Consider the following 40,727-nt stretch of genomic DNA (forward strand, 5'->3'; position numbering starts at 1 on the left):
TCCGAAAGTCCTTGACTTGTTTCAGTTTTTCTATTAAGCTCAACATATATTTAAAAAGTTGGCGGTCACTTCTCATTTTACCTGATAGTGATCGCTTTTACTTTTGATATTCTCATGGGAGAATGAAACAGCCCTACCCGACATCGGGGGGGCAGGGGGGGTAAGATACCTGCCACGAATAAAGAAAAATGGTATTATATACGGGTAAAATGCTATAATTATTGTAGAAAAAACTCATCTTGCTTAAAAAAATATTCGGTAAATTATAAAAATGAAACGCTATCAACTTCTTCAAGAAAAACGAGAGAATATTATAAAAATTGCTCGAAAACATGGAGCATTTAATATTCTCATATTTGGATCAGTTGCCAGAGGAGAAGACAGCAATGACAGTGATATTGACTTTTTAGTAGAAATGGAACAAGGGCGCAACTTATTAGATAGAATTGGTTTAATTCAAGACTTAGAAGATTATTTAGGCTGTAAGGTTGATGTGGCTACTATTAACAGTTTACGAGATTGTTTTCGGGAAAGAATCATGAAAGAGGTGATTCCTTTATGAATGATGACTTAATTTATTTAGGTGATATTTTAGATATAATTGAACGAATCGAATCTTATACACAGGAGGGAAAAGACAGATTCTATCAATCTTTATTAATTCAAGATGCTGTGATTCGCTGTTTTGAAGTCATTGGAGAAGCTGTTAAACAACTCTCTCCTGAGATTAGAAAAAAATATCCTGAAATTACTTGGCGTAAAATTGCAGGGTTTCGAGATATTTTAATCCATAGCTACACGGGAATCAATGTAGATGAAGTTTGGGGAGTTATTAAAGATAATTTACCTAAATTAAAACAACAAATTCAGCAAATTATTGCTAATGAAAATAATTAAAATCAGTTGACAACATGGAGGTAATATCTAAGCGATTAGGCATTTTTTGGGTCAAGCATCAAACCCATTCAGCCACTATCCTTAAAAAGATAGCGTGGTGAGGATGTCCAAGAATGATCAAAAATAGCAGCGGTTGCCCCCTAGTTCTATCTCAAGGTCGCGAGAGGACTCCCGTTAAACCGCTACGCAGTTAACGGGAGATGAATCGCCACCGGAATGAAACTAACGCGGTAGCGTTTCCACTTTCGGGGAGTTTTGGTTCTCAACGTATTTTTTTAGTTGTTCGACAGTAACACCTCCACAACTAGCCACGAAATAAGCTCCCGTCCAAAAATAAGGTTTATTGTCGAAATACTTGGCCGCCAAATCCGGAAATTCCTTTCTAATTAAGCGACTACTAACTGTTTTAAGGTTAGCGATTAATTTGGATAAAGCGATGTCAGGTTTGTCATCAATAATCCGGTGAACGTAATCCGATTCACCGTTGAAATCAAGCAACACGCTTTCCCATTTTGTGACGTTGACACAAAAATTTCTTTAAGTCGGGCTAAGATTTCATTGTTAATAGCAATGGTCGGTATTTGATGACAAATACGATCTGAGCGGTAAGTCTATAAACAGAGCAAAATTCATGATTGTAATCAGTTGACATATTAGGCAGTAAGTGTTACAATTCAATTGTACATCACGAAACGAACGACAGTGATAACGCTTACCTACCAGTACAAACTAAAGGTAAACAGACAACAGGAACGGGAGATCATCCACATTCTTGATGTTGCCAAAAGCGTTTACAATTACGCGCTCTCGGAACGGAAGGATTGGTTGAACTCTCGAAAGTGTCTTGCGGATCGTTGTTCGCTAGTTTCCGAGTACATAATTCCTGCGGATGAACCCTATCCAAATTACTTCGTTCAAGCTAAAAATCTAACGGAAGCTAAAAAAGTTTACCCGATATTAAAGACGGTTAACGCTCAAGTCTTACAGCAAGTCTTAAAAACTTTAGATAAGGCGTTTAACCAGATGAAGTCGAAAAGTTTTGGCTTTCCTAGATTCAAAAAAAAGATGCGAAGTTTTGTTTTCCCCACGCTCTCAAAAAACTTTCTAGGGGATGGATGTTTGAATTTTCCACAATTAGGAAAAATTAGAATCAGGCCATCTAGAGAATACCCGTCTGGGTTTGAGCCTAAACAAGCTCGAATTATCCAAAAAGCGTCGGGATTTTACGTTTCGGTTTCCTTCCAATCCCAAGAATCCGTCCCCGATATAACGGCCGGGAAAACCTGTTTAGGAATCGACGCGGGGATTGAGAGTTTTGTTGCTACTTCACGAGGAGATTTAATCAAAGCCCCTCGATTTTTGTTGAAAGTACAGAGTAAGCTTAAATTGCTACAAAGACGCTTTAAACGGAAAACTAAAGGCTCTAGCAATTGGTTAAAACTTCAGGAGAAGATGGCGAGATTACATGAAAAAGTGTCTAATACTCGTAGAGATTGGCATTTTAAGTTAGCTCATTACCTTTGCGATTTTGCTGATAATATTTTCGTTGAAGATATTAACTTCGTTTCCTGGTCTAGAGGGATCGTTAGAAAACAATCTCTAGATTCGGGTATCGGTAGTTTTATTAATGAGATACTACCGTTTGTTGTTTGGAAACGGGGGAAATATTATCTTAAAGTCGATAAAAACGGAACTTCACAGGAGTGTCCTAATTGTGGCGCGTTCACTGGTAAAAAGTCGTTATCGGAAAGAGTTCACCGGTGTGATTCTTGCGGTAACATCGAACCAAGAGATACGGCATCAGCAAAGGTAATCGAGAACCGAGGAAAAAATGCGGTCGGACTGACCGTGTTAGAAAACGCTTGCGGAGGCGATTTGACGGGGATCGACCGGTTAAACCAGGTCGATCTAGTTAAAAGCCTAAGAACCAAGAATCCCCCGCTACACCGCGCTCCGCGGTTAGCGGGGGAGAGTCAAAATCAGATCACGCTAATTTGATTGGCTATAGTCCCTATTCATGTCTATCTCCCCACCCCGTTCGGGTTACACTTTGCCGGTTTTTGCCTGTGCCAGTGCGATCGCTTCTCTCCAGCATCTCCACGGCGAAAATGAGCTAAATTCCGTTACTTTTAATCTTTTAGAACCGCCAGAAGCCGTTACTATTGCCATCGAACAAGTTGCCCGACTGAACCCCGATGCTGCCCTAGCCATCACCCGCAGCGATCCGGGGGACAATTTAGATTTAACTAGAAATACCCCTATATGGGCGTTAGTAGAAAGAAAAACGGGTAATCAAGAGATAGAGATTCAAGGCGGCGAAGGAATCGGCCTACAGGTTGATAATGGCGGAAAATCAGCTATCTATAGTTATGCCCAGCGTCTGCTGCAAGAAAACCTCAGACCCCTGTTACTGCCCCAAGAAAGCATCAAAGTAACGATTATCCTGCCAGAAGGCAAAAAACTGGCCACAAGGACTTCTAACGCCGCTTTTGGGGTAGTAGAGGGATTATCTTTGTTGGGTACCACTGGCATTTCCCAACCTCTCAGCGCCCCCGGACAGTTAGAAATCTTTCGCGAGCAATTGAAAAATTTATCCCGTCGTTTCGATCGCTTGGTGTTTTGTATCGGGGAAAATGGCTTAGATTTAGCCCCTCAAATGGGCATTAATCCTGATATTTTGGTAAAAACAGCCAATTGGATCGGGCCGATGTTATTAGAGGCCCAATTACAGGGAATCTCTGAAATTCTTTTGTTTGGTTATCACGGTAAATTAATTAAACTTGCCGGGGGAATCTTTCAGACTCACCATCATCTCGCCGATGGTCGTCGGGAAATTCTCACCGCCTACGCCGCTAAAATGGGTTTAGCTACCCTCCATCTCCAGCAAATTTTTGACAGTAGCACCAGCGAAAACGGTCTGGAATATCTGCGTCAATTAGACCGGCAAACGGGCGATAATTGGGTGGAACGCATCTATGGAGAAATGGCTAATACTATTGATCGCCGTTGCCAAGAATACGTTTATAACCACAGTAACGGTCATCTTGGGGTCGGTTGTATTTTATTCGATCGCTCTCGTTCTTTGATCAGCAAAAGCGAAAATGGCCTTAAATTTTTGCAAAATCTACCAGTCACTCCCCAGTGACCGTGCTATGATCGTGGGAATATTTAGGGCTTGCTGAAAAAGTACGGGCGAAGCATTCGGATAGAAAATCTACGGTTTCACCGATAGGTTATTGCCCGAATGCTTCGCCCCTACAGGACGCGGGCCGATGAAGACGCAAGGTTTTGAACGACGATTCTCTCAAAATCTTGCACCTGTTTCGCTCGTAAAGCCCCAAAACCCTTACTTTGCCTACATTTCACATTTATTCAGCAAGCCCTATTTAGTCTTAAAAAATGAAACTAATAAGGCCATACTATTGTAGCTTATTTTCAGAACAATAGCCGATTTAGTTTACAAATCTTTAACCTTTTCCTGCCAGTTTCTTTTCTTGATCGTAGTGACAACTCAAACCCCCCTTCCTACCCCCCAAGAGACTTTGCCCTCAGAGTCCTTCACTAATAGCCTTAATCGTCAAATAATCATCATTCTTGACTTTGGCTCCCAGTATTCTGAATTAATCGCCCGCAGAATCCGGGAAACGAACGTTTACTCGGAAGTTCTCTCCTATCGTACCAGTGCCGAACAATTGGCCCAAATCAACCCGAAAGGAATAATTCTGTCGGGCGGACCCAATTCCGTCTATGATCCGGGAGCGCCTCACTGTGATCCCGAAATTTGGAATTTAGGTGTACCCATCCTCGGAGTTTGCTACGGGATGCAATTGATGGTACAGCAGTTAGGAGGCAGGGTAGAACGGGCAAAACGGGCCGAATACGGCAAAGCATCCCTATTTATCAACGATCCTACCGATTTATTAACCAATGTCGAGGACGGTTCCACCGCTTGGATGAGTCACGGGGATTCCTGCGTGGAATTGCCCGCGGGTTTTGAAATTCTCGCTCATACCGATAATACCGATTGTGCGGCCATTGCCGATCACAAGAAAAAACTCTTTGGAGTGCAGTTTCACCCGGAAGTTGTCCATTCTGTGGGAGGAATCGCCTTAATCCGCAATTTCGTCTATCATATCTGCAAATGCGAACCCACTTGGACCACGGAAGCTTTTGTCGAGGAATCGATTCGAGAAATTAGGGCAAAAGTGGGCGATAAGCGAGTTTTATTGGCTTTATCCGGCGGTGTGGACTCCTCTACCTTAGCATTCCTCTTGCATCGAGCGATCGGTGATCAACTAACCTGTATGTTTATCGATCAGGGATTCATGCGTAAGGGTGAACCAGAACGATTAATGCAGATATTTAACGAGCAATTCCATATCGGAGTCGAGTATGTCAACGCTAGAAAGCGATTTTTAGCGCAAGTGGCCGGTGTCACCGATCCCGAAGAAAAGCGCCGTCGTATCGGCCATGAATTTATTCAGGTGTTTGAAGAAGAATCGAATCGTTTGGGACCCTTTGATTATCTGGCCCAAGGAACTTTATATCCCGATGTGATTGAATCGGCCGATAGTAATGTGGATCCCAAAACCGGGGAAAGAGTAGCGGTTAAAATTAAAAGTCATCATAACGTTGGTGGACTGCCGAAAAATCTCCGGTTTAAATTAGTCGAACCCCTGCGAAAATTATTTAAGGATGAGGTGAGAAAATTAGGTCGATCAATCGGTCTTCCGGAAGAAATTGTTCGTCGTCAACCTTTCCCCGGCCCCGGTTTAGCGATTCGCATTTTAGGGGAAGTCACCGCAGATAAATTAAATATTTTGCGCGATGCAGATTGGGTGGTGCGCGACGAGATTAATAAGCAGGGAATGTATCACGATTTCTGGCAAGCTTTCGCGGTTTTATTGCCTGTCCGCAGTGTGGGAGTGATGGGAGATCAACGCACCTACGCTTATCCTATTGTCCTACGTTTAGTCAGCAGTGAAGACGGAATGACTGCCGATTGGTCGCGGGTTCCCTATGATTTATTGGAGACAATTTCTAATCGCATTGTCAATGAAGTTAAGGGAGTTAACCGCGTGGTTTATGATATTACTTCTAAGCCCCCCGGAACTATAGAATGGGAGTAGTATTGAATTATTGATTGATTGTTAGTCCCGTCCAAATATTGGGGCGGGATTTTTGCAGAATAGACAATTGAGGAGATTAATTACTACCATGGCACAGTTAGAGATTTTAGAAGAAATAGAAGCGGTGGATGTTGCGGAAGAAGAAGAAGATATTGCAGGAGAATCAGCAAACCAAAAAGAGCTACAACTCGAAGAAATCTCCGACACTGTTGTTGCTGGAAGTGATTGGACTACCGCAACGATCCGCGATCAATTAACTCGAGAAAATATTCAACTCAATCCGCGCTTTCAAAGACGAGATGCTTGGAATATTACTCGTAAAAGTCGATTTATTGAATCCCTAATTCTAGGGTTTCCAGTCCCACTGATTGTCTTAGCTGCTAATAATAAGGAAAAAGGTAAATTTATCGTTCTTGATGGCAAACAACGCCTACTAACAATTTTACAGTTTTATGGTGACAGTGACACACCTAATAATAGTTTTACTTTAAAAGATTTAGAATTTCTAGATAATCTCAATGGCTGCCAATATCAGGATCTAGAAAATGACTTCAATTTAAATGATATCTCAGACCAACTGGATAATCAAACTATCCGCACGATTGTTATCCGTAATTGGAAAACGGAGAGTTTCCTCCATAAAATTTTTCTGCGTCTCAATGTGGAAAATACCCCTTTGTCTTCTCAAGAATTAAGACAAGCATTACACCCAGGGGGTTTTATTAATTTTTTAGATGATCGAGCGATCGAAAGTCAAGCATTAAAGAAAATATTTAAATCTTCCTATCCCGATTTCCGGATGCGCGACACTGATATACTCTTGCGTTATGTAGCTTTTCATTATTATTTATCTGATTATCGCGGTGATGTTCAGATGCTTCTAGATAAAACCTGTCAAAATTTCAATCAAGAATGGGAAAAACGCTCAGATGAAATTATCAATGTTGTTGATCAATTTGAAAAAGCTGTCCAGACAACGATTAATATTTTTGGATAGAAAAACTTTTCCCGTCTCTGGCTGCCTGAATCGGCAACTTATCGAAGTCAGTTCAATCGAGCAATTTTAGATGTGATGGTTTTTTACTTTTGCGATGATCTAATTAGAGCAGCTGCCGAGAAAAAAAAAGAACAGGTAGAAGACGCATTTAAAAGTTTATTTCGTACTGCCGTTGATCGATTTAAAAATGCTGTATTAATTAATACACATACTAAACAATCAACCTATGATCGTTTTCATTTATGGGGTCAAGCTTTATCAAAAGTATTAGATATTAACTTCAATATTCCTCAGATGGAAGACAATCGTATTATTTTTAAGGGGTTAAGATAGTTGTTTTTTTTATTATGCCGAAATCTCCAATAACGTAGGTTGGGTTGAAGCATGAAACCCAACACCCGCATAGTTTACGCTACCGCTAATCCATCCTACCAATAATTGTGCCTCCCTACTTACAGTATAATAAAAGGCAGACAATAGAGAGCTAATCATCAAGGTGAAACATAGACCAATTGCGATCGATTTATTTGCTGGCTGCGGTGGGATGTCCCTTGGTCTAGAAGCGGCGGGATTTGATATTGCTGTAGCGGTGGAGTTTGATGCAGTCCATTCCTTGGTTCATCATTTTAACTTTCCCTATTGTCAAACTATTTGCCGGGATATAGCCAAAGTAACAAGTAGGGAAATATGGGAATTATTAAAACTAAAAGGCTATGCCACCGATGTTAGTTTAATTGCCGGGGGGCCGCCGTGCCAAGGTTTTTCATTAATTGGTAAACGACAAATAGATGATCCTAGAAATTCTCTTGTATTTGAATATCTGCGGATTGTAGCAGAAATTAAACCCAAGTATTTTATCTTTGAAAATGTCCCCGGCATGGCTACCGGTAAACATAAACAATTTTTAGAGGAGTTAATCTCTGAATTTGAAGCTATTGGCTATACAATTAATCAGCCAATTAAAATCCTTGATGCCAGTGAATATGGCGCACCACAAAAGCGCAGAAGATTAATCTTAATTGGTAGTCGAAAAGACGTGCCGATGGCTAAATATCCTTTGACAAAGACCGTCGATTTAAACTCAGCCAAAAAATCAGCTTTTACCAGCGTCCATGATGCGATTTCAGATTTAGAATTAATACCAGCCTTTATCGATACTGATTTAGGCATACCCGCATCAAAATTAGATTATAGTGGCAAGAGGAAAAAATATTCAGTGCAGTCAAGGGATATTTTTAAACTTTGCCATCAAAGAACAGTAGATACAAAAATCTATGGACATATAGGCTCAGTTCATACCCAAAGATCAATTGATAGATTTATCGTAACCGAACCGGGTACAGTGGAACCAAAAAGTCGCTTTTTCAAGCTTTCTCCCACTGGTTTATGTAACACTCTCCGGGCCGGAACTAATAGTGACAAAGGGGCCTATACTGCTCCTAGACCCATTCACTATTCTATTCCTCGTTGTATTACTGTACGAGAAGCCGCCAGATTACATACATTCCCCGATTGGTTTCAGTTTCACCGCACAATATGGCATGGTTTTCGTGAGATTGGTAATGCGGTTATTCCGCTATTATCGAAAGAACTTGGTGATGCCGTGATGGGAGCAATGAATATTAATCCAGCCAATTTCAACCGAGTTATTTTAGAAAAAATGCCAGCCGAATTATTGCTATATAATATGTCTCAGGCATCAAACTATTGGGGAATCTCTGACGATGTTATCCCGAAAAGAAAACGAGGTGTCTCTCAGAGATAGTACAATTAACTGCCAATCGAACTTGAAAAACTCGCTCCCATCTTCTCACACTAAATCTGGTTATTAAAAACTGATTATTTATTCCCTCCACCCCCCCGATGTCGGGGGGGCAGGGGGGGTTGCCTTTTGCCTCTCCTCATAACTAGCCTGTACTCAACGGATTTAGCCTCACTCCCCTATACTTTTTAAAGAGGATTTACTATCATTTTTATTATTCGGGTACTGTCCACCAAGCGAGAGCAAAAGCTTGTTCTTTATCGTTAACTTGTTGACGATAAAGAACCCGAATTTTATACTTTCCAGAGATGGGTACAGGACAAAAAATATGCTCTAAACTATCACTATCACTCAGGGAAGAACAAGTGTATTTATCATTATTATCCTCTTGGACAGGTAAAAGATAAACATCTAAATTATTCAGGCCGCGATCTAGGAAACTTTCATCGATATCATAGAGATTATTATGATTAGTATCGATTAATTCTACTAAACGATCCCAAGCTAAAGTTATCGAAACAAAACTATTAGCTTTTAAGGGCTTCTCCAGGGCATAATCTTGATAACCATTAGCGGTAACTGTACCGTAATCCCAGCCAATAGAAGGAATAGATTCTGTGGCTGACCATTGACCATTACTAAACTGTTGGTAGGCGCGAAAAGTGTTAAGATGTCCCGTCCCCATCTGCATATCTAAAGGAATTTTCGGGTCTTTATAAGCATCAGACTCTAACCAAGTTTTTTGGTCTTTAGTTAAGACCGTCCGTCTCATACCTAACCGTAAGCCATCACCCGTATCTTTAATTTTATCGGCAGCATTAAGCATCACTGCCTTCATCACTTGATGATGACGAGAATCGACACTCCAATGGGGATTTTTTTGATTAATTTGTTGATCGCCGTATTCTTGTAAAAGTGCCACCGATGCCGTAATATGAGGGGCGGCGAAACTGGTGCCACTAACAGTATTTAATTTACCTTTGAGGTCATAAAGCTCTATTTTATTGCCGGGGGCAACTAAATTAATTGACCGTCGCGAACCATCATTAATTTCCCGTTTAATTAAACTGCGACCAATACCCACCGGTAAAGCACTAATATTAGCAAAATCAACTTTAGTAAATTTTCCTTCTCTTTGGGCTGTATAAGCGGTAGTAATGCCATTAAAATGATCGGTGGGAATGGGAATTCCTCCCTTACCTTGATTACCAGCAATTACATAAAGAACATCATCAACTCGCGATGACCAATCAACACATTGAGTTAATAAAGCTTGACCATCTAATTTTGGTTCCTGTCGTTGATCTCTTTGCAAAGATTCCCCAAAACTAAAGTTAATTGCGCGCACATCACCGCTATTTTGTCGGGCAATATTTTGGCTAGTAAGACATTCTTCCGGTTGTCCACCGCGTCGCAAAGAACCCACCGCCCCCGAATATAATCTCGCTTTTGGGGCTACTCCGGGGATTTTTTTATCATCACTGACCATCACCGTTGCCACCATAGCGGCGTGATTATCTAGATAGGTGTTGGGTTTGGCAATTTGATCGCGAAAAAAAACACCGGCTAATTTATAGGGAGGTCGCCAAGCTGCCACTTTATCATAACCGAACTGAGCCGGTCGGCCGATTTCCACTTGACCGATGGCAATTTTTCGCCCTAATAAATTATAGGGTTCCGCCCGCAAGCGATCGGCATAAATTCCCTGTTCACCGATGGAATTAGAAAGAACTAGGGAAGGAAGCAGAATTATCGTTACTACTAACCCGACGACAAACCAAAACCCTCTTTTCATCATCAGCAATCCTGCGGCAGTAAGGTGATACCGATCCATTCTAAGACAGAAATCTCAGAAAATACCTAAATCTCTTTTTTGGCTAGGCGGGATGGTAATAAAAAGCCACTGCCAAGATTAAATAGGTGGCTAGTAATAGGGTTCCATCTAACCAATTGGAACGACCGGTAAAGCTGATTAAATTAGTGACAACCACCGCTACAATCAAAGCCACCACGTTAAAGGGATTAAAATTTAAATCCATCGGTTGATGCCAAAATTGACCGATAAAAACTAATAAAGGTGCCACGAATAAAGCCACTAATAAACTATCACCCATAGCCACGGAAACCGTTAAATCCATCTGATTTTTTAGGGCTAATTGAGTGACGGTAACTATTCCAGAAACATCGCTAATTAAAGGAATGAAAATTACCCCGATAAAGAGAGGAGTGAGATTAAATCCTTCCATCACCGATTCCACTACATTAACAAATAAATCCGACTCATAAGCTACGGCTACGGTGGAAGTAAGCAGCACAAGTAACCAAATCCAGACTTGAGCTTTTTCTTCCTCACTAACCTGATTGTCGGGGGTATTTTCGTTACTTAATCCCACTTCGTAGAGATAGCTATGGGTTTTGAGGGAAAATAATAAAGTTAACCCGTAAACTATTAATAAAACCGTGGCGGTGACTAGGGAAAGACTGAGAATATCGGCAACTTCCACCACGTTAGAAGTATATATTACCAAAGTTGGTAAAGCGATCGCTATTACTGCTAAAGTCATAGAAGAACCATTTACCCGCGCTAAAATCGGTTTAAATTCCTGCTCTTTGTAGCGAATTCCTCCCGTAAGCATTCCCATGCCCATAAATAATAATAAATCACTGAGAATACTACCGGTAATACTGGCTTGTACGATGTCCACCAAGCCTTTTTTTAGGGCAATTAAGGCAATAACTAAAGTGGTAGTATTGCCAAAGATAGCATTAACTAATCCTCCCAAAGTTGGCCCAGTGACTACGGCAACTCTTTCCACAGAGGTACTTAACCAAATTGACAGGGGAATAATCGATAAAGCGGCAGTGATAAAAATAGCTTGATCTCCCCAATTAAGACGACTAGCGACCACCGATAGGGGAATAAATAATAGGAAAGCAAAGGAGACAATTTTTCTTAAATTCATGGATTATTAATGGCGATTTCTCCCACCATTCCCGCTTCGGCATGACCCGGAATAGTACAGATTAATTTATACTTACCGGTTTTGAGAGGAACTATTACCCATTCTGCCTGTGCATTGGGTTTTAATTCTAGTTCGTGAATCGCTCCTTTAATCTCCACTTTTCCCGCTTCAACTTTCTGGGTCCAACTAGCATCAGCGAAGTCTTTAGCGGTAAAATAATGTTTAGTGGGACTGGGATTATCGAGGATTAATTTGTATTTTTGCCCAGCAATAAAGTCTAATTGACTAGGAAAGAATTTTAATTCTCCTTGCCCGGAGCCTAGACTAATTTTAACTTCTAGGGGGACCGAACCAGCGAAGGCGGGAAAAGTCACTAACCAACAACTAATTAAAACTATTACTAATGCCACAAATTTTTGATAGATATCCTGGCCAGCGAAGTAGGGATTAGAATTCATTTTGCTCCTGCAGCTGATAATAGAGAAAATCTGGCGGCTTTGACGATAATTTTACAACAAGTGGTGATTATTTCTGGCTCTTTTCCCTTCCATTCCCTAAAAGTCCCTTGGTCATGGTTAAAACCGCGGGACTTCTAGAACGTAGGTTGGGTTGAAGCATGAAACCCAACGCCCGCTCATGTTACGCTACTGCTAACCCATCCTACAAATAATTGTGCCTCTCTACTTACCGGCTCTCTTCCCTTCCATTCCCTAAAAGTCCCTTGGTCATGGTTAAAACCGCGGGACTTCTAGCCACTGTCAGTTAAATCGACAAAATTAATCTAAGCTATCGGGAGAATGGGGATAAAGTTGTTCGGCTTCCGGACAATCTTCCGAGACATTAATATCAGGATTCGTCCGCGACACCGATGCAAGTTTTCTGCTCACCGCACCGATACTTTCTAAACGCACCATTTCTTCCCAAGAACTAATCTCGTCTTCCTCTTCTGTTTCGTAGCGAATGGTGACGAGATCGCTTTCTAGATCGATAATACGAGCATTATCAATCCATCTTTGCTGATCGCGCAAGAAAATGCAGACTTCCTGACCATCCATACAGAATTGATAAATCTTGCGGTGTAACATAAATTGCTCCTAAACAGCTTCTTTTGTTGGATTCAACTAACGGGAAGTGACAAAATGCCAATCTCAGCAATAGCTCAAGAATTCCCGTGGGTAACACAAAAGGGAGAAAAATTCCGCTAGTAGTGGCAAGAATGGGTAAGAAAAGTCAGGTTTCCAGTTTGGGGCTACGTTCTTCAAAGACATCGATTCGATTAATAGACGGCCTCGGCGATCGGTAAAAAATCGCCCTTATAGAGTCATTGTTACATAAATTTTCACTTCATAACAGTATCTGTGGATGGAATGGGGAAATGGGGAGATGGGGGAATTTCAACTAAAACCCTAAAACCCCAACACCTAACCCCGATGCTGATTTAAAATAGCCATCATCTTTTGGGCCACCGCTGCTGTTTGTTCGAGCATGGCAAAATGACCACAATCGGATAACTCAATCACGTTGCCGCCAGTTTCAAACAAGGGATGAAAACTGGCCAGATGGTTAACGTACTTAACTTCCATAATCGTGTCCTCTTTCCCCGCTAGAAAATAGACTGGTTGCGGGAGACGGGAGACAATCTGGGGTAAAAGATGAACTTCACTGATAGTGGTGGTTTCCAAAAGTGACCCTAGGGCCGCTTGGTAATCGGCCCGGACAAAATCAATCACTCGCTGTTTGCCCCATTTTTTACTTAGGGTTTGCTTGACCATCATCCGCGAGAATAAAACATCAATCAAGGGAACACTGGGCAACCAAGGCGGTCTTCTCTCTAAAATCTGTCTTCCGGCTTCCCGAAATCGCTCAAATTCCTCCTTTAGATAGATGCCACCGCCAGCATTCATACAGATTACTCCTTTAATGAGTTGAGGACAGATATCTGCGGCCCATAAAGCAACACTACCACCGAGGGAATGACCGACTAACCAAGCAGCATCGAGGTTTAAGCGGTTAAGAAGGGTGATAACGTCTTGGGAGTAGGATTCAAGATTATAACTGCTAGGAGGACTGTTAGAGGTGATTTTTTGGGAATCGCCAAAGCCCCGGAGATCGTAAACTAGACAGGGATAATCTGGGGAGAGAATATCTACCAAAGGCTGCCAGTAGTGACGACTCAGCAGCCAACCGTGTATAAAGACTAAAACCGGTTTATCCGCTCGGGGCGAAAATAACTCGTAACTGTGGGATACTCCCGATATGTCGATGGTAGGCATATAATCAATCTCAACCTAAGTTAAACCGTTGATAGGGGTTACTAGGGAAACTTCTAGAGAAAAATAGGTGTATTTAGCCTTGTTTACAGAGCAGAATCAGGGAAGCTTAGGATATTCCCTGATAGCTGATCAATCAATGCTATAGACAATTTCAAAAGCTTCTACTTTAATTATAAAACACCAGGGATACCTCCCTAAAATAGGATAAAAACCTAAGACCAAGATTTATCTATGAAATGCGATCGCTTTTTAACTCTTTCCCTAGTGTTAAGTCTGGGATTAGTTTTTCCCCCCTCTTTACCCGCTCAAAATCCCCCCGCTACCACCTTTCAACCCGGTCCTTGGCAGCCTGTCGCTAGGGTGAATATGAGTCGTCCCGTGGAGATTAAAATCATCAATCAAACCGATATTGATCTCAATTATGACCTATCGGCCAATATTAATTCTTCTCCCCAATTATTATCTCCTGGTACGGAGACAACCCTAAGAGGTTTCGTAATTCCGGCATATATTCTGATTAATCGGGCTAATGCCGCCGCAGATCGCTATTCTTCTAGTTTAATCTATGCCGTAGAGGTCAATGATGATAATTTAGTCACGATTACTGTCACCAAAGTTCCGGGGAGTACCCCCGGTTATACCACCTTTAACCTCAATCAACAGGGCGCTATTTATATTTACTAGCTCTAGCTTAAATTGTTGTGGAGCCGCCTGGATAATTATCCCTGTACTTTCTTAATTAATTCCTCCCGCAGCGGTTGTAGGACAGTATCGAACTCGGGGAAATAATCGGGAGTAGCAAACAGATTATTAAACCATGTAGTGACGGCAATATTATCGACCACGGGAGTAAAATCAAGCGGTTGAACCCCATCGATATGACGACTATTTACCCCAAAACCTACCCTTTGACGACGATATTGCCAAGGGGTTGCCTTTTCTCTTAACCAGAGGTCAAAGTTAGCAGATTTGGCCATGGAATCGGCTAAATTTTTCTCTATCTCGGTCGGTAAAAAACTTTTTTGAGATTGTAACCATGCTTGTTGTAAAAGCTTCCCTCTTTCAGGGGGATTTAACCAAGCTTGTTTCAGTAAATCTACCCCGGGTAAGGGATTTTTTAGGGAGGGATTTAATAAAGCTTTTCCCACTTCTTTCCCGGATTGTTGCCAATCTTGGGCTGCTTTCAGTTTATCCCCGCGCCACCAGGACAAACTCCCACGATAAAAATGCAGATTATTTTTCAAATTCTCAGAAGGGTTACTTTGCAAAAGCTGACTATAAATTGAATCAACCCTGTCTAACATTTTTGTGTATATTGGTTGTAGGCTGGGTAAACGCCAGAGGGGACTGGTAATAAATAAAGGGTCACGCACAGCTTCTAAAGCAAAAGCTTCTATGGCTAAATCGGGTTGATTTTGGGCTAGTAAACTGACAGCCAAACCCTGAAAAACTCCTCTTTTAGCGGGGATTAATTTTATTGATTCGATAAAGGATTTAGTTGCTGCGCTGGGATTTTGCCTCAGTTGTAACCATCCCAGATTACTGTGGCCGAATTCTTGATAGGGAGAAACCTGATTTCCTACTTGAAAATATTTAATTCCCTCGTTTAAAGCTTGAGGATTATTGGTATTAATAGCTAAATCGCCTAAATTCCAACCTAATTGATAGGGATAATAGGGTTCCCAGGTTGCTAATTGATGGGCTTTAATCAGAGTATCGCGAAAAGGTGCGATCTTTTTTTCTGCCAAAAAATCGAAGCCATAACTAGAAAGTTGCCAAGCGCGATGAATAGGCAGTAACCAAATTATCATGACTAACACAATTCCCAATCCTGTAAAAAAGATACCTTTTGGGGGAATAGCTAAAAACTTAGTTTCTTTTCTAGGTAAGGAAGAAGTCAGACAAGCGAGGTAAATAGTTAAGGTTCCAGCAATGGCAATATTATCTAATTGATAATCGGTTAAACTCATTAATCCGTAGCCGAATAATCCTGTATAAACCAAGGGCAGTAAAATTTGATCGCTGAAATTGTCAGGGGCAGGAGAACGAAAAAAATGAAAAATCAGCAGTGTAACCAGTCCAATCCCTGCTAAAATGCCCCAAATGCCTAATTCAGCAAATAATTGAGCGGGGGTGCTATGCAGTTGATAAATTAATTCTGATGCCCTTCCCGCTATCAGAGGACGGTAGTGCTGATAAGTGATAGGAACATTGCCTAAACCAATCCCCGTCAAAAAATTTTCACTGCCCATCTGCCAACCGATAAGGGTATTAATCCAACGATAGGAAAATTCGTTATCTCCTCCTCCCTGTACTAGGGAAGTTATCACAGTTTTTAGACGATTATTAGCGAAGATAACAATAAATAAAAACAGCAAAGTGGCTAATCCTCCTAATCCTAACCAGAGTCGGGGAATTTCACTTCTAAAAATTAAAATTCCTAATCCTACCACACAAACCCCGATTAATCCTAGCCAACCTCCCCGAGAACTGGTAGTGTAGAGATCGAGAATGCCTAAACCAATGCCGGTAAACCATAGCCAACGCTGCCAATTTTTAGCCAATATAGCTAATCCCAATAGTAAAGGTAAGGCAAGAACGAGAAAACCCGCCACATAATTCTGATGACCCAAGGGTGCCCAATTGCGTAACTCTAAGACTGAAAAATCAAAAGAAATCTCGACTCCATTTTGCTGTAATTCCCTAATCCTTGCTAATTCCGGTGATAAAGTTTGGCTTGTCCACAAAAAAAGACTGATAATAATAAAAGCCAGACTGAGATAACCTTGAAAACTGAGGATAGCATAGCGTCGCCAGGGAGAATTATCAGTGATAATCCATTGATGCAGGGCGTATAAAGCGCAGATAATACCAATAGCTGCCCAACTATACCAGCGCGCTTGATTGGGAAATGGGGAGAAAAGACTAGAAATAATTAATCCCAAGACGATAATCCCAGTTATCAGATCAAAACCATTACCCAAACCGGTCAAGCTTTTATGGTGCCAAATCTGGGATAATAACCAGAAAATCGGACAGAGTAAACCGATTTGCCAGATAGCGACCCAGGGCCACTGTACCATGAGACTATGACTATCGGCCATCAGGGTGAAAATTGCGTAGAGAAAAGCGGTAAGCAGTAACCACAGACGGGAAGTGGCAATATCGTTAGTAGTCTCAGTCATAGCGGGTGGGATCAAGGATTAAAATTAATAAGTTATCTCAATTATTCTCTATTGAAAACCACCTCAGCCAGTTTCCCGGTTTAAATTGGTGATAGTTAAGTCAATAGAGTTAGGATTCTTGTTCTTACTAAGTGGATGGGTGGAATTAAATATAAGATGAACGTAGGTTGGGTTGAAGCATGAAACCCAACACCCGCTCATGTTACGCTACCCCTAACCTATCCTACAAATAATTGTGCCTCCCTACTCATTCCCCAATGATGGTTAGAAATTAAATAGATGTTTAATCAATTTCCGCGACGACAATTTCTCTATCTAACGGGGGGATTCACTGTCACCTTAGCAATTAATACCGGTTTAAAAGCCGAAATATTGCCAAAAAAAATAGAAATAGAGGCTTTTAGCCCCGATGGTCAGCCTTTAAATAAAAAAGCCCTCAATCAACTCTATTTTCTCACCCTTGCTGCCCAACCTTTACCAAATCCTCCCCGCAATCTGGAGGAGGGAAAATTATTTTCTTCCCTTCCCCTCTCCCCTGTAGCGATAACTCTTAAGTTACCGGTGAAGGGTTTCGGGGAAATGTTCCTAGAGGCAGATAATCGGGGTTTCGGTTACTCTGCTGCCGATTTTCCCTTAAATTTTAATTTAGCTGCCGCTGACTCCCATTTTTATCGGGTTAAACAGTCTCTCGAAGTCTGGCAGCAACAGGGTGGGCAATTTTCCCCCGCTATTTGGCAACGTCTGGAAACAGCGAAAAGCTATCTCGATTTAGCCAATGCCAGCGATAATAATAGAGAAAGGGTGCAATACTGTGATCAAAGCTTAACTGAGAGTCTCTGGGCGGGTGAAATGGCAGTTATCAGTAAAGCAACCCAAATTATCGCTCAAAATCCTCCACAACCAGACTTTCTCTTTGGTTGTAATTTTTTTGGCTATCCCCAACAGGGAGAAAAATACCAAGAATTATTCCAAGCAGTCTTTAATTTTGCAACAATACCCTTTTATTGGCGATATTTTCAGCAAAATGAGACGGATAAACGAGTTGATTGGCTACTTAATCACAATATTATCCCCAAAGGTCATCCTCTCGTCTGGTTTCATCCCGTGGGCATTCCCGACTTTATCCGCAATCAACCCTTTGCAGAGATTAAAAAATTAGTGGCAACGCGAGTTAGGGAAGTTACGGCATATTATCGGCAAAAAATCAGCTATTTTGACGTGATTAACGAGGCTAACGGCATTAAATGGGCAAATGATTTAAATTTCTCCCTCAACCAGTTGCTTGAATTAACCGAGATTGCCTGTCAAGAATCCCGTCGCGGCAATCCGCAAGTGTATAGAATTGTTAATAGTTGTTGCACTTGGGGCGAAAATGTGGCATACCATCAACCGCCCCAACATAGTCCTTTAGAATATCTGCAAACTTGTCTAGAGGCAGATATTGAATTTGAGGCGATCGGACTACAATTATATTATCCCGATCGAGATTTGTTCGAGATCGATCGACAATTGGAACGTTTTAGTCAATTAGGAAAACCAATTCATATCACGGAATTAGGCATTTCTTCCGCCACCACCGTCGATGAATTATCCTATTTAAAGGAACCCCTAGGACGATGGCGCGGCGACTGGAGTGAGGCAATCCAAGCCGATTGGGTGGAACAATTCTACACCCTTTGTTATAGTAAATCCTATATCAAAGCAATTAGTTGGTGGGATTTAACCGATAACGGTAATTTCTGGCCCCACGGAGGTTTAGTTAATAGGGATCTAACTCCGAAATTAGCCTACAAAAGGTTAAAAAATCTCCTACAAACCTGGCGAGGACAAGCATGAATACAATTAGTAATTTTTTAGCTAGTGCTATTGTTGGTGGTTGGATTATGACCATGGCGGTTTTTGCTATCCAAAATATCCAACCAGTTTCTTTAAAGTTTCTACAATTTGAGTCAATTAAAGTACCCATCGGCATTTTATTGGCTTTTTCTTTGGGAATGGGATTTTTTATCGCCGCAGTTATTCCCGCTTTTTTTAGAAAGTCGAAAAAATCTCCTCGCAGTCGCTTTTCTTCCCCAGAATCGGGGTTAGACGAGTTGGATTTTTAAATAGGGCTGGCTAAGTAGGGAGGCACAATTATTTGTAGGATGGGTTAGCGGTAGCGTAACCCATGCTGGAACGAACTACAAAGACACAAAGGACCCGAAGATCGATCGGTTCTATATCAGTTAAACTGATCACACCAAGAATAAGAGAGCCATTTATCGGCAGCATCCCGGGTGTATATTGTAGGGGCTAATTGCATTTTGTACTTTAAACAACATTATAATTTTTGATAGCTGTTAGGACTCTCTGATGAATAGAAGCAAATAAACTTCCTTGCCATAAATAATTAAATTTATTTTCTGTGATTAGATTGAGACAATTTAAAATTCGCTTTTCCCAGTCTTTTTGATTGTAAGTATCTTTTCCCCAAGCTTGATATAATTCTCCCTCACTAATGCCACCTAATTTATGAGATAATCGATTTCTATGATTACGCAATTCTTCAGAACCCCAAGCTTTTAAATCCCTAAAGTTTGCCTGGGGAGAAGTGAGAGCAATATACTTCTCTATTAATCTCTGTTGAGTGCGACTATCTAGCTTAATTTCAGGGACAGGATTGCCATTATTAACAAAAAGTTCTTTAAGAGCAGGATATTTATTCAACACAGATGATTGTAAAGATGAATAAGTATATTCAGAATTAACCATATAGTCTTTAAATTCATGTTTTAAACACTCATAAATTAAGCCTTCTACCGCTCGGAAACTATGAAGCATAGCCTCGGTTGTATTTTTTTGTTTTAGTCTAACTACTGCGGTATAAGCTTGTTCATAGGCCATCCACCAATATTGTTGATGCTGCTCTTTTTGTTGATTATTGAAACTAAAAGAAGCGGATTGAAAAAAATCTTCAAATTGTCCTTGATTCCAGCTTACTCCAGATTTAATTAGAGCATAAGTTTCTTTCCATTTTTGTTTATTTTGTTCATAGTAAGGTTTAACTAAGTTCTGAAGACCAGCATAATCATAGCGTTCTAATAATTGTAGGGCTTGTTGTCGAGTGCGATCCCAAAGATAGTTAGTCCCTAAAAAAGGCCCTGTGTAATCTGAAGAAATGCCCTTTTGATTGTCATGAGGAGTGGGAATAAATTCATAGAATTTAATATCGTTTCCATAAAAACTCAATCCCGAAATTCTCGACGCTTCTGAAGCTTGCCCCACCCCACCTTTTAAGCACAATAAAATGGGTTGATCGGGTTGAGGTTCTATATTTTCTTTCCATACTTGTTGCCACCAACGGAACATTTTCTCGAAGTTAGAAGGGTTTTCATCATTTCTACCTATATAGAGAATATTTACTACCAAATCAGAATTTAATTTATTTAGCCAATACTTAATTAATTCTCCTGAGTAAAGAGTATCTTTTTCTCTTTCTTTTACTGTTTCATTTTGATCAGTTACTACTAAATAAACTTTTTCGAGATCATTGATTTTATCTTCCAAAAGTTTACCCAGAATGACTAGTTTTACTTGATCGCCATAATATTCAATGTTTTCCCAAAGGTATTGGGATATTTCTCGAAAAGATGATTTTTCGGTCAGAGCTAAATCAGACACTACTTCTATCTGTTCTCCGAGAATATCACCTTTCATACGATCATCGCCAATATTATACCAGTCACCAGTGGTGACTTGAAACATTAAATCTCTGGTTCCGATCGTTGCAACTAAAATTGATTTCATGAGATTATAAAGGGAATATTTGAGCAAAATTTTGAGGACTTGTATTACTTCTTAATTGTTTGATAAACTCTTGACGAGGATTCAGATTAGCACCGAATACAGTAACTATCTGGTAATCTCCTAAATCAGCAATCCACACGGGAGATGGTTTAGCTCCACCACTGACTTTACCACAGAGATTACCATCATATTCTCTTTGACCATTTTTACCGGTAATTTTCAAAGTATCACTGTGAAGAATTGCTAAAGCATGGGGTTTACCTCTTTGTTCATTTCCTGCACAGACAAAAATTTGACAATTACTATCGGCCGCATCAATCCAATTACTTTGAGAAACTTGACCAGCTATCCTTAAATTATTAGAGTTTATATTAGTGCCAGTAACTTGATTTAAAGATTTATAAAAATCTCGCAATCTTTGCTGAAATTGTTGTTTAAACCCCTGCACATTATTGGGCATTGCCCAAAAATCTTCTTCACTGTCAATATAAAATGTAGAACCACGAAACCATGGGGCGCTTTCACGACTTTTGCGAGAATAATTAGGTCTTCTCGCACCTTGACCAATACCACCCATATTAGCTAAAAACCAAGTCAAATATTTAGCTAATTTTTTGACAGCTTCTTGTTTATCTTTTGGAGTTTCGGAAGACAAAGATAAGACTAAAGTTCCCCGTTGTTCACCACAGGGATCATTTTTACCCTGAGGATTGGTTCGAGGTTCTTTTTGGGTAACTTTACCCTCAAGAATATTCACTTGTAGATAACCGTATTTTTTAGGATTAATACCGCCAAATAATTCAGATTCAATCTCTTGAACACCGTATTTTTTAGGATTAATACCTCCAATTAATTTAGCTTCAATCTCTTGAACTTTGTTAATAGGTAAAACTCCAGATGCAAAAACACGAAACCAGTATCGCATCATCGATTTAAAGGCTGTCGGACGAACTTCTGCAACGGGTGCGCTCCGCATTTGCCATTCATTGCGTCGCTCATTCCATTGGGTGAATCGTTGATAACCATGAATTAATTGACCTTCTAGCTCAAAATCCAATCGATAAAATTCCGATTCTAATCTTGGGTTTTTTCCAGATAAGATCAATTGTCCATAACCTGTATTGACTTGTGAACCTATGCCAAGCTGTAAACCTTTTTTCAGCCATTGTTTTACCTTTTCAAGTATCTTTTCATCTTGACAGTTACTAGCTAGACGTAAACGTAAACCAATTAAAAAAGTTGGTTCTTTGAGAGAGAAAAAAGGATTAGGGTTAGGAGAATATTCCATAGAATCATCTTTCCATGACCAAATATTATTAGCCATGTCCATTTCTAACCCCCCGTTCTTAGAAGGTAAAGGATAGGCATCAAAAAAGACAACTTTACCCGTTTTATTTTTTTTCTCTTTGGCGTTTATATCACCGAAATAGGGAGCGATTTCTTTTTCCGCGTCTTTCCATTCCAGATTATTTTCCGCCATGATTTCTCGGATGGCTTGGTTTCTGGCAACACCGCGCAATGTACTAGATGGAATATAGGGCATTCCGAGGGCATCAAAGGCAGGTAAAAGAATACTTTCCGGTCCACGATGACCACCGACACGAATACGCCAAGTGGATTTGACTTGAAAAGCGATTCCGTCTTTCGCTAACAGTTGGGTACGCCGATGGAGTTGCTCAAGACGCTGAGTATAGTTAGCATTTTCTTGGGCTGTTTGCAGAATTTGGGTTTTAGTCGCATCTTTGTGTGGATAGTCGGCAGCACGCATCCAACGGAGATATTCGACAAAACTGGCTGATTGGTCGGGTTGAGGTTCGTTTTCGGGGTCTAACCAAGGTGAGGGTTGAGGAGGATTGTTATTGCCGCCACCGCCGTTATTATTGCCGCCGCCACCACTAAGAGGCTTTTTAGGGGGTTGGTTGTTATTTGTGGGTTTTATAGCTTGATTTTTTAGGGTGGGTTTTTGAGGGCGATTAGGACGTTGTAAGGGGCTATGGGACATAATAATTATAATTTCCTTTCTAGTTCAATGAATTATAAAAACTGTGGTGACAATTTACCTGAGTTAGTCCCCACTTTTCACATCGGAATAGATGGCATTAGCCCAGAAGCTAAATTCTTGGGCGATTTCCAAGCCTAAACCCGTTAGTCCTAGATAATCATCAGTGGAAAGTTTTTTTAATGTGTCTAATCCTTGTGGGTTGGCCATATTCCGGTTGTTCGAGATTTCTTCAAGACACTCAAAGTATATTTTAACAACTTCTCGCTTACCTTCTTTGTCTTTACTAATAGCAGTTTCTTCGGCTTTTAGGCGCATCATTCCCCAAGTAGAAAGATAGGTATAAAGTTCAATAGCTTGATTTTTTTGTTCTTTGCGGCGACCATTATCAGCAGTGTCTGAGGACAATTTTTGCAAGGCAGTGAATACGGGATTGCTAATCGTTCTAGGGTCGAATGTCATGGTTATTTTGGCTCCAAAAGTTAAAAAATATTACCTGACCAAAGGGTATCAAGAGAGATAACAATATCGGGAAATGCAGCAGCAGATAAGGTTCCTGTACTAAATTTTTCTTGATATTGATAATCAGAATTTATCGGTTGACGAAAAACATAAATCTCTCGATGTTTGATGGCAACTACCCAATATTCTGCAATACCAGCTTGGGCATAGATATGTTTTTTTTCGGTTAAGTCTTTACTGAGAGTTGAGTCAGAAATTTCGATTAACCAAAAAATTTCATCAGCATAGGGATGATGATCTCGATAGCGAGAACGAGGGGCAAAAACTACAGCGATATCGGGTTCAGGTTCTGAGTTTTCTAGGGTAATGGGTCCAACTTCTCTTACCCATGCTTTATCCTTAAGACGTTGACGGAGAAAGTTAGCTAATCCTTCTCCACTGTCTTTATGTAAAGGGCCTTCTGGACTCATTTCGAGAATATCTCCATTCAGTAATTCTACACGCCGATCGATTAAAATTCCCGCCGCAATCATGCGATGATAATCGACCACTGACCATTTAGCTAAGGCAAGATTAGCTGTCATAAATTACCTCTACCATTGTTGCACAAAACCACGTCCTAAACTTTCCTGTCCGCCGATTTGTAGAATGTCATTATCTGCTAATAACTGTTTAAAATCAGCTTGGGATTGTTGTCTGGTTCCATTAGCTTGAGAGGTAATACCCCAAGGAAAATACATTAAGGTGTCGGGGGGAATAGCTTCTTCGTAACGAAATCCTCCATCGACGGATTTATGCTCATCTAATTTAATTTTAACTTGTCTCCATAAACTCATTTGAATTAGAGTCGTGCAATGCTGATCGGGCAATACTAAGACTTTATTAATGCCACTGCTGACAGAGTTTTTGGGAATAAAACTTTGCCAATTTGACCAGTCTTTTAGATCATCGACCTTGAGAATGGCATCCTTGAGATAAACGTTGGTGTTGGCCTTTTTAAAACTACAGCTATATTCGGGGGGAATTGTCAGAGTAGGATTAGTTAATCTTGTCCAACGACGAAGAAGTAAAGGAGAAGTGATCCAGACGACACCGTGACTAAGGGAAGGGACGGGCAACCAGAGAATCGAACCATCTCCTATCCAGATGTCTCCCTGTTCCAAGTTTTCTGCACCTTTATCGATTTCATTACCGAATAACTTAAATTTTAGGTTTTCTTCGGTAGCTAAAGAACGGATTTTCCCGCGAATTGTACTGGAGGGAATATAGGGTAAAGTGGTATGGGATTCACGAGCAATACCCACTAGATTCCCCTCTTGAGTGGTTCCTCCTGTGTGTAGGGGAGAAAGTAGATAAAAGTGGATTAAGTTCATGATTAATTATTCTCCTTTATAGTTGATCCAAAGTAATTCTGAGTAGCCTAATTTGCCCCTATTCGCTTGTCCAAAAACAGCGATCAAATTTGATCCAAAGTAATTCCGAGTAGCCTAATTTGCGCCACCGTTGGTGATATTCGGGACTATCGGGCTGCTCTTGAAATAGGCGATCGGGTTGATTTAAATAGTATTGACTACCGGCGGGGGCCGCGAAGACTTGGGGCGCGGGAATGCTAGTATTTTCTTTTGATTGAATGCGGCAACTGATCGGGATAGCTCGATCGGTTGCGACACTGACTAGATTGCCCGGTTTCTGATTACTATTAACAGTATGGGCGAGTTTCCATTCCCAGGGCCAAGAGCGACAAATGGCTTGATTATTATCGTGACGGCGTTCAAAAATACCGGGGGTAACGAGATAGGCGATCGCTTTATTTATTTGTTTAAAGTTCTCCTCGGATTTTTGTTTTAATTCTTGCCATTGTTGACCTAAATTATCGCATTTTTCCAGTATAACTCGGTGTCCTTCTCCTCCTAACCGCAAAGTTGTGGGAGTGGGAATATTAACATCAATTCCGATCGCTATACTCCAACCGGGTAGCATTCGGATCGCTTTTTCCACAAAGTATCCATCGGCATCTTCTACCTGTTTACTTCCCGGTTTCATGGCATTATGGGAACGAATTTCTTCTTGCCAGGGTTTATCTTCTCCTTTGTGTTTTACTAACCAGCAAGGGTCGATCACTCCTGTTTTTAAATAATCGAGAATAACTTCACAAGGTAGATACTGACGATATTTACCTTCGTTCTCTTCTTCCTCTTGATTTTCTCGATTTTGGCAATTTTTGTGAGGTTTAGCCTTAGCTAAGGGGGCAGGTTTCGATCGATCCCAAAATATATGGTTTTCTGAAATCGTTAAATTATCACTCCAAGAAATAGGAATTAATGGGTCAGAATTGGCGAATCCTAAAGGACGGGGTAGATATAAAGTATCTCCAGCAAAAGATAGGAATGGACCGGTGATTTTAAAATAACTATTTTTAGAGCGATCTAGTAAAGCACTTAAAGCACCGGCGATCGTGTGACCGTTGGGGGGAAATGTACTTCCGGCCCAGGCTCTTTCTCCTGGACTAAAGGGTTTGGCATCGCGTAGGAGAAGAACATCTAGGGGAGTGATTGTGTACCAATACATTAAATGGAACCTCCGATCTTAATCTCTCTTTTTCGAGTCATAAAAGCCGCTAGTTTAAGCCAATTGTTGATAGTTTTATTGAGAACTTCTGGTGTGTTTTCTGTAGTTTGCCAAAGGCTATCTAGAAAGTTGCCAAGTTCTTTTTGAATCTGCTCTGTTTGTTCTTTTGATAAGTTCTCGCGACGGTTACAGAAGGCTTTTGTCCAGGGAAAAATCGCTTCTTGTACTGGTGCGGGATGTTGTTCCCAAATTGTCGCAGCTTGTTCAAAGATACTGGCATCTAAATCGAATTCTAAGAGTTTTTGCCATTGATAAAAAACATCAAACTTAGCTGTAGATTTTAGGATGTTTCCGTTGCCGTAGAGAACGCGCACTTGTACAGCATCTTTTTTGACTTTTTTGCCGTCAAAGCCTTTATAGGCGTGTTCCTTGGCTTTTTTCTCGGCTTCCCAGAGATTTTCTAGGGCGATAGCAAGGGGTACGGAATGATGAGCGATGACAATACCGAAACTGATAGTCGCCCGCTTTCCCATGGTAAATAGGGGACGTTTGGCGAGATTTTCGGGAGGTTTTTTGCCTTCCCATTGCCAATAGTCACCGGCGTTATTAAATTCCCCATGGGGGTCTTTTTCTCCCTTAAAACATTGCTGGATATCCCATAACCATTTATCCCATTCCCAGAGATTAGTATAGGCGAGAACATCATCACCGCCACCATAGATTAAGCGTCCTGCATAGCGTTGTTCGGTGAGGTAGGGAACGAGTTGATTAGAGAAGTCTAAAAGGGCGCGACTGAGGGCGCTATGGGTAGATGGTCCCATGCGTTTATCGAGGGTGACAAAATCGCCAAAAGCTTTCTGCACTTCTTTTTCTAGGGTATCGGTTTCTGTCGGGGGGTGATCGGCGTATTGATGAAGTGACTTAGGGATATATTCTCGATAGGGTTTCATTTTTTGGCCTTTTAACCATTCCCCCATTCCGTCACCATCTCCTGCGGCGATAACATACCAATCAGCCGGGTTATTGTTGGGATAGTTTTGGTCAATTAATTGGCTTAATTGATGGCGATAATTAGCCATTTCTTCATCGGTAATCTCTAGTTCTTCTACTAACCATCCCGCATTGAGAAATCGAGGGTGATAACGTTTATATTCTGGTTCGATGTGATCGTCAATGTAGGGGATTCCCCAGGGTTGGGTAAGTGCTGGGGGAATCTTTTTCCCGTCTTCTCTTAACCTACGCGAGATGGTGCGACAAGCGTGATGAAAATGGTCGAGATCACCGCCTGTTTTGAGATAACCGGCGACTCCCACGGTTAAATCGGGATAAGCGGCATCTAGACGCTTTTGGTCGCTATTTTTTAAGAGTTTTGGCAGGATTAGGTGTAATCCGCGTTTAACGGTTTCCGTGGCGTTGAGTTGTTCGATCCCATCGAATAATCCGGCATTTCGTTGCCAATATTCTTTGCTTGCTTTTTCGCTAATCCAATCGTTGTTACTATCGGGATGGACGACGGGGCCAAGTCCAGAAATGGTGGAACGGGGGCCGAAAGCGGTGGGAATCTGCCAATCGCGGGCGTTTTTGACAGCAGCAAGGGCGGAACGGTTTTGATCGAAAGCACTACTCCACCAAGAACCAACATTAGAACTAAAGGGATGTTTTTTCCATTTCTCAAGGCGTAGTTTTCCAGCTTTTTGCAGAAATTCCTGCTCTTTTTCTAAGAATAGAGCTTTTTTATCGTAGAGATTATAAAGTTCGTTTTGTTTATCTCGCCAGCTTTGCGCTTTTTCTGGGTCTTCGGCTTGATTTTCGTCGATATTTTCGTTTTCTTGGTAAATTTCGCTACTGGTGAGGAGTTGGTCTTCTCTACCGATGGGGACTCCCACATAATAGGTTTGCCATTGGGCATTTAACCAACTGTCCCAGGTACGACTATTTTCTTTTAATTTGGGCATCCAGTGACGTTCTCCCAATTCCTCGAAAACTTGCCGACTAATTTCTTTCCATTCTTTTAATAAACTAGATTTAGCGGTTTGCATGGCCGCTGCCACCTTATCTTTGGGCAAGACGAGGATAATAATGTTGGGAAATCCGGCGGTTAGTAATTGTCGATCGCTCGGTGGGTCGATCCAGGGTTTAAAATCGGGATATTTCTCTAGTAACCATCGATCGATTAAGGGTTGTGCGTAGAGAGAGGGATAGATCAAACTATCGGGGCCGTATTGTTGGGCCAGTTGCCAGCAGACTTGAGCAGATAGATAGTGCAGAATCCAAGAACCTGCCCAAAAATCGCGCATTTTGCGGCTGGCTTTGATTAGTTCTTGCACAGGGGAAAAGGTGAAACTAACGAGATAAGCGTGGGATAATTGTTTTCCTGTCGGCCATTTATTGACCACATCCTCGGAGGTGAGATCATATCCCGCTAGGGTCCCGGCGATGGCCGCCGTTAAACTGGCATGACTCCAGATCGATCCGTCCGGTATTCTGGTTTCGGCGGGCATTAAAAGCAGATTTTCGTCATCGAGTAATTTCGTCGCCGCTTGGGGAAGACAGCGCCATAACCACCAAAATAGCTCTTTAGCTTCGTTTTCTGAGATTCCTGTGCGTAATCTGGCGGGAATTTGGTTAAATAGTTGGTTTTCCTGTTCTTTTAAGTAATCTGTGCGGTTAGAAGCGATTTTCTTATGGGTTGTGTCGGCTAATTTGAGATCTAAGGGTTCTCCGGAGAGGAGGTGACGCAATTCTAGACCTGTTTCTCGATCGTAGTTAACGAATTGGGTTAAACTACCGATCGCCGATCGATCGCTGGCTGAGGTGATATAGTCAGCTAGTTTGATTTGTTTGAGAATTTTTTTAGTCGATTCTTCGGGGTTATGTTTTCCCCACAACTTCATTACTTCTAAATCTCTCCAGAAACTGTTATCACCGCGTCCTGAGTTGCTATGTAGGGCCTTGAAGACGGGATCGTGTAGTAGTCCCCAGATTTTCGCTTGCCAGTATCCTAGGGCCATAAACGCCTCAATTCCTTGCTGACCGATGTTCTCAGTATATCAATATGCCTTAGGAACCTCTAGAGATAACACGATATTTTGAAGATTTTTCTAAAAAGCTTCAAAAGCTTATCCCGTCTAAGTTTCTGGTGGTATGAATTTTTTACTATGATTATCGTCTGTTGGGGGAGAATATCGATCGACCAACATTTGCGCCGATCGCTGGTGTTTTTCCGCCATTTCTGGGGGAGAGAGAATCTGGGCCTGTTCGAGATAGCGCTGTACCCACCAGAGGAATTCTTCCAGGGAACGGGACGGGAGAGCGATGTGGTAATCGATCGAGTTAAGGATTTTCGTCTGCGGGTCGATCTGGGGATTTGTCAACTGCTGCCGGGGGTGACGTGCTTCTCCCTCCCGGATAAAGTAACTCACAGGATGAAAAAAGCGAACTTTAACGGTAATTAGGGTTAATTGTGCCGCTAATTCCAATTTTTGGGCCGCTAAATCCCCCAAATTCAAGCCCCAGCCATTTTTAATCAGTTTGTGGGCATTATTGAGGCTGTGGCGCTGTTCTTCGAGGGAGCGAGAGGGTTCTGGGAGGATTCGACAATGACCGGCGAAACGATTGAGGCGGCCGATGGCCAGACAGCCATCGGGATAGGTTTCATAGAGGAGATACCAGCCAATGTCACGGTAAATTAGCTGGAGGGGATAGATCGGGAAGGGCCCGGTAAATTTCTTTTGATAGGGATCGATCGGTCGGGCGATCTCGATTACCTCTCCCCGGACAATGGCCTGTTCTAGGGTGTCGATTTTCTCGTATAAAGTTTGGCGATATTTTCCCCGTTCCATCATCTCTTCCGGATCGGTATAGTTGATCGAGCGATCGAGTTGTTCCCGGACGGGATAGAGAAAGTCAGCCCGGGAGCCGAGTGTAAACCCTTGAAGACGGCGATCGAGTTGGTGATAGATCTGACGGATTCTCGGATCACCCTGATAGAGGGCCCGGGAGCGGAGTGCATCAAAGGCGATTTTAAGTTCGTCGGGACTCATAACGCCGGTGCCCAGATAATACCCCCAGCGATAGATGTGGCGATCGAGAATTTTGTAATCCCGTAGGGTCGTTATGTCTTTTCTCAGGGTGGCAATGGAGGGATATTCCGCAGGCCAACCGAGGGCGAGGGTGGCGGCGAGTTCTCTCACCCGTTCCTGTACTTCCGTTAATGCGTTGTGATCTTTCCCCGAATGGTAATTTTCCGAGGGATCAAGGGTTTGATAACCGACTCCGGGGTGTCGGACGAGGGTGGCGATCAGGAGCATAAGTCGCTGGAACTCGCGACTATCTCGTTCACGCAGTGTTCTTTCCCTAGGGGATTTGGGGTGCTGAGTCATACAGATGCAATCGGTTCAGTCAAGGGGAAAGCCGATATAAATTTACCTCACCCCGAGGGCTAGAAAATCCGATCAGGACTGGAAAAATCAGCCCCTCGATCGAGGGGTTAAATTATTGGCTTTTTAGGGTATCATCGACTAGCGACCGACAGGGGTGGGAGCAGATAACCTCGGTTTCCGGTAAAATCCCTCGATCTACCACAGGATAAGGGTTTTGTGGTTTATGGGGTTGACTGTGCGACCGTATCTAGCTATAATTAACTTATCCGTCGCAACTGGCTTCCGAACCCCAATCCTGTTCGGACGTTTGCCTACCGGCTCTCTCTACTCGCTAGAGAAATTAATTGAATGGAAACTAACTAACCTTGCCCATGACTCGCACTGGCAAAAGTAAACTCTCTACTCGCTAGAGAAATTAATTGAATGGAAACACAGTTAGGGTGTAGCCGTCGGGTAGTCGCTTAATTGCCTCTCTACTCGCTAGAGAAATTAATTGAATGGAAACTAGGTTTTCGGCTATTACCGAGGTATCGAGTTCTTGAAACTCTCTACTCGCTAGAGAAATTAATTGAATGGAAACTACAAGCCAAAATACCGCAATGCCGCCAGTCCTTGCTCTCTACTCGCGCTTAGAAATTAATTGAATGGAAACCCGTTAAAATGAGCGTTATTTTTACAATAAGCGTTGTAACTCTCTACTCGCTAGAGAAATTAATTGAATGGAAACATTCTCCGATTAATAGTTGACGATTTTTAGCCTTAGACTCTCTACTCGCTAGAGAAATTAATTGAATGGAAACGATTCGTACCATTCGCGCATTAACTTGGAAGTTTCTTCCTCTCTACTCGCTAGAGAAATTAATTGAATGGAAACATCTCTATACCGTTAGCATCGGCGAAGTCATTGATACTCTCTACTCGCTAGAGAAATTAATTGAATGGAAACCAATTAGGATTATCCGTGCATTCTTTATAGATTTGCAGCCTCTCTACTCGCTAGAGAAATTAATTGAATGGAAACTTGACAGTGCTTCTGAAGTGCAGACCTTTTATATTGCTCTCTACTCGCTAGAGAAATTAATTGAATGGAAACCCATTATCCGTAGAATGCTGTTGCTTTATGTCTTTTCTCTCTACTCGCTAGAGAAATTAATTGAATGGAAACGGGGGAGTAAAATCATAATCTTCGGCCGCTTCTAAGGCTCTCTACTCGCTAGAGAAATTAATTGAATGGAAACGAATATTCGCACCGGATAGCTATCCGATCAAATTCTATTTGCTCTCTACTCGCGCTTAGAAATTAATTGAATGGAAACTGCAAATTCCAATAATTCATCGGTTGCCTGTTTGATATCTCTCTACTCGCTAGAGAAATTAATTGAATGGAAACAATAACTTTTGTTTAGATTCCTGCGTCAATTTGTTCTCTCTACTCGCACTTAGAAATTAATTGAATGGAAACTTCCTAGTTTGGTAGGGTTGATTCATGAATCAACCCTACTTTCTCTCTACTCGCACTTAGAAATTAATTGAATCTCCCCCAATCCCTTTCCTGTTGACCCTTGCAAAAGTGCCTCATTTCAATAGGCAATTTAAATGCCCGGGCAGCTTATTCTATATGGTAATGTTTAATTGTATTCCCACAAAAGTTGCTTATGTCCTTACCTGAACTCCCTCTTCATCTTCAATTAACCCAAATGGTTTCGGGTTACTGGCTATCTCAGGCCATCTATGCTGCGGCTAAATTGAGTCTAGCCGAGCATTTAAGCAAAGGAGCGAAATCCTGTCAAGATTTGGCCTCCCTAACTGAGACTAATCCTGCTGCTTTATACCGACTGATGAGAGCATTAGCTAGTGTGGGAATTTTTCAAGAAACTGAATCTCAACAGTTTATACTAACTCCCTTAGCCGAACATTTATCTAGTGACCATCCCCGGTCAGTAAAAGCGACAGCAATTATGTTAGGAGAAGCCCCCCATTATCAAGCCTGGGGAAATGTGTTACATAGTATTAAAACGGGACAACCATCTTTTGATGATGTCTTTGGGATGGGAGTCTTTGAATATTTTCAAACTCATCCGCTAGATGCAGAGATTTTTGAACAGTCGATGAATAGTTTTTCTTTTTCGGAGGAGAAGGCTATTTTAGCTGTGTATAATTTCTCGGAATTTCAAACCCTAGTAGATGTAGGTGGGGGATACGGTGAGATGTTGGGGACAATCCTAGAGCAATATCCCCACCTCAAAGGAATTCTTTTTGATGAAGAATATGTAATTTCCCATTGTCAACCCACTTTAGAAAAACACGGCATTGTCGATCGTTGTCAAACCGTTGGCGGTAATTTTTTTGAATCCGTACCCCTGGGAGGAGATGGCTATTTATTAAAACATATTATTCATGATTGGGATGATCGACGAGCGATTGCTATTTTGAAAAACTGTTGTCAAGCTTTAGATAGCAATGGGAAAGTTTTAGTCTTGGAAATGGTTGTTCCTGCGGGTAATAATCCTTCTGCTGCTAAAATGTTAGACTTGAATATGTTAGTTATGTTTCCAGGAGGTAAAGAAAGAACCGCAGAAGAATTTGAGGAATTGTTGAGCCAAGCGGGTTTAAAATTAAATCAAATTATTCCGACTCAAGAAGATATTTGTATTATTGAATGCGTTAAAAAATAAGTCAACGAGATCAGGCGCAGGTTGTAGGTTCCTTGCGCCTCTACAGGGTTCTTTCTACTCTTCTCGACTTTCTGTGATCATCAGTCCCCCCCTTCCCTGATGGGTTATACAAGAGCTATAACCTCTGGAAATGCGTTGCAAGGGAGATCCTTGCAACGAGGTGGAAACGAGAAGAACCCTTTACTGATTAATTTTTCACAAAAGTAAATTTACCATTCTTACCATCGGCATCCATTTTAATTTGTGCCACGGAGAATTTATCCTGAATGATTTCCCCTTCGGGAGTAAAAGCAATATCTCCCAGGACAGTGACATACTTACCCGCTAAAATCTCCTGATTTAATTGTTGGCGAATTTGTTCGAGGGAAAGTGTACTGAGTTTATTTTTATCATCTACCCGTTTTAATGCCTCGACAAAAACTTGAATTCCCGTAAAAGCTTGAGCGGTAAATTGGGGGGGTGCTTTTTTATTTTCTGCTGTATAAGCGGCGACAAAATCCCGATTAATAGGATTATCTAATTCCGGGTTATAAGCTTGAGCAATGATAATGCCATCACATTGAGCTTGACAAACCGGGAAAATATTAGAAGTATTTAAACCGTTGCCACCAATAATTAATCCCTGATAGCCCAATTGTCGCAACTGTTTGACTAAATTGCCCCCGTCAGCAACTAACCCAGAAATAACCACTAAATCCGGTTTAATATTAATAGCGGCGGTGGCTTGGTTTTGAAAATCTGTATCGGTGGTTTGGAATTTCTGCACGGTGACAATATCAAGATTTAAACTCTTCAGGGTTTCTTGAAAAGTTTCCGTTTCCGATTTACTAAAAGCATCATTTTGGGCAAAAAAGACAGCCACTTTTTTAATCTTGGGATCGATTTTTAAAGCGGTTTTAACCGCATTGGGAGCGACCACAGCCACAGGAGCGGACACCCTACCCACATATTCACCGATCTGGGGGATACCTTTAGCCGTGTTAGAGGGGCCGAGAATGGGAACTTTGGCTCGATCGGCGATCGGACTAGCGGCAAAAGCTTGCTGGGACAGGGACGGACCAAGAATACCCACCACCTTATCTTGAGTGATTAGGGTATTAATGGCGTTGATCGCCCCCTGTTCATCCCCGGCCACATCCTGGATAATAACTTTAATCGGTGTTCCATTGACTCCGCCCTTTTTGTTAAAATATGTTTCAGCCATCTTGACACCGATCACCTGTTCCTGTCCCAATAGGGCGAGATTACTGGTTTGAGCTAAAGCTGCACCAATGGGAATAGCAGCAGTGGCTGCGTTTTCTGCGGGACTGGGGTTAGTTTGACTGGTGGGAGTGACGGAATTGCAGGCCACCACTAGACCGAAAGTGACTAGGGATAGTATTAAGGGGATTAATAAACGTTTTCTGAGCATCTTAACTCTCCAGGGACTGATATTGTTGATGACACTATTATTTCGCTAATCGGGTTGATTTCAGCGATAATTCTCGACGCGATCAAACAGGATTTTGCTCCCTTAGCACCCTTTCTTTCCGCTAATTTTGTCGATTAACCCCCCCGTGTCACCTCCGTTTTCAGAAAAACGATTTGCCTTTTCTGGTTCTGTCGCCTAACCTAGTAGTTAGGGAATCTATTATCGCCTTTCCCGTTCACAAACCCCAGCAAGCGAAAACATCCATTTAAGATTATGACTAACCCGGTTATTCACGCCTTTTTCCTCGGACGAGCGATCGCTGAATTGGTCAGTGAACAGCTAGAAGATGCGTTTACCAACGCTTTAAGCGAATTAGGCAAATTTGATGCCGAACAACGGGAAAACCTGCGGCAATTCGTCGAAGAAGTGCAAATGAGAGCCGATCGAGCCATGGAAAAGGGAGTATATACTGAGACAGACTCCAGTGGTTCCTCCAGTGCCGATGTGCAGGAAAACATCGACGAAATGCGCGCCGAAATCGCCCAATTGCGCTCGGAACTAAAAAACTACCGTAATTAACCAAAAACCCTCTTTTAGTCGCTTTAAAGCCCCAAAAATTGCGTGTCAGCCCTTCTACCCGTCCCCGTTACCCCAGAGTTAAACCCAGCAATGCCGGCCCTCCAAGTCGCCAAAAATAGCTATCGTTGGAATCAAGAAAACTATTCCATCAATCGTCGTCGTCTAGATATTTGGCGATTCGTTCTGACTGTACTTTATCAATTCTGGCTCAACGGTAAAAAATGGAGCTATAACGGCGGCTATAGCGAGGAAAAACTCGCCAGCAGACGCAGAAAACAGGCTGCTTGGATTCGGGAAACCATGCTAGAATTGGGACCCACTTTTATTAAAGTCGGTCAACTGTTCTCCACCCGGGCCGATCTTTTTCCCCTCGAATATGTGGAAGAACTCTCGAAACTACAGGATCAGGTTCCCGCATTTACCTACGAACAGGCCAGCAAAATTATCGAGGTATCCCTCGGTAAACCCCTCAATCAACTCTTTAAAAGCTTTGATCCTATTCCCCTGGCAGCCGCTAGTTTAGGGCAAGTTCACCGGGCCCAACTGAAGACCGGGGAAGATGTGGTGGTCAAAGTCCAACGTCCCGGATTGAAAAAATTATTTAGTATCGATCTGGCTATCCTGAAAAAAATCGCCCAATACTTCCAAAATCATCCCAAATGGGGTAAAGGTCGCGATTGGACGGGTATTTATGAAGAATGCTGTAAAATTCTCTGGGAAGAAACGGATTATCTCAACGAAGGTCGTAACGCTGACACTTTTCGCCGTAATTTTCGCGGGGAAGATTGGGTGAAAGTACCAAAAGTCTATTGGCGCTACACCGCTCCCCGGGTTTTAACCCTAGAATACCTCCCCGGCATCAAAATCAGTCATTATGAAGCCCTAGAAGCGGCCGGACTCGATCGCAAATTGTTGGCTAAACTAGGGGCAAAAGCCTATCTCATTCAACTACTCAATAACGGCTTTTTTCACGCAGATCCTCACCCTGGCAATATCGCCGTTGATAGTGATGGCTCCTTGATTTTCTACGATTTCGGCATGATGGGACAAATTAAAACCAACGTGCGCGAAAAATTAATGCAGACTCTCTTGGGAATTGCCCAAAAAGATGCCGATCGCGTGGTCACTTCTCTGGTAGATTTAGGAGCATTAACTGCTAATGGTGATATGGGAGCAGTGCGGCGATCGATCCAGTATATGCTCGATAACTTCATGGATAAACCCTTTGAGGAGCAATCCGTGGCCGCTATCAGCGATGATCTTTATGAAATCGCCTACGATCAGCCTTTTCGCTTTCCCGCTACCTTTACCTTCGTCATGCGAGCATTTTCTACCCTGGAAGGGGTAGGCAAAGGACTCGATCCTGAATTTAACTTTATGGAAGTGGCCCAACCTTTTGCCCTGCAATTAGTAAATGATATGACAGGAAATAATGGCAGTAATATCCTCGATGAGTTAGGACGACAAGCAGCCCAAGTGAGCAGCACCGCCCTGAGTTTACCCCGACGCATCGATGATACGATCGAAAAATTAGAACGGGGTGATATCCGTGTCCGGGTACGTTCCAGCGAATCCGATCGACTTTTGCGGCGATTGGGTATGATTCAAATGGGAACCAACTATACTTTACTGATCAGTGCTTTACTTATCTCAGCGACGCTTCTATTTGTCAATGGTTTTGGTTGGTTAACTTTAGTACCGATGGCGATTTCCCTGCTGCCGGGGATAGCTCTTCTGAGACTTTGGCAGAAAATTCAACGTCAGGATCGGATGATGTAATTGATCGCAGGATAATAAATATTATGTTAGCAGCAGAAATTTCGATGAACAATCTTTCTTGTGGAGGAATGACCGATCCCGGTGTAGTGCGATCGGTTAATCAGGATAGTTATTATATCGACCCCGAGCAGCGCTTTTTTATCGTTGCTGATGGTATGGGGGGTCATGCGGGGGGCGAGGAAGCTAGTCAAATCGCCACTAAAACTATCCAAGCTCATCTAGAAGAACACTGGAATTCTGACCTTGCTGCCGGGGAATTGCTGCAGGAGGCAATTACTGCCGCTAACGAGAAGATTATTGAAGATCAACTGAAAAATCCCGAAAGACAGGACATGGGGACAACTCTAGTCATGGCCATCGTCCGAGATGATGGCTCTTGGTACACCCATATTGGTGATTCCCGTCTCTATCGCTTTCGTGAGCAAAAATTAGAACAGGTGACGGAAGATCATACTTGGATAGCTAGGGCGATAAAAATGGGGGATCTGTCCAAAGAAGAGGCGAAAAACCACCCTTGGCGGCACGTTTTATTTCAATGTCTTGGTCGTCGCGATTTGCCCCCAGTGACGGTATCTCCCCTCGATCTGCAATCCGGCGATAGTTTGATTCTCTGTAGTGATGGTTTGACGGAAGAAGTGTCCGACGAGGAAATTAGCGATTATTTGCAAACCGGTGCCGATTGTCAGGAAATTGTCGAGAATTTAGTGGCAGCGGCCAAAGAAGCCGGCGGTTCTGATAATATCACCGTGGTCATGGTCAGCTGTTGACTATCTAGGGTTTGCGGCAAAAAGTTTCTCGTGGGGGCAGGGTGTGGGGTGTAGGGTGTAGGGTGTAGGGAAGAATAAATAAAAATAATCTCCTGCCGAGAAAACGGGTTTCTCCGAGAAACCCGTTTTCTGTGCGTTACTCAACGGATTTAGTATTACTCGATCGCTCCTGCTTGTTGTAATAAAGAAACGATCGCCTGATGGTGATTAAATTTAGCTAACATTAAAGCGGTCATTCCCCCTTGATTTTTCTGATCTAAGTTCACTTTTCCCCCGTCTAACAAAACTTTAACCGTGTCGAGACAACCGTGATAACTGGCCGACATTAAAGGGGAAGCGCCGCTAAAATCGAGTTTATTGACATCAGCACCGATAGCGATTAACCGGCGCACCAGTTGACTATTATTGCCCTCACAAGCTTTCATGAGGACGGTTTGGCCATCGGGATAAACGGCGTTGGCATTAGCCCCGTAGTCGAGGAGATAACGGCAGATGCCCGTAAATTGGCCCTGTAGAGCTAGAGTTAACGGTGTTTCTCCCTGCTGAGTTAGGTTAGGATCCGCCCCCTGTTTTAACAATTCTAAAACGATCGCTTCGTATCCTTGCATCGTGGCGATGAGCAAGGGTGTATCACCAAAATGGTTACGGTGATTGACAAAAGCGCCGGCTTGTAGTAAGGCCTGGACGATCTCTAGATGTCCTTCGATCGTTGCTAAATGCAGGGCCGTTTCTCCGGCCTGATTTTGATTGTCAATACTAGCCCCCTGAGCGAGTAAAAGTCGGACAATATGGAAATATCCCTCAGCAGCGGCGATCATCAGGGCAGTTTCTCCCTCCTCCGTGCTAATATTCGGATTGGCTCCCGCTTGCAGTAAAGTTTGTACGCTGCCGAGATTTCCCCTCTCTACAGCCAAAATTAGGGGAGTTTCCCCAGATAAAGTGGCAGCATCGAGGGGCATACCACGGTTAATAAACAATTCGAGGATTTCTGGGCGATTAGCGGTGAGAGCCTGTAACCAAGCTTCTTGACAGATTTCTTCATCTACACCACGATCGAGCAGTAAACGGACAATTGCGGCGTAATTTTGGCTAATAGCTACAGATAAAGCCGTATCTCCATCTCGATCGCGCATATTGACCCGAGCGCCGGCGGTTAATAACTGTTCTGCGATCGCTGTATGACCCTGATAAGCGGCAATAATTAGTGCAGGCGTACCATCTTGATTGACCTGATTGATATTAGCACCGGCAGCGATTAATTGAGCGAGGATTTCACCGCGATTGAGGGCAGCCGCTAACATCAGCGGGCTTAAACCTTGGGGTTGTTTACTTTTGTGGATATCAGCCCCAAATTCTCGCAAAATTGCCACAATTTCCCGATGCCCCCCCTGCACGGCATAGATTAAAGCCGTAGTATTTTGGGCATCAGTGGCGTTGACATTTGCCCCCTGACTTAGTAAAGCTTGAACTCGCGCCAGATTGCCCTGACGCGCCGCTTGCATTAACAAGATATCCCAATTAGAAGCCATTAACAGTGACCGCTCGGCAGAAGGTATTTTTTTCTATTATCGATCTTTTTAGACAGGTAAACGGACTTAAAAACTGGCGTTGTCAAATTGAAAGATAGTCCGAATCAGCCCGGAACTGAAATTACTTTGATAGCAAGGATTGCATGGCATCTTTCCTATTCTGATCTGACAACGCCTAAAAACTACTACCCCGTTCGCTAAAATTAATCCCATTGCCCACTTGCCACGGGCCACTTCCCCACCGGAAAATTAATTCTACTGATTTGCCAAGATCTGGTCATCGATCGCCAAGTCTATTTTTTGCTGATTGCGACCAGAAGCGAGATAATCATTCTGGAAGGAGTCTTTTAAACCACTGACTAGATCATATTCTGGCTGCCAGTTTAACTCACGGATGGCTTTATTAATATCAGCGTAGAAATGTTGAACCCGCAGGGGGAAAGGTTTCTTTTTGCCGAAGTCAAATTTTTGGGGGTTATAGTTAACAATCTCGATTTCCTCGGCATTTTTTCCCATGGCTGCCGCGCAAGCTTTCGCTAAACCGTTAAAAGTTACATAGCGATCGCCTGAAATATTATACACTTGACCAATAGCCTGAGAATTACCCAATACTGCGGCCATGGACTTAGCTAGATCGACAACGTGACCAAATTGGGTAAAATGTTCCCCATGACCAGGTATAGGAATAGGACGATTACGAACTAAACGGTCAAAAAACCAAGCTTCTAGGTCATTATAGTTGCCCGGTCCGTAGATATAAACCGGACGGATGGAAGTCCAGGGTAAACCCATCTCGCTTAAATAGTTTTCTGTCTCGTGTTTTCCCTTGTGGCGACTTTTGGCATCTAGTTTATCCCCTTCTTTATGGGGCATTTGGTCGGATTTTAGATAAACCCCCGCCGAGCTAACATAGACGAAATGCCCGATTCTGTCCTTAAAAATTTGGACGAGGGGCTGAGTATCCCTTAATTCTCTGCCATTATTATCGAAAATTGCCTCAAAACTCTCATTTTTAAGCTTTTCTTGCAGTTGCTCTGGGTCAGTGCGATCGCCATGAATCTGTCGTACTCCCGCAACTGGGGCGGGTTTATTGCCACGATTGAATAATACCACCTCATGACCCTGTTCTACTAACACTTTAGTCAAAGAAACACCGATAAATCGGGTTCCACCCATAATTAAAATTTTCATCAGTCGCCATTGTCAATATCAAGGTTATATTATCCGTTCTGTTAAACTTACTCAAATCTACTCATGAGCAAATTTGACGTTAACTTCCTGCTTCACTGTAGTAGTGTCGGCACTATCTACTCCACAAGCTGACACGGTGGAACTCACCGCCAAAGAAGCTAGATTTAGACTAGCGTTCAAGTCTCGACCGCAAACTACATGGCATTGCTCACACTCAAAAACTCTTTCAGTTAAAGATAGAGACTCTTTTTTGTACCCACAATTGGAACAGGTTTTACTGCTAGGAAACCACCTATCGGCTATGATTAATTCCGAACCATACAACTGAGTTTTATAATCAAGTTGTCTTCGGAACTCGTAAAAACCCATATCCTGAACGGCTTTAGCTAATTT

The 40,727-nt window shown here is 42.2% G+C and carries 32 protein-coding genes, 2 pseudogenes and 1 CRISPR repeat array; of the genes and pseudogenes, 15 read left to right on the forward strand and 19 right to left on the reverse strand.

The genetic code is table 11. The features are described 5' to 3' along the window. The first annotated feature begins 271 nt into the window (after nt 1–271). Together H6F92_RS13090 and H6F92_RS13095 are read left to right on the forward strand one after the other, a co-directional pair. Entirely contained in the window at nt 272–562 is a 291-nt protein-coding gene (locus tag H6F92_RS13090; protein ID WP_052276687.1) for a nucleotidyltransferase family protein, read from the forward strand. After that, nucleotides 559–897: a HepT-like ribonuclease domain-containing protein gene (locus tag H6F92_RS13095; RefSeq protein ID WP_190358175.1), complete on the forward strand. Its 339-nt coding sequence runs from the start codon at nt 559–561 to the stop codon at nt 895–897. The genes H6F92_RS13090 and H6F92_RS13095 overlap by 4 nt, the downstream gene beginning before the upstream one ends. 222 nt (nt 898–1,119) lie before the next feature. Here the strand turns inward: H6F92_RS13095 and tnpA are convergent. Further along, a pseudogene (tnpA, locus tag H6F92_RS26050) lies at nt 1,120–1,401 on the reverse strand (IS200/IS605 family transposase); the annotation flags it as partial. A gap of 198 nt (nt 1,402–1,599) precedes the next feature. Between tnpA and H6F92_RS13105 the strand changes: the two are divergent. The 5 genes and pseudogenes from H6F92_RS13105 to H6F92_RS13125 all read left to right on the forward strand — a co-directional run bounded on the left by H6F92_RS13105 (nt 1,600) and on the right by H6F92_RS13125 (nt 8,788). Next, nucleotides 1,600–2,895, forward strand: coding sequence for an RNA-guided endonuclease InsQ/TnpB family protein (locus H6F92_RS13105; RefSeq protein WP_190358177.1), 1,296 nt, complete (start codon nt 1,600–1,602; stop codon nt 2,893–2,895). 19 nt (nt 2,896–2,914) lie between these two features. After that, nucleotides 2,915–4,042 (forward strand): cobalt-precorrin-5B (C(1))-methyltransferase CbiD, encoded by a 1,128-nt coding sequence (cbiD, locus tag H6F92_RS13110; RefSeq protein ID WP_190358179.1) that lies wholly within the window; start codon nt 2,915–2,917, stop codon nt 4,040–4,042. Nucleotides 4,043–4,400: 358 nt separating this feature from the next. Continuing rightward, nucleotides 4,401–6,026 carry a glutamine-hydrolyzing GMP synthase gene (gene guaA / locus H6F92_RS13115; RefSeq protein ID WP_190358181.1) on the forward strand — a complete coding sequence of 542 codons (1,626 nt, stop codon included), beginning with the start codon at nt 4,401–4,403 and terminating at the stop codon, nt 6,024–6,026. A gap of 88 nt (nt 6,027–6,114) precedes the next feature. After that, nucleotides 6,115–7,356, forward strand: a pseudogene (locus H6F92_RS13120) (GmrSD restriction endonuclease domain-containing protein). A 163-nt stretch (nt 7,357–7,519) separates the two neighbouring features. Then, nucleotides 7,520–8,788 (forward strand): DNA cytosine methyltransferase, encoded by a 1,269-nt coding sequence (locus H6F92_RS13125; protein WP_190358183.1) that lies wholly within the window; start codon nt 7,520–7,522, stop codon nt 8,786–8,788. 211 nt (nt 8,789–8,999) lie between these two features. On the opposite strand, the gene H6F92_RS13130 is transcribed toward H6F92_RS13125, so the two are convergent. The 3 genes from H6F92_RS13130 to H6F92_RS13140 are packed head-to-tail and all read right to left on the reverse strand — an operon-like array spanning nt 9,000 to nt 12,206. After that, nucleotides 9,000–10,619 carry a S8 family serine peptidase gene (locus tag H6F92_RS13130; protein WP_190358184.1) on the reverse strand — a complete coding sequence of 540 codons (1,620 nt, stop codon included), beginning with the start codon at nt 10,617–10,619 and terminating at the stop codon, nt 9,000–9,002. A gap of 43 nt (nt 10,620–10,662) precedes the next feature. Further along, the gene (gene cax, locus H6F92_RS13135) at nt 10,663–11,748 is read right to left on the reverse strand and encodes a calcium/proton exchanger (RefSeq protein ID WP_190358186.1); all 1,086 of its coding nucleotides are present in this window, start codon (nt 11,746–11,748) and stop codon (nt 10,663–10,665) included. Further along, complete coding sequence (locus tag H6F92_RS13140) at nt 11,745–12,206, reverse strand: cupredoxin domain-containing protein (RefSeq protein ID WP_190358188.1); 462 nt, start codon at nt 12,204–12,206, stop codon at nt 11,745–11,747. The genes cax and H6F92_RS13140 overlap by 4 nt, the downstream gene beginning before the upstream one ends. Between H6F92_RS13140 and H6F92_RS13145 the strand changes: the two genes are divergently transcribed. Further along, on the forward strand, nt 12,165–12,344 hold the full coding sequence (locus H6F92_RS13145) for a hypothetical protein (protein WP_190358230.1): 180 nt from the start codon (nt 12,165–12,167) through the stop codon (nt 12,342–12,344). The genes H6F92_RS13140 and H6F92_RS13145 overlap by 42 nt on opposite strands. 180 nt (nt 12,345–12,524) lie before the next feature. On the opposite strand, the gene H6F92_RS13150 is transcribed toward H6F92_RS13145, so the two are convergent. Together H6F92_RS13150 and H6F92_RS13155 are read right to left on the reverse strand one after the other, a co-directional pair. Beyond that, nucleotides 12,525–12,833 (reverse strand): DUF6679 family protein, encoded by a 309-nt coding sequence (locus H6F92_RS13150; RefSeq protein ID WP_002735547.1) that lies wholly within the window; start codon nt 12,831–12,833, stop codon nt 12,525–12,527. A 336-nt stretch (nt 12,834–13,169) separates the two neighbouring features. Then, nucleotides 13,170–14,021 (reverse strand): alpha/beta fold hydrolase, encoded by an 852-nt coding sequence (locus H6F92_RS13155; protein ID WP_190358190.1) that lies wholly within the window; start codon nt 14,019–14,021, stop codon nt 13,170–13,172. A gap of 231 nt (nt 14,022–14,252) precedes the next feature. On the opposite strand from H6F92_RS13155, the gene H6F92_RS13160 reads away from it, so the two are divergent. Then, nucleotides 14,253–14,705 (forward strand): hypothetical protein, encoded by a 453-nt coding sequence (locus H6F92_RS13160; protein WP_190358192.1) that lies wholly within the window; start codon nt 14,253–14,255, stop codon nt 14,703–14,705. A gap of 35 nt (nt 14,706–14,740) precedes the next feature. Here H6F92_RS13160 and H6F92_RS13165 read toward each other — a convergent pair whose 3' ends face one another. Then, a complete protein-coding gene (locus H6F92_RS13165) occupies nt 14,741–17,206 on the reverse strand; it encodes an O-antigen ligase family protein (protein ID WP_190358193.1) in 2,466 nt (821 codons plus the stop codon). A 279-nt stretch (nt 17,207–17,485) separates the two neighbouring features. Between H6F92_RS13165 and H6F92_RS13170 the strand changes: the two genes are divergently transcribed. Both H6F92_RS13170 and H6F92_RS13175 read left to right on the forward strand, forming a co-directional pair. Next, on the forward strand, nt 17,486–19,042 hold the full coding sequence (locus H6F92_RS13170; RefSeq protein ID WP_190358195.1) for an endo-1,4-beta-xylanase: 1,557 nt from the start codon (nt 17,486–17,488) through the stop codon (nt 19,040–19,042). Next, nucleotides 19,039–19,311 (forward strand): lipopolysaccharide assembly protein LapA domain-containing protein, encoded by a 273-nt coding sequence (locus tag H6F92_RS13175; RefSeq protein WP_190358196.1) that lies wholly within the window; start codon nt 19,039–19,041, stop codon nt 19,309–19,311. The genes H6F92_RS13170 and H6F92_RS13175 overlap by 4 nt, the downstream gene beginning before the upstream one ends. 205 nt (nt 19,312–19,516) lie before the next feature. Here H6F92_RS13175 and H6F92_RS13180 read toward each other — a convergent pair whose 3' ends face one another. From H6F92_RS13180 to H6F92_RS13215, 8 genes are all read right to left on the reverse strand, one after another. After that, nucleotides 19,517–20,992 (reverse strand): hypothetical protein, encoded by a 1,476-nt coding sequence (locus tag H6F92_RS13180; protein WP_190358198.1) that lies wholly within the window; start codon nt 20,990–20,992, stop codon nt 19,517–19,519. Nucleotides 20,993–20,996: 4 nt separating this feature from the next. Beyond that, nucleotides 20,997–22,994, reverse strand: coding sequence for a type III-B CRISPR module RAMP protein Cmr6 (gene cmr6, locus H6F92_RS13185; RefSeq protein WP_190358201.1), 1,998 nt, complete (start codon nt 22,992–22,994; stop codon nt 20,997–20,999). 63 nt (nt 22,995–23,057) lie between these two features. Next, nucleotides 23,058–23,453: a hypothetical protein gene (locus H6F92_RS13190; RefSeq protein ID WP_190358203.1), complete on the reverse strand. Its 396-nt coding sequence runs from the start codon at nt 23,451–23,453 to the stop codon at nt 23,058–23,060. A gap of 20 nt (nt 23,454–23,473) precedes the next feature. Then, nucleotides 23,474–24,037: a Uma2 family endonuclease gene (locus H6F92_RS13195; RefSeq protein WP_190358204.1), complete on the reverse strand. Its 564-nt coding sequence runs from the start codon at nt 24,035–24,037 to the stop codon at nt 23,474–23,476. 9 nt (nt 24,038–24,046) lie between these two features. Next, nucleotides 24,047–24,826, reverse strand: a complete 780-nt coding sequence (cmr4, locus tag H6F92_RS13200; RefSeq protein WP_190358206.1) for a type III-B CRISPR module RAMP protein Cmr4 — start codon at nt 24,824–24,826, stop codon at nt 24,047–24,049. Between the two features lie 58 nt (nt 24,827–24,884). Then, the gene (locus H6F92_RS13205; protein WP_190358208.1) at nt 24,885–26,021 is read right to left on the reverse strand and encodes a type III-B CRISPR module-associated Cmr3 family protein; all 1,137 of its coding nucleotides are present in this window, start codon (nt 26,019–26,021) and stop codon (nt 24,885–24,887) included. Beyond that, nucleotides 26,021–29,032, reverse strand: a complete 3,012-nt coding sequence (gene cas10 / locus H6F92_RS13210; RefSeq protein ID WP_190358210.1) for a type III-B CRISPR-associated protein Cas10/Cmr2 — start codon at nt 29,030–29,032, stop codon at nt 26,021–26,023. The genes H6F92_RS13205 and cas10 overlap by 1 nt, the downstream gene beginning before the upstream one ends. A gap of 117 nt (nt 29,033–29,149) precedes the next feature. After that, on the reverse strand, nt 29,150–30,403 hold the full coding sequence (locus H6F92_RS13215; RefSeq protein ID WP_190358212.1) for a helix-turn-helix transcriptional regulator: 1,254 nt from the start codon (nt 30,401–30,403) through the stop codon (nt 29,150–29,152). 691 nt (nt 30,404–31,094) lie between these two features. Continuing rightward, nucleotides 31,095–31,641: a CRISPR direct-repeat array (repeat unit 36 nt; unit sequence CTCTCTACTCGCTAGAGAAATTAATTGAATGGAAAC). A gap of 417 nt (nt 31,642–32,058) precedes the next feature. Here H6F92_RS13215 and H6F92_RS13220 point away from each other — a divergent pair. Next, nucleotides 32,059–33,078, forward strand: a complete 1,020-nt coding sequence (locus H6F92_RS13220) for a methyltransferase (RefSeq protein WP_190358214.1) — start codon at nt 32,059–32,061, stop codon at nt 33,076–33,078. 187 nt (nt 33,079–33,265) lie between these two features. On the opposite strand, the gene H6F92_RS13225 is transcribed toward H6F92_RS13220, so the two are convergent. Continuing rightward, complete coding sequence (locus tag H6F92_RS13225; protein WP_190358217.1) at nt 33,266–34,489, reverse strand: ABC transporter substrate-binding protein; 1,224 nt, start codon at nt 34,487–34,489, stop codon at nt 33,266–33,268. A 273-nt stretch (nt 34,490–34,762) separates the two neighbouring features. Here H6F92_RS13225 and H6F92_RS13230 point away from each other — a divergent pair, with 273 nt between their 5' ends. From H6F92_RS13230 to H6F92_RS13240, 3 genes are all read left to right on the forward strand, one after another. Next, on the forward strand, nt 34,763–35,068 hold the full coding sequence (locus H6F92_RS13230; protein WP_190358218.1) for a DUF6825 family protein: 306 nt from the start codon (nt 34,763–34,765) through the stop codon (nt 35,066–35,068). Between the two features lie 90 nt (nt 35,069–35,158). Continuing rightward, nucleotides 35,159–36,847 (forward strand): ABC1 kinase family protein, encoded by a 1,689-nt coding sequence (locus H6F92_RS13235; protein ID WP_190358226.1) that lies wholly within the window; start codon nt 35,159–35,161, stop codon nt 36,845–36,847. A gap of 44 nt (nt 36,848–36,891) precedes the next feature. Beyond that, a complete protein-coding gene (locus H6F92_RS13240; RefSeq protein ID WP_190358228.1) occupies nt 36,892–37,614 on the forward strand; it encodes a Stp1/IreP family PP2C-type Ser/Thr phosphatase in 723 nt (240 codons plus the stop codon). A gap of 155 nt (nt 37,615–37,769) precedes the next feature. Here H6F92_RS13240 and H6F92_RS13245 read toward each other — a convergent pair whose 3' ends face one another. The 3 genes from H6F92_RS13245 to H6F92_RS13255 form a co-directional block, all read right to left on the reverse strand. Continuing rightward, nucleotides 37,770–39,143: an ankyrin repeat domain-containing protein gene (locus H6F92_RS13245; RefSeq protein WP_190358220.1), complete on the reverse strand. Its 1,374-nt coding sequence runs from the start codon at nt 39,141–39,143 to the stop codon at nt 37,770–37,772. A 255-nt stretch (nt 39,144–39,398) separates the two neighbouring features. Beyond that, a complete protein-coding gene (locus H6F92_RS13250) occupies nt 39,399–40,334 on the reverse strand; it encodes an NAD-dependent epimerase/dehydratase family protein (RefSeq protein WP_190358222.1) in 936 nt (311 codons plus the stop codon). Nucleotides 40,335–40,391: 57 nt separating this feature from the next. Next, nucleotides 40,392–40,727 (reverse strand): RNA-guided endonuclease InsQ/TnpB family protein (locus H6F92_RS13255; RefSeq protein WP_190358224.1); only part of this gene is annotated, 336 nt, incomplete at its 5' end.

The sequence above is a fragment of the Microcystis wesenbergii FACHB-1317 genome (genome assembly GCF_014696875.1).
GTDB classification, from domain to species: Bacteria; Cyanobacteriota; Cyanobacteriia; order Cyanobacteriales; family Microcystaceae; genus Microcystis; species Microcystis wesenbergii_A.

What these genes read in the sequence shown, in the direction of transcription:
- H6F92_RS13155 (WP_190358190.1), bottom strand. Translation starts at nt 14,021, where the DNA reads ATGCCTACCATCGACATATCGGGAGTATCCCACAGTTACGAGTTATTT.
- H6F92_RS13230 (WP_190358218.1), top strand. Translation starts at nt 34,763, where the DNA reads ATGACTAACCCGGTTATTCACGCCTTTTTCCTCGGACGAGCGATCGCT.
- H6F92_RS13160 (WP_190358192.1), top strand. Translation starts at nt 14,253, where the DNA reads ATGAAATGCGATCGCTTTTTAACTCTTTCCCTAGTGTTAAGTCTGGGA.
- H6F92_RS13205 (WP_190358208.1), bottom strand. Translation starts at nt 26,021, where the DNA reads ATGTATTGGTACACAATCACTCCCCTAGATGTTCTTCTCCTACGCGAT.
- H6F92_RS13140 (WP_190358188.1), bottom strand. Translation starts at nt 12,206, where the DNA reads ATGAATTCTAATCCCTACTTCGCTGGCCAGGATATCTATCAAAAATTT.
- H6F92_RS13175 (WP_190358196.1), top strand. Translation starts at nt 19,039, where the DNA reads ATGAATACAATTAGTAATTTTTTAGCTAGTGCTATTGTTGGTGGTTGG.
- H6F92_RS13195 (WP_190358204.1), bottom strand. Translation starts at nt 24,037, where the DNA reads ATGACAGCTAATCTTGCCTTAGCTAAATGGTCAGTGGTCGATTATCAT.
- H6F92_RS13165 (WP_190358193.1), bottom strand. Translation starts at nt 17,206, where the DNA reads ATGACTGAGACTACTAACGATATTGCCACTTCCCGTCTGTGGTTACTG.
- H6F92_RS13250 (WP_190358222.1), bottom strand. Translation starts at nt 40,334, where the DNA reads ATGAAAATTTTAATTATGGGTGGAACCCGATTTATCGGTGTTTCTTTG.
- cas10 (WP_190358210.1), bottom strand. Translation starts at nt 29,032, where the DNA reads ATGGCCCTAGGATACTGGCAAGCGAAAATCTGGGGACTACTACACGAT.
- cmr4 (WP_190358206.1), bottom strand. Translation starts at nt 24,826, where the DNA reads ATGAACTTAATCCACTTTTATCTACTTTCTCCCCTACACACAGGAGGA.
- cmr6 (WP_190358201.1), bottom strand. Translation starts at nt 22,994, where the DNA reads ATGTCCCATAGCCCCTTACAACGTCCTAATCGCCCTCAAAAACCCACC.
- H6F92_RS13130 (WP_190358184.1), bottom strand. Translation starts at nt 10,619, where the DNA reads ATGGATCGGTATCACCTTACTGCCGCAGGATTGCTGATGATGAAAAGA.
- H6F92_RS13235 (WP_190358226.1), top strand. Translation starts at nt 35,159, where the DNA reads ATGCCGGCCCTCCAAGTCGCCAAAAATAGCTATCGTTGGAATCAAGAA.
- H6F92_RS13215 (WP_190358212.1), bottom strand. Translation starts at nt 30,403, where the DNA reads ATGACTCAGCACCCCAAATCCCCTAGGGAAAGAACACTGCGTGAACGA.
- H6F92_RS13170 (WP_190358195.1), top strand. Translation starts at nt 17,486, where the DNA reads ATGTTTAATCAATTTCCGCGACGACAATTTCTCTATCTAACGGGGGGA.
- H6F92_RS13095 (WP_190358175.1), top strand. Translation starts at nt 559, where the DNA reads ATGAATGATGACTTAATTTATTTAGGTGATATTTTAGATATAATTGAA.
- H6F92_RS13225 (WP_190358217.1), bottom strand. Translation starts at nt 34,489, where the DNA reads ATGCTCAGAAAACGTTTATTAATCCCCTTAATACTATCCCTAGTCACT.
- H6F92_RS13150 (WP_002735547.1), bottom strand. Translation starts at nt 12,833, where the DNA reads ATGTTACACCGCAAGATTTATCAATTCTGTATGGATGGTCAGGAAGTC.
- H6F92_RS13090 (WP_052276687.1), top strand. Translation starts at nt 272, where the DNA reads ATGAAACGCTATCAACTTCTTCAAGAAAAACGAGAGAATATTATAAAA.
- cbiD (WP_190358179.1), top strand. Translation starts at nt 2,915, where the DNA reads ATGTCTATCTCCCCACCCCGTTCGGGTTACACTTTGCCGGTTTTTGCC.
- cax (WP_190358186.1), bottom strand. Translation starts at nt 11,748, where the DNA reads ATGAATTTAAGAAAAATTGTCTCCTTTGCTTTCCTATTATTTATTCCC.
- H6F92_RS13180 (WP_190358198.1), bottom strand. Translation starts at nt 20,992, where the DNA reads ATGAAATCAATTTTAGTTGCAACGATCGGAACCAGAGATTTAATGTTT.
- H6F92_RS13245 (WP_190358220.1), bottom strand. Translation starts at nt 39,143, where the DNA reads ATGGCTTCTAATTGGGATATCTTGTTAATGCAAGCGGCGCGTCAGGGC.
- H6F92_RS13220 (WP_190358214.1), top strand. Translation starts at nt 32,059, where the DNA reads ATGTCCTTACCTGAACTCCCTCTTCATCTTCAATTAACCCAAATGGTT.
- H6F92_RS13190 (WP_190358203.1), bottom strand. Translation starts at nt 23,453, where the DNA reads ATGACATTCGACCCTAGAACGATTAGCAATCCCGTATTCACTGCCTTG.
- H6F92_RS13240 (WP_190358228.1), top strand. Translation starts at nt 36,892, where the DNA reads ATGAACAATCTTTCTTGTGGAGGAATGACCGATCCCGGTGTAGTGCGA.